Genomic DNA, 57,671 nt, shown 5'->3' on the forward strand with positions numbered 1-57,671 from the left:
CGAAAGCATGTTGGCACACGATGAGGGGGACATCGTCAGGAAGATGCAAGCATTGAAATCGCTTGGCGTACTGATTTCGTTGGATGACTTTGGTACCGGATATTCATCGTTGAGTTATTTACATCGGTTGCCAATTGATCAATTAAAGATCGACCAGTCATTTGTTATGAACATAGAACGTGGCACCAAAAATGCTTCTCTTGCGGAGTCCATCATAAGTTTGGGGCATAGTTTGGGGATGGAAGTCATTGCAGAAGGTGTTGAAACCTCAGAACAGTTCGATTGGTTAAAAGATAAAGGGTGTGATCTGTTTCAAGGGTTTGGTTTAGCGCGGCCTATGGCGATAGGCGATCTGCTCGTTTTATGCGAAAGCGTTAATCAACAGATTTGATGTTTTGAAAAGAAAAGGACAACTCGTGGCGCGTTGGGGATTAAGAGGCAAATCACTATTGGTATTGGTGGCTGCAGGCATTATTGCTTGTTTTCTAGCCATTATAATGGGGTGGTTTATTGTTAACGAAGGGCGTCTTTACTCTGCTAAAACGTTTTCAGAAAGCTACACCGAGTTGAATTATCAAAAAGTGCTGACGCCGATGACGCGAGAGCTTGCATTGGCCCAGCGTTTCGCTGACATGAGCTCTCTTAAAGCATGGTTAGAGCAACCAAATAACGCTGCGGCAAAAGCGACCGCGATGGCGGATATCATGTCGTTTCAAACGGCGTTTGAAGACGGTGCTGTCTTTGTCGCGTCAGATCAAGATCTTAACTATTACTATTACGATGACCATCTACCAGTCGATGGTGAAGCACGCTATGAACTTGACGAGAGTGTCTTGGCAAATGATTGGTACTTTGTCACTCGTGAGCAGAACAGTGCATACGATATAAACATCGATTTAAATGAATATCTGAATAAAGCCAATATTTGGATCAATGTTCGAGTGATGGCGGATGGAAAGTATTTAGGTTTAGCCGGCACGGGGTTCGCGCTAGGGAAATTCATTGAAGATTTTGCGACGTCACCGCAACCTGGTGTGCAGCCTTTCGTCGTTAATGCCAAAACAGGAAGCATTGAAGTTCATTACAATTCCAACTTGCTCGCGTTGGGAAGTACCGATGGTGCAGCGGAGTCTGAGTCAATATACCATCTAGTTGATGAAGGGGATTCTGTAGAGCGGTTGAGGCTGGCTATAGACGATGCAATTAACAGTGAGTCGGTTGAAACACTTCAAGTAAAGATTCAAGGCGAACCTTATGTCTTGTCATTGCGTTATATGCCGGAATTGAACTGGTTGATCGCAACCAGCGTGAATTTAGCGAAAGTGCGTTTACTCAATACCGATTTGATTATGGGGGTGGGTGTCCTATTTGCGCTACTCTTGTTAGTGGTGTTGGTGTGTTTTGGCCTTTCGGTTGATCGTTTAGTATTGCAGCCGTTGCGCCAGCTACAGCAGTCAGCCAAAGCGATTTCCCAAGGTGCTTATAATACCCGTTTGCCAATTAAGTTTGATGATGAGATTGGTGATTTAAGTCGCACCTTTAACGACATGGCTCAACAAGTGGAATCTCATACTGGAGATCTAGAGCGTCGCGTTAAGGCGCGGACTCAGGAGCTTGAGCAAAGCCACGCTCAGATTCAAGCGGCCAATCGTAAAATTGGGGCATCCATTGATTACGCAAGCCTGATACAGCGAGCGATTTTACCTGACCGCCAGTTGCAACAATTTTTAGGCGAACACTACAGTGTGGTGTGGCGGCCAAGAGATATTGTGGGTGGCGACTTCTATGTTTTTCACACCAATGAGCAAGGATGTCTTTTGGGGGTTGTAGATTGCGCGGGGCATGGTGTCCCCGGTGCGTTGATGACTATGTTGATGCGTGCTGCCATTGATAGAGCCATTAATGAACTAGGGATCGCAGATCCAGCAAAACTGCTATATTCTATAGATTCGACCATTCGATCAATGTTGCACGAGGATTCGGCTCATACTGCAATAGCGACCAATGCTGATGTCGGTCTTGTATACATTGGCCATCAGAGTGATACGATGCGCTTCTCCGGTGCGAAGATCTCTTTGTATGCCAGTGATGGTGAGCAAGTTGTGCGTTATCGGGGAGCTAAGCGTGCGATTGGAGATCGTAAACCAGGTGTTTATCAGAATAGTGATTTACCTTTAATAGGCTGGACTTATTATATGACGACCGATGGTTACCTCGATCAGGCAGGGGGCGAAAAGCGTTTTGGCTTCGGAAGCAAGCGATTCGAACAATTGCTGATCGATAATGCACAGCGTCCGTTATCTGAACAGACAAGTGTTTTCGCAGAGGCGTTGGAAGCTTACATGGGCGATCTACCTCAACGCGACGATATCACGCTGTTGTCGTTTCGCTTTGAACAGTTAATGAATGCAGGGGCAGAAAAATAGTATGTTTGCGCCAGATTTATATGAGCTCAGATCACGATTTGACGATGAAAAAATCTTATTGTGTTTCAACGGACCCATTTCGCGTAGCTTGATAGAAGAGATCGGTAACGCATTGCGTAATTACTTGAAAACAGAACAAGCGTCGCCAGCCTCAGCATTAGATGTTTTCGCGGTGTACATAGAGTTGACGCAAAACATTCGTCATTATGCGACACGTTCTGGCGTGTCTGGTGCTGATACTGCAACGGTCGTCGTGAGTTTAAAAGAAGGCCATTACCATATTTCCGCGGGCAACCTCGTTCGATTCGAAGATGGGCAGGTGTTGGAGCAGAAGGTTCAGACGCTCGCGAAAATGGATAAAGCGGCATTGAAAAAGATCTACAAAGAGCAGCTACGCAAACCGCGGGACGAGAACGCAGTCAGCGGGGCTGGCTTAGGGTTGATTGATATGGCTCGTAAATCGACCGCTCCAATGACCTGTTCCCTAAAAAATATCGACGGTGCCAAGGGCTACTTTAGTTTAAGCGTACAAATTTGAGAATGCAGAGCATGAATGATTTAAAGATAGAAGCGACCCAATCCACACCGTTAATTGAGACAGACGCAGGTCGCGGTATCATCTATATGGAAGGGGACTCCTACCCAGAAAACTCTTTTGAGTACTACAGTGACTTAGTCGCTTGGGTAGATCAGTATTTGAAAGAACAAACACGCCCATTATCGCTAGAGTTGACATTGCTGTACCTCAATACAAGTAGTATCAAAGTCATGATGGATATATTTGATGAGCTAGAAGAGGCACATCATGCAGGGCGAGAAGTCACTGTCAATTGGCATTATGATTTGGACAATGAGCGTGTAGCAGAGCTTGCAGAAGAGTTCAAAGAAGATTGTTCATTTGCGTTTAATATCATAGGACAAGAATGAAACCGAATATAAAGGACCTCGAAAGTCGTGTGCTTAGCGTCTTAGAAGATATTGAGCATAACGACAATCCTGTACGCGACGTGCTGGCTGAGCTTTGGCAATATAACCAGGAGCAGTGGCAGCGTGTTGAGCAAATGGTACGAGTGTCTGATGCTTATCAAGACATGATGATGAAGCGTGAAAAAACGCTGGGTGAGCGATTTGATAAACATATTCGTCAGCTAGAGAAAATAACGCGCATATCGGATCGTTATCAAACGGCATTACGAGAAGCAAACCTAGAGCTTGAACATGCCTCCTTGATGGATACCCTCACCGGACTGCCAAATCGACGAAAGATGCTGCGCACTCTTAAGCGAGAATATGATCATCGGCGTCAGCATATTAAGCTTGGCATGATCGATATAGATTATTTCAAACGTATCAATGACGCCCATGGTCACTTGGTTGGAGATGAAGTCTTGATAGCCGTGGGCCATCTGATTGAGCAAACTGTCGGAGACCTTGGTCATGTGGCTCGTTGGGGTGGGGAAGAGTTTTTGGTCGTGTTTACTCATAAAAATGCGGATGACGTCGAGATATGTGTGAATAATCTTGTGCGGGAGATACAGGAAGCCAGATTCGATGTTCTAGATGGACAGATTATTCAAACGTCTATCAGCATTGGTTTATCCCATTATCAGGAAGGAGACACCATCGATAGTTTGTTAACGCGAGCAGATGATGCCCTGTACGACGCCAAGAACTCAGGACGCAATCGCTTTCATATCAGTCATAAGTAGAGGCCCTTCAAATTCCTGTTAGACCTTAGTCTAAGTCGCGCCAGAATGGTGGCAACCTGCGTCTTCAAGACGTATCTTTGTTGTTAAAATAACAATGATTAGGTTAGCTGGTATGGCTGCAATCGATATTCCCGAAGTCATAAAATTCGTAGATGCGACCCCTCCTTTTTCTAGTTTAACCCATGCTCAGCAGAAGCAATTACTCGCAGGAGTAGAGTTAACCTATGCTCGCCAAGGCGAAATTTTAAACTTAAAGAACGAGAGAGCCACGTTACATCTTATCCGCCGTGGGGCGTGCGAAATCCGCTCCTCACAAGGTGCATTGGTCGATAAACTGGCAGACGGTGACTGCTTTGGTGTCGCCAGTGTCCTTGAGCAAAACCCAGAAGGCCTCCAAGTTGTGGTGCTGGAAGACAGCCTAATCTATCGCTTTCAGAAAGAGGGTTTTCAAACATTACTTCAAGAAAGCGAAGACTTTGCTGTTTTTTTTGCGCATACGCGATCCAGTCGGTTACGTAAGTTATCTCGGGCGCAAGCTACCGACCTCGCTACCCCCGCTTTGCAATTATCGACACCTATTACCCAAATCATGTCTCAAACTCTCATCACGGCAGGCGTGACCAGCACCGTTCAGGCGGCAGCCAAGCAGATGACGGAGGCTCGAGTCAGCTCCATTATGGTCATTGAACACAATCAATTGGTCGGTATTGTAACGGATCGAGATCTGCGATCACGAGTATTAGCGGTCGGGGCGTCACCCGATTTGCCATTGGCTGAGGTGATGACATCAGCTCCTGCTACGATGGATCCGACAGGGTTGGTTATGCATGCTCAGATCTTAATGAGTGAAAACAATATTCACCATTTGCCGATTGTGGAAAGTGATTTAACGCCTGTCGGTATGGTGACAGCGGCAGATTTATTGCGACATCAAGAGCTAAGTCCATTGCTGCTGATTAATCAGATTAACCGCCAGCAGGATGTAGAAAGCCTACAAAAGGTTTGCAGTCAGTTAACAACTCTAATTGTTAATTTAATTTTGACAGATATGAAAACCACCGATATAGGGAGCGTCATAGCGGCAATCACTGATAGCTTAACCCGCCGGCTGATTGAGTTAGGCTTCGAGCGCTTCGGTCGGCCGCCATTTGCTTTTAGCTTTATTGTATTTGGCTCACAGGCTCGCAAAGACCAATCGCTGGGCAGTGATCAAGACAATGGTATGTTGTTATCCAAGACACCCAATGAACAAGAAGCCGCTTATTTTGCATCATTGGCGCAATATATTTGTGAAGGCTTAGACCAATGTGGGATTCGCCGCTGTCCAGGTGAAATTATGGCATCTAATCCGAAATGGCGTTTGCCCGAGGCTGATTGGCAGTCTTCATTTACTGATTGGGTGGAGTCGAGTTCCCCTTCGGCACTGTTAAATGCCAGCATCTTCTTTGATATTCGTTGTGTCTATGGTGATGACGCCTGTGTGCAGCGTGTTATAGCAGGGATGCAGAGCAGAGTGATGAAAACCTCGTTATTCTTAGCGACCTTGACGCGCACCGCAACTGTAGCAAAACCCCCTTTAGGCTTTTTCCGAAATTTTTTATTGGAATCGTCAGGCGAGCATAAACATCACTTAGATTTGAAACATCAAGGTTTGGCGTTGATCAATGATTTGGCGCGTATTTATGGCCTTGGATGCCGTCATTATAAAGTGAGTACAAAAGAGCGACTGGAACAGGCTGCGCGGGAAAAGCTGATTGGGTTAGATGTGGCGCGTAACCTGATGGAAGCGTGGGATGAATTGAATGAACTGCGCTTGCAGGCACAACGTAAGCATTGGCAAAAAACCGGTGAGCCCAGTGCTTACCTTGATCCGAGTGAATTGAGTTCGCTGGAGCGCAAACATCTAAAACAAACTTTTGCCATGATTGCAGACGGTCAGGCCGCTGCGCTTCAGCGATTTTCGGGTGGGTATGCTTAGATGTTGGTAAATCGTATGGTGCGTGCCTTCGATACTTGGCAGGCAAGACGGTCAGAGCAATCCAGATCTTGGCAAGAGTCAACGTACTTTGTATTAGATATGGAAACGACAGGGCTCGATCCCAAGCAACATCAGGTGATTAGTTTAGGATGGGTGTTGATTGAGCGAGGGGTGATTCAATTGGACACGGCTCAGCATCTGCTGTTGGATAGCGCGCAGATTGATGACAGCAGTGTTGGGATTCACATGATTACCGATACCGATGTGTTAGAGCAAGGGCGTCGTCATGCGAGTGTGCTTCGGTATTTGCGCCAGATAATGAAAGATAAGGTGTTGGTAGTGCATTACTCACCTTTAGAGCTGGGTTTTCTAAAAATGCTTTGGCAAACTCAGCCGATGCCGGATTTGGCTATTGATTGGGTTGACACCATGCAGATCGAAAGGCGGCGTTGTGAACGTGCTCAAACGGTGATCCAAGAAGGGGGGTATCGCCTAGGAGCTTGCCGCGACCGCTACGGTCTTCCAGACTATCCGAGTCACGATGCGTTAACCGATGCGTTGGCCACCGCCGAGCTATTGCTGGCGCAAATAGCTCATTATAGTCGGCAAGAACCGAGCCTACAGGATTTGAAAAAACTAGGCGGTGGGCATATTCGACTGAGCTCAAAGACAATCGCCTAAGCCGTATTTATGCTAAAGACGGTGCTTGCTCTAGAGTCTCTTCAGCGGGCTCAGTGGCTAAATAGCAGGGATGCTCTGACCAGTGAATTAAGCTTAGTTCACCTGCATTTGACTCGACTAAGGCGCTACAGTGTTCGACCCAATCCCCATCATTACAATAGAGTATCTCCGCCTGACGTTGAAATCGTGCAAAATGGATGTGCCCGCCAATGTAGCCATTTAGCTTTTTATTACGTGCTGTTTTGATCGCGGCACTTTCAAAACGCGTAATGAACTCCTGCGCTTTACCGACATGCTGTTTAATGTAACCAGCAAAGGACCAGTAAGGGAGTTGAAATGCTCTTCTGAAGCGATTGATATGTCGATTAAGGGCTAGCATAAGTCCGTGGGCTTTATCGCCTATAGCAAGCATGATGGGGCTGACCTTTACCATCTGATCAAACTCATCACCATGGCTGACTAAAAAGCGTCGCCCGTTTGCGGTAATGTGAATCGCCTGTCGCTCGATCTCAATCCCCGACATGCGCTGACCACAGAACTGACGGAAAAAGGCATCGTGGTTTCCTGGAATATAAACAACACGGGTACCTTGTTTGGCAAGCTCAAGAATGCGCTGAACAACTTGTTGTTGTTCGTCATCAAAATAAGTGCGCTTACGCATTTCGATCAGATCAACAATGTCACCGACAAGATAAAGTGTCTGTGTTTCAACCTTCCTTAGGAAGCTCAGTAAGTGGCTAGCTTGACAGGCTTTGGTGCCCAAGTGTACATCTGAAATAAATACTGCACGAAATTGAGTTTGCATTCGAGTGCCTCTTTGATGGTTATGTTAGAGGCTAAAAGGAGTGTATGACGTCTTTATGACGATAGACGCAAAATGTTGGAGTTTAATTGCAGCAAGTGTTGGCGACCTTTTCTTGATCATCTTCATACGTATACTGATAGGGTTGTTGGTAGATCGCATTGCCACCGATTTCTTTGGCAGACTTCTTTGCAACCGCGGCCAGCTCGGCGACAAAATGGTGTGATTCGCAGGCGTTTGGATTTGGATTTACGACACCAATGGCCAAGCTTAAAATAGGAAAATACTGTAACTTTCCATCTCGGCTTTTGCTCCAGATACCATTCGCTTCAAGGTCCTCAGCTGAATAAAATTGACGTATCTCTTGGGCGAATACATCGAGAATTTTTTCACATTGCTGACACCAGTTTTCGTCGCTAAAAATAACGACAAAATCATCCCCTCCAATATGACCAATGAAATTATAGTCAGTCGTTACATGGCTGCGAATGATGCTTCCTAATAATTGGATGACGGCGTCACCTTTTGCGTAACCGTAATAGTCGTTGAACGGCTTAAAATCATTCAGATCAAAATAGGCAACGAAGAAATCTTGTTTTTGCTGAAGCCGCATATCGATATCCCGGTTAATGGGGACATTACCTGGTAGAAGTGTTAGCGGGTTAGAGTAGGTCGCGTTTTGAATTTTAAGCTCAGTAATACGCTTGAGAAGGTCTTTTAGGTGCCCTGTGCCGACATAGAGGCCGTCTTGAGTGATCAATATTTCGTTATTAAGCAGTTCGGCTTCTTGATCGGTAAACATGGTAGAAACCGTCGACAATGGGACAAAACTTTCCACGATCAAAACGTCATGAGTCGCGATGTTGATTGCTGGCTTGTTCTCGTAGAGTGCACGACCGTAAGGAGTTGAAAACAGCTCGTGTAACGCATGTCTGCGAATGACGCCAACAGGGCGGCCGTTTTCGAGTACAGGGATCGTGAACAGTTGTTGATTTTGTTTGAATAGTTTTGCGACTTCAATGAGAGGGAGGTTTTGCTTCACGCTGAGGCTTTCACGGCAAAGAGTGAGTACCGTTTCACTTTGGTCTCTGTTAAATCGCTCGCGCCGCTCGGCTTGACGTTCCAAATAACTATTTGTTTCCACAACAGGCTGTTCATAGGGTCTAGCGAGGAAGTAGCCTTGACCATATTGCACACCGAGTTCGATTAACTGGTCGAGCTCTTGCTGTTGTTCAATACCTTCTGCAATAAGAACGCAGCGAAGACGACGAGCAATACTGACAATGGAGCGGACGAACTCCCGTTTTACGTCGTCTCGGTCAATGCCATCAATGAAATGCTTGTCTATTTTAACGATATCGGGACGTAGCTCCGACCAGAGACGTAAACCAGAATAGCCTGCACCTAAGTCGTCAATGGCGACTTGGAAACCCATACGACGGTAATGCTCAACACTTTGGCGGCTGAGCCCATTATGGTCATAAGGATATTGTTCAGACAACTCGATGACAATGTTTTCGTGATCCACCCCGAGTTCATTCAAAATGGCTAGAGTCATGCCAGACTGATGGTCCGGACTACCTAGCAAAGATGCGCTAACGTTTAGGAAGAGGCGGCCAGGTAATGCAAGCTCAGCAAATTTTGAAATGGCTTTGGATCGACACAGTAACTCTAGGTCATGTAACCGTTCTTGCTGTTGTGCATACGGAAACAATGCATCAGGTGTATAAAGCTCGGTATCTTTTGGCCCACGAGAGAGAGCTTCTACACCAAAAACTTGTCCATTACTTAGATCATAAATAGGTTGGAATACCGGAGTGATGAGCCCTTCATCGAGTATTCTGTTAAGTAACAAAGCTTTTTCGTTTTGCATAGATTTCACAGTAAGCCATTGAGTATTAAGCTTATATCGTATGAAAGTTACGTGACAAAATTGTGACAGTTTTGGCGTTTTAATGCTGGTGATCGGTTAGAACTGATGACGTTGGAAGATAAAAATGAGAGGTGGAGATGAATGGAGCAGAGGAGGACGCCGCCACGTTTTGCTGATCGAATTATTGTTTTTAAACTGCGATCAGAAACGAGGGCAACATGGGTGCGGATGCTTAGTGAGCAGCGCTACCTTGAAGATTGCGATTTGTAGGAGTGAAAAATGCTTTGATGCGTAGAGCAAAGTTTTTCACAGCGGCTGCAATATAAAGACGACGTAATTCGTAAGCGCGTTCAATATAAAAGTCAGTATCTAAGTTATCAAATGAAGAGTTATTCATAATGTATCTCCTAAAAAAGTTAATGTGTCTTGCGATGGTTTTATAATAGTGGGTGGTTAGATCCTGAACAAACGATCAATTCTAAGCTTATAGTTGAAAAAATCTAATCTATTTTAAATTTTCATTATAAATCAACTGTTTATGTTCTAAACTTCTTTGTTGTCTGCAAGTTTTCTGAATTTTCCTGGTGTTATTTTTTCTTGTCGTTTAAAGAATCGAGAAAAATAGCCTGGATCTTTAAAACCTAAGTCGTAACTGATTTCTTCAACTGACTTTTGTGTGTAGGTAAGGTTCCGTTTTGCTTCGAGTAGTAAGCGCTCATGCATCAACTGCTGCACGCTCTTACCGAATGATTGCTGAGTAAGCCGGTTGAGTTTTTTGTCTGACACATTTAGCTTCTGCGCGTAGTCTGTCGTTTTTAGATGTTCTTTGAAGTGCGTATTTACGAGAACTTTTAGGCGGTTTATCAGTGAATCGTCATGACTATTAGGCGTTTCCTCTGGGTGTTTGTGGTGGCGCGCAATCAGGATCAATATGGCGTTGAGCAAATGCTCGATGAGGAGCGCTTTCCCAGTATTTGCGTTATGAAATTCGTGTTCAAGGAGGGTTGTTAATTGCCACAGTTGGTCAAAAGCACTCGGTAATGCTTGGAAGTCGATATAACCAGGGTGCGAAGGGAGTAAGGCAGTTTGGAGTGAACGATTGCCTGATGGAGCGATCAGCGCATCAGAAATAGATAGAACTCGCCCATCTGTGTCGGGAGCGAACCGAAACCCATGAACAATGCCAGCTGGAACGATGATCGCCCACTTACCTTGCAATGCTCGTCTTTGCGTATCCATTTGTAGGTGCACACCACCACTTCGTAATAGCAAAATTTGCAGCAATTGCGTGTGTTGATGAGGCTTGATACGCCAACCAAGATCACTGCTGCGCGCCTCAATATTTTCGATGTGGACAAACTCAGGATTATCAATCCAACGTCCTTCTCCGTACAAGCCAAATTGGGGGATAGGTTGGGCCATAAGTGAAGTCCTAGGGTAATGGAGTGAAAAATCAATAGCGTTACAAAAAATGAATATTACTATCTAAAAGAATTAAAAATTGCTTAAAATCTTATAAATTCTTTAATTATAGTTATAAAAGCATCTTTCTATACTACCTCTAGAATGTCCAAAAAGTACAATTTATAGTCCTGAAAGTTCCTGATCCTTTGGTTCATAACTTGCCAAGATAGACCCATCGAATGCATTAACGCATCCAGCTATAACAATAATATTGGTGAGGTATATCATGAAAACTCAAGTTGCCATTATCGGGGCAGGTCCATCAGGGTTGTTACTTGGTCAACTCTTAGCAAAACAAGGAATAGACAACGTCATTGTTGAGCGTGTAACAGGCGATTACGTTCTGGGTCGTATTCGTGCGGGTGTTCTCGAACAAGGCATGGTCGACTTGCTGCGTGAAGCCGGTGTTGCTGAGCGTATGGATAAAGAAGGGGAGGTCCATACTGGTGTCGAGCTCGCATTTAACGACAAGCGCGTGCGCATTGCTCTGGATGAGTTAACAGGCGGCGACACTGTTATGGTTTATGGCCAAACTGAAGTGACGCGCGACTTGATGGAGGCACGCCAAGCGGCTGGCCTGACAACCGTATACGAAGCCAGCGATGTGCAAATTCATGATGTAAAAGGCGAAGCGCCGTATATTACGTTTGAGAAAAATGGCGAGCAGGTGCGCCTAGATTGCGACTATGTTGCAGGATGTGATGGTTTCCATGGTGCATCTCGTAAGACGATTCCTGACGATGTTAAAACCGAACATGAGCGTGTTTACCCATTTGGATGGCTAGGTCTATTGTCGGATACCAAACCTGCACATGACGAGCTGATCTACTGTAAAACTGATCGCGGCTTCGCATTAGCAAGCATGCGTTCACCCACTCGCTCAAGATACTATCTACAAGTGCCATTGACCGATAAAGTAGAGCAATGGAGTGACGATGCATTTTGGGCAGAACTTAAGCGTCGTCTGCCAGCAGACGTTGCTGCAACGCTTGAAACCGGCCCTAGTATTGAAAAGAGTATTGCGCCGCTACGTTCGTTTGTGTGCGAGCCAATGCAATACGGCAAGCTTTTCTTAGTTGGGGACGCTGCGCATATTGTGCCGCCTACAGGCGCGAAAGGTCTCAACCTAGCGGCCTCGGATGTCGCCACGCTCTACAAAATTTTGACCCGAGTGTACAAAGAAGGCGACAAAGAATGTGTGACGCAATACTCTGAAATTTGTTTGCGTCGTGTGTGGCACGGGGAGCGTTTTTCTTGGTGGATGACTAATATGATGCACGATTTCGGCAGTGTCGAAGTGAATGGCACAGACTCCGTAACGTTCTCTAAGTTTATGGAGTCCGAGTTGAATTTCTATACAGACAATGAAGCCGGTCGCCGCGTGATTGCGATGCAATACGTAGGTTTGCCCTACGAGGACCTCAGTAAGTAGAAGGTTTTCTACGCTAATATTTGTCCGAACTCAGGTGCTCAAGAAGCTTTATAACAGCTTTTTGAGCCCATTCCTGTTTTGCTTTTTGTTCTGCCGCGTCGGGTTGTGACGCAATGCCACGCCCCGTCGCCTGCCAACTACCAATTGTGTCGCCATTTCGACTTGAAAGCGTTATTGAGCCATCGATGAACGTGTAATAGCGTTCATTTTGGTATTGCTGTCGCTGTGCTATGTCAGTATCTACGGAAAAGGTAGCGGCTGCTTGGCTCGTGCTAAGTCCTGAATCTGTGAAAGCCACGCTGAGCGCTTGACGCAGTGAACTCGGCGCCAGGTAAAAATGATACTGATTCATGGCATCACTCAGCTTTGATTCTATTGCTTTGACCCGGGCATCATCGTGGTACAAGGTATTGTTCTGTGAATAAAGTTGATACTTTTCAACAAGTTTAGTGCGTTGCGCAAAATCGGGGATGAGTCTCATATAGATTGGCCAGTCAGGTTCAACAATTGTATCGGCTAGCAACACCCCCTGCTCAATAATCTGGTTATCTAATGTGTCAATTTGTTGGCGTAAACGGCTCAAAGCACGAGAGCGGTCTAATGCCTGCAAAGCATAGACATAATTTGGTCCTATGTATCGCTCCTGATTAACGATTTGTTCCAACTCGATGGGGGCGGTATAGACTCGGGTATAAAGGCGATCATTACGCACCACCTGTTCGGCCTCTCCTGTCGTTTGTGTGACCTCCACTTGGCTTATGTTGCTCTGGCTGACGCGTGTACGAAGCTGTTGCGCAATTTGCCCATTTCCATTTTGCTCGGCTTGAGCGAAGGCAAGCGCTAAGTTATCGATTCGTTGGTAAGTACCGACGCCGTACACATAGCGCGAATTCTTGGGCGGGTTTGCGACCCAGTCCGGAGTAGCGTCTTTGGTGTTTGGCTGTGATGTTGAGCAGCCATTGAGCAAGAGCCCAATGACGGCAGCATTAACCAAAAAAGTCCATTTAGGCAGTCGGTACATGGTCGATTAATCCTTGGTGAGCAACTTTTGGATTTTCTTTTGACCGTTCCAAACTTCTCGGTTGGTGGTCATGTTGATCAGTTTTAGGTCAACTTGGTAAAACGTCACGCGTTGTTCACCGTTGGAATCAACTATCGAATTAATAGTGCCCGACAGAGCGAAACCAGCACCTTGCTCTAGGCCAAATTCAGCAATGGTATCGGGTGCCGCATTCATTTCTTGATCAGTTCGCTCGCTACGTATGTCTTCTCGCTCTTCTCTAGAGACAACAAAATCCACTTTACCAGCTCGCAACAGACTGCGTTTGATATCGTTGATAAACGTATCGACTGGAATGTGCTCGTGGCTCTTATTTCGGATGCTCTGTACGATGACAGTAGGGTTACCGTCATGGTTTATGTGGTAGTCGCGAAACCAAGGAAAGGTCAGCATGTCGGTCATCATTTCCTCGGCAACCAAGCGTGAATCGGTGCTGTTCCAACGATCAGACAACGCAATTTCTTCATTGGCATCGATTCGCTTTACTCCGCCTGAGCTACAGGCAGTTAAGGCAATACTTAGTAAGGCCGCGAGGGCAAAGCTCCATTTTGATCGGGTCATATCAGTCTCCGTGTTAAGTTATAGTCAAATGTTAGTTGGGATTGCGCAGATTCCAAACTTTTAGTTCATTTTCGCCTAGTGTAATGTTCCCTAATATAAAGGTTGTATCCGTCGCTTTATATTGTGGCTCGTATTGCCCCGGTTCAAGCGGCACGCGGGTCAGTCTTACTTGAGCAGGTAGCGTCAGCCAGTTGCGAGTATCAGCAGCAGAGCTGGCAAATAGCGTGACTTGGCTTGCTAAGCTGAACAGCATGCCCATTGCATCATCTTGTACGAGCTGGCTTTGTACTTGGTAGGCAAGCCAAGCACGTATGATTTCGCGGACCAAGCTTTCATAAATGTCGCGTTGTGCGTTCGCAAGCTGATCCTGAAAAGCGATATCCGCTAATGATGCCATACGAATGCTAGGCACGGTCTCAGCCGGTTCAAAGCGATCAGTGGTACTGAGAGTGATGTTTGTTGGTCGGTTGTCGAGTTCAAAGCGTCGATAAAAGGGCACGGTAATCCGCAACGGGACGTCGTATAGCATGTTGTCGAGCTGAAGGTCGTCTAGCTGTTGCCATACCGCGCGGCCTAAAATGACGCGTTTGGTGAACACGCCAGTGAACGCGTCCCACGGCCCTCCATTTTTGTAGTTGGCGACCATCGACAGCGGGGTTCGGTCTGAGTAAGTCATCGTGAACCACCGAAATTCGTCATACTCGTTTAAATTGTTTTGCCCTTGACGATTGGGGATCACAGGATCTAGTAATAGGGAGTAGCTTTGAGCGTCAGGGTAGAGTAACAAAGACATTTCGCTTTTGTCGGGGATAAACCCCTGATGTTCTAATACTACTAATTCGGCGGAGTGGTTTTGATAAGTCTGATAAAGCTCGTGCATGGCCTCGTTAAGGTGGCGTGCTTTGGCTTGCTCGACTTCTGTCACTGGCCAGCCAGCTTTGTCCATCATACGAATAGCATCTAGCCATGCTCGTTGGGCCGTTACAGGGGCGAGATTATACTGCTCCGCATAGCCTTGTTGGTAGAGTTGTGCGGCATCGGTATAGCTGATTCGAGCATCATCGTATTCGCCTGCAGCCTCGTATTGCAATCCTTCTAAGTAACGTCCCCAAGCGTCTTCCCGATATTGGTATTCTTCAGTACTGCGCCCGCCTGCATAAAAGTTGCCGAGCCAGTCCATCGCTTTTAGATAAAACGGCTGATTGTCTTTGGCTTCCAAGTCTTGATAACTCAGCGTTTGGGCTGCAATTTCATTGAGTTTTATATCAATTCGTCTAGCTTCCACTAGGGCTGAATCTAGTAACTCAACGCGTTGTTGCCGCTTCTCCGATAAGTCTGATAAGGCGAGGTAATTGAGAGATTTAAGGTAGCTGATGTAGACGCGTTCAACACCATTACCGCGATAGCTGCCTTGGCGTGGGTTACTTAATAGTGCCCACGCTCGGTCACTAAAGCTAGTGGTGAAAAATGTATCGCTGAGCCGTTCTGCTTGTTCTAGTAGCTGATTGCTGCGCTCATAATCGCCTTCATACTGGGCTAATGCACCTTTTTCTAGGTAGTACAAAAGCTGGTCTTTCGGAGAGTCCAGCGCGCTATCGAAAACCGCTTCGGCTTCTTGCCATTGGCCTTCTCGCGCAAGCGATAGTCCTTCGTCAACGTCTTGTCGATAGGTGGCGCATCCACTAAGAAGACTTATGAATAGAGCAACGATCAGTAACCGCACTTTTAGTGTCCCTTGCCTAAAAACTGATGCACGAATAATAAGCCGATTAATGCCATGCAACCAAGATAAAGTACCATCCAGCGTGCTTTCATACAGTATGGGCAGGGCTTACGCTTGTTTTTCTTCATGGTTCGCTGTTTGTCCCCGTATTAATGGAACAAAGACTATAAACAAAAAAGGAAGCCGAAGCTTCCTTAGATGTATAACAGTTGGACAAATCAGATATTACTGAGTTGTTTCTGTCGCTGGTTGTTGCTGCTTTTGCAGGCTTTCCATGTACAGTGCGTCAAAATTGATTGGCGCAAGCATGACAGGGCTGAAGCTGCCTTTTGTGATGATTGCATCAATATTTTCGCGAGCATATGGGAAAAGCGTGCCAGGGCAGAATGCGCCCAATGCATGGTGTAATTGCTTCTCTTCGAATCCTGCAATGGTAAATAGACCGCCTTGCAATACTTGTACAAGGTAAGCTGGCTCGTCGTTGTTTTTTACGTTGACCGTAATTTCAAGAACGACTTCGTATAGGTTTTCACCCACTTGGCGGCTTTTAGTATTTAGCTCTAAGCCAACTTCCGGTTTCCACTCTTCTTGAAAAATAAGTGGTGAGCGAGGTGATTCAAAAGAAATGTCTTTTAAAAAGATACGTTGAATCTGTAGTTGTGGTTGAACTTGGTTATTTTCTTCAGCCATTTTCGTTGTTCCTAGGTATTGTAAGAGGTTAGGCGAGTAGCTCATCGAGCTTTTGATTATGCTCTAAAGCAAATAAATCGTCACACCCGCCTATATGTTGTTCCCCAATCCATATTTGAGGGACTGTATGACGGCCGCACTTATCCATCATTTCTTGGCGTAGTGCGCGGTTACCGTCGACATTTATCTCATCAAAGTTCACTTGCTTGGCAGACAATAGCTGTTTTGCTCGAATGCAAAAAGGGCAATAGTCGCTGGAGTAAATGGTTACATTTGCCATGGTGGACCTCGTTAATTACTTTTTCACTAGGGGTAAACTAGCACTTTGCCACTCGGTAATGCCACCCTGAAGCTTATAGACATCAAAACCTGCTTTAATCAGCTCCTTCGCGCTCGAGCCCGCTGTCATGCCATTTTTACAGACTAAGATCATAGGTGAAGACTTATGCTTCTCTAAAGTGCTTAGTTCGTCTTTCAGTTTAGCAGACGGTACATTGATAGATCCCGTGATATAGCCAGTGCGGAATTCATTCGCAGGGCGCAAGTCAATAACAACCGCATCTTTTTCATTCATCAGATTGGTTGCTGCAGAGGTTGAAACGCTGCGAGCACCGCCTCGGGTTTCAGTGAAAACAAGTGTTGCTGCGATCGCTACAAAGACAGCGACCATTTCCCAGTGGTTGGTTGCAAATTCAATAAATTGATTGATCATGTTGGTCTCAAGCCTATAAAAAAACTGCGAAGCATTATACACGGCAAGGCCAATGGGTACATACTATCAACGGTGCAGTGTTGGACGGAGTAAAACGTGTCAAAGACTATCATAGTAAAGCTGGTGTGTTGCATTCTTGTGATGATTGGTGCAAGTGCATGTACGACAATTAACTCACAAGATGCGTTTGAGCAGGCACGTAACGAGCAGCAAGTTCAACTTGCTCAGATATTGGAGTCGCTTTGGGAACGCGCTCATATCATTCCTAAGCTGCAGCAAGGAGCGCCGTTAACCAGCACCACAAAATCTGGGCAATCTTCGATCCAAATGCAGAATGCGCGAAACCTAGAGATCGCCAAGGCGAAACTTGAGGAGCTCAATCGGCGATTAGCGCAACGTAAATCGACGCCCAGCACCGGAGACCTAGCGACGCTTCAAGTGTTGGCTGTTACCAGTGACAAGCAAACACACTATATTGCTCGACCATTAGCGATTTATCGCAGTGAGGAGGTCAGCTGGCGCTTTACTTCTCAAGAGGGCGAGGTAATTGATCTTAGAGTGGTATGGAATGAAGATGGGAATTTATACATTGAAGGTCAAAATGTCATGGATTTGAATCCTTCTAGTAGTGATATACCCTTTGCAACTCAGGTTTTTTACTATGGTGATCAAGTCTTAGCGAAGGCCTCATTAAATTTAGTTTTGCAGGCCCAAGTACCTCGTCTTTAATGAAGGTAGCAAGAGGAGCTCGGAATCGTCCGAGCTCCCTGATCACTATTTAGTGTTCGTAGAATCAAAGATTTTGTCTGCATTGCCTTCAATAAAACTATCGAACAGCGTGCCATCTGCTTGTTTATGGCGTAGCGCAAATTCATAGAAACAGCTTGGAATTGTACGTGCTTCACCACCTGCAAATGTGACATCGACCTTGTCAGCCATGGTTGATGATTGCTGTAAGAATAATTCGGGTGATCCTTTAACAAGACCGCCTGTTTGGTTTAGCGTATAGCCGTTGTCTTGCAGCATTTGGTTGACGGCTTCGATCGTCGAAAAATTCGCTAAATGATTGATGCTTACCGTAAAGTGGTTGGCTTGCATGCCCATTGTGCTCAGCCACGCAGCGTATTCACTGTGCTCAACTAAGGTGAGGTAATCTTCGAGTGTTGGCATGTCCCATAGACGTTTTTTCCAGAAAATTTCTGGGCCCGCCACGACGTCTTCAGGAATTTGGGCAATCAGCTTGGCAATGATTGCTTGGCAGTCCTCTGGAAGCTCATCAACAAGTAGCTCAGATAAGAAAATTTTAGGCGCATCAGCATCGCTGGTGTGCTTGTAGCAGCGCGCTTTTAGGTGTTTCGCTTCAAAACGAAACTGACCATACACTTCGTAACCAAGTTGCTCAAAAATGGGTTCTAATTTATCAAGTGCAATGGGCGAGTTAGCAAACGTACGAAACGCCACGTGGTCGTTAATGACGGTTTCACCTTGCTCTTTAAACAGCGTTTGGATGCTGTGAGCTTGAGGTGTGACGTCTGTATACGCTTGCCAAAGTGATGCGAAAAATTGTTCTACTTGCATTAGGGCTCTCCTGTCTGTCGGGGTATGTTGTGTTACCGATGGGATCACTCTATTCCTCGGTTGCAAATCCTGCAAAAGGTAAAAAAGCATTCAATGATGCAAAAAAGTCATGCAAACAATTCTATGGCTGCGTTTTGCTCAGTAATCTATGTTCTATGGTTAGCTATGGTGACTAAGTAGCTGTTGCTTAACGGCCAATATCGTATTGATTAAATGCGCAGGTAAGCTGGTTTGTTTTGAATGAGCTAAGCCAACCACTCGTTTTAAGGTCACATCGTTAATTGGGCGGATGGTGACATCGCTACGATCGCGCAGCGAATGCTCCGGAATCAAGGAAATACCTAACCCTGCGGCCACTAAATCCAGTGCATATTCCTCAGTTTTGACTTGTGCCCTCACATCCATGGTGACACCTTGCTTTTGCATCAGGTAATTCCAGGATTCTTGAATGTCACAGGGTTTGCGTGAGATGAAGGCCAAACGATCAATCTGTTTAATGGATAGAGATGGAAATTCGGTCAGCCAGTGATTAGTGGTCATGGCGATGACGTAATTGTCTTCCCAGAGTGGGTAAAACACATCTCCCTCACTCGTGTAACTATTGCAAGTAAAGCGCAAGTCTGCTTTTTCAGATTCATCCACTAGGTTAAAAGTGAGACCCGGGATTTCATCCAGTAATGTTTTTAATACCTGAGAAACCAATGCTCCCGATAAAAAAGGTGCAAGCGATATAGACAGCTCTAATGGAGCACTAGAGTCTGAAAACATACTTCGCATGGTATTGAGATCATTGACCATCTTGCAGGCATGTGGATACAGCTGTGCGCCGCTGTCTGTCGCTGTCACGCCTTTTGAGTGTCGGACAAAAAGTTGCGTGCCTAGGTCATCTTCTAACTGCGCTAATGTTGCAGAAATAGAGGGTTGTGCGACGAAGCAACGTTTGGCTGCACCGCTTAAGCTGCGTTCTTCAAAGACGGCAATAAAGTAGCGTAGGGAGCGAATATCCATAAAACAGTCTCTAGATCAGTTAATTACCTATAGTATGGAGCCACCTATAGGAAAAAACTAGACCGTTACTATAAAATCAATATTTCTAATTGATGGCTCTCGGGAGTAGTGTGGGTCCTATCTTATAGACAACATTCAACGAGGTTTAACCATGACATTAGCTTGCTTAGAAACATTGGGCGTTAATACGCTAAAACAAGGCGACACTTACTACAGTGTTTTGACAGGTAACAATGTAACGTTGGGTGACGGTGAAGCCTTTGCTGCTCATAGCCCAATCGACGGCGCTAAATTGTCACAGTTCAATAATGCGACGCCTGCGCAATTGACTGCAGTGAGCGCTGAGCTTCAAGAAGCTTTCAAAGCATTACGTGTTATTCCTGCTCCACGTCGTGGTGAGTTGGTCCGTCGTATTGGCGAAGAAGCACGTAAATACAAAAACGAATTGGCACAAGTTATCTCTCTAGAAGCAGGTAAAATCCTTCCTGAAGCGCTAGGCGAAGTTCAAGAGTGGATTGACGTATGTGACTTCGCAGTAGGTCAATCACGTATGTTACACGGTCTATCCATCGTCTCTGAGCGTCCTGGACACCGTATGATGGAGCAATGGCAGCCACTGGGTCCGATTGCAGTGATTACAGCGTTCAACTTCCCTATGGCGGTTTGGTCTTGGAACGCGATGCTTGGTCTAGTGTGTGGTGACCCAATTCTTCTTAAACCTTCTGAAAAAGCGCCACTGTGTGCATTGGCAATGTACCAAATCGCACAAAACGTGATCGCGGATATGCCAGACATTCCAAAGGCCGCTGTAAGCGTAATGATCGGTGGTCGTGATTTGGGCGAAGCAATGTCTTCAAGCCCTGTATTCCCACTTGTTTCTGCAACAGGCTCTACAGCAATGGGTCGTGAAGTGGCGAAAACTGTCGCAGCTCGTTTAGGTCGTTCTTTACTAGAGCTTGGCGGTAACAACGCGATGATCGTCTCTGACACTGCAGACCTAGATCTTGCACTTCGTGCGATCGTATTCTCTGCTGCGGGAACCGCTGGTCAGCGTTGTACAACTCTTCGCCGCTTGATTACGCATGAGTCTGTCGTAGATGGCTTGGTTGAGCGTGTAGCGAAATCGTACGGCACATTGCGCATTGGTAACCCGCTAGAGGAAGGAAATCTAGTTGGCCCACTTATTGACGAAGGCAGTTTTGCTCGCATGCAAAGTGCATTGGAAGCGGCTAAAGCGCAGGGTGGTGAGATCATCTGTGGTGGCGAGCGTGTAACAGAAGGCGTTCCAGCCGGCGGTTTCTATGTGAAGCCTGCTATTGTTCGTATTGCTCACGATGCACCGATTGTTCATGAAGAAACATTCGCACCTATCTTATACGTTCTGACATACAAAACGTTTGAAGAAGCGATTGAAATTCAGAATGAAGTACCACAAGGTCTATCTTCTGCTGTGTTTACTGAAAGCATGCGTGAAGCGGAAATGTTCATGTCTCCAGCAGGTTCTGACTGTGGTATCGCTAACGTAAACATCGGTACTTCCGGTGCAGAAATTGGTGGTGCGTTTGGTGGTGAGAAAGAAACTGGCGGCGGTCGCGAGTCTGGTTCTGATGCATGGCGCAACTACATGCGTCGTACAACAAACACCATTAACTACGGTGGCGACTTGCCACTTGCCCAAGGGATCGTATTCGAATAATCGAACACCTCTCTATTGATCGATAGGCGGGCTTGCCCGCCTATTTTTGATTGTATATCTTGTTCTAGAGGTCGTGCTTATGTCAGAGCAACCATGTGAATCTCTTTGGCGCGCAAGCGCACCCGCTGCTCCCCAATTAGATCAACTTAATGTAGACATCGAGGCTGATGTAGCGATTGTCGGTGGTGGCTTTACGGGTCTTTCAACCGCATTACACCTTGCAAAGCTAGGCTTCAGTGTTGCACTAGTGGAAGCTGAAGAAATTGGCTTTGGTGGATCGGGTCGTAATGTTGGCTTGGCAAATGCTGGGTTATGGTTGGAGCCGGATGAGCTAGACCGTCAATTGGGGCCTGAAGCAGGACGTATTCTTTACGACGCGCTCGCCGTTGCACCAGATTATGTATTTTCCTTAATTAAAGAATACGGCATCGAATGTGAAGCGACTCGCAACGGCACATTGCATTGTGGTGTGGGAAAAACTGGGCTACAGCAATTGCAGCGTCGCTGCGAGCAAATGCAGCGTCGTGGTGCGCCAGTAGAATTGTTGTCTGCGGATCAGGCTCAAACACGTATTGGTTCTGAAAAATTTAACTCAGCATTGTTTGATCCACGCGCGGGTACGATACAGCCTTTGGGTTACGCTCGAGGATTAGCCAGAGCTGCGTTGCAAGAAGGCGCATCGTTGTTTGACTATTCTCCAGTCGACAATATTCAGCCCGATGGGGATGCATGGTTAGTAAAGACTGCCCGCGGTAGTATCAAAGCTGATCGTGTCGTATTGGCAACAAATGCTTACGGTGAGCATGGTGTAAAAGAACAGGCGCGTAAGTTTGTTCCGATTTTCTATAGTCAGCTTGCGACGAAGCCCCTCTCTGACAAAGAGCTGGACATTATTCTGCCAAACAAAGAAGGTTGTTGGGATACCTGTACAGTGATGAGTTCGTTCCGCATGGACCAGCGTGGCCGATTGGTCTTCGGTGGCATGGGGGGAGAACGGCATTACCATAAAAGCTGGGCGTCTCAGCGAGTGAAGGAGCTTTGGCCAGTATTACAAAAGGTAGAATGGGAATACACTTGGAGCGGTAAAATTGCCTACAGTGAAGATCATTTGCCTCATTGCCAGCAATTGCAACGCGGTCTTTTCAGTGTTGCAGGCTACAGTGGTCGAGGTATTGGTCCTGGAACCGTGATGGGTAAAGAGTTGGCTGAGTGGTTTGCAGGGCAGCGAGAGAGTTTGTCGGCACCTATGACAACATTGCGCGACATTCCGCTACGTGAAGTGAAGCGTATGTTCTATGAGGTGGGGGCGCATACCTACCATATAGGGCAGCGAACGCACGTAATTGACTAGTCCGCTTTTAACGAACCTTTAAAATGTCTAAAGGAGCGCGCAACAATAGTGCGTTCCTTTTCTAAGATAATAGGCATAACGGTTCTGCTTAAGGTAACATTATCGCTTCCTCTAACACTTGGTAATGGCAATCGAATGCGGAGATATATTCCTTCCTCTACTGCGCTCAAATGTTTTGAAGCGTCGGTTAGACATTTAAGCTTTACGCGAGCAGCGCAAGAGCTACACCTCACCCAAAGTGCTGTCAGCCGCCAGATTCGTAATTTGGAGGAGTTCCTGTCTCGGGATTTGTTCATTCGATTAAACAAACGCTTAGTATTGACCAGTACGGGCGCAGCCTATTACAAAGAAGTCGTACCGCTACTGGACAGCATGGAAACTGCTAGTTTGCGCATGTTGCACCGAGAAGATGAAAAGACCACGCTCACTATATCGTCATTGCCCACGTTCGCTTCATATTGGTTAATGCCAAAACTCGTTGCGTTTGAGAAAGCGCATCCTCGCTTTCAAATTAAAATGCGCTCTTTGGATGATGCGGCCAAAATCGATCCAGAGAATATTGATATTATCTTGCATTACGGTGGGGATCACTGGCCACGAGCGGTTAGTCATCATCTGCTTAGTGAGCGGGTGACAGCTGTCTGTGCCCCCTCTTTGGTATCTGGATGGGATGTATCATCGTTCACGGCAAAAAACGTAACAGACTTCCCGCTCTTGCACCTATCATCGCGTATTAATGCTTGGCCCGATTGGATGTCTGCGCAAGCCCTTGAAAGCAGCTCATTTAGCGGTCCGTCGTTTGCTCACTTTCATATGTTACTCGAAGCAGCAAAGCATGGAATGGGGATTGCCATTTTACCGACGATTATTGCTGATCAGGCTTTGCAGAGTGGCGAACTCATTGCTCCATTTGGAGCCCCTATTGCGACGCCTCATGAGTACCTTTTGTCTTACCCAGCCGATAAAGCTGATTTAGAGCAGGTCGTGACATTTCGTGATTGGTTATTAAAGTATGTAGCAAACGCTACTGAGATTTAATCACATCTATCGTTTGTAACCTGCTGTAAAGCTATAGGATGGCTATGGTAGTATCAAAGTAATTGCCAAATGACCAATCGGGATCAGTAATTATGAACAAGAAAACCACGGCTCTATTTATTTTAGATGGTTGGGGCTACAGTGAAACTTCCACCTCGAATGCCATTGCAGCGGCGAACACGCCAAACTGGGACAAGCTCTGGAGCGAAAGCCCTCATACCTTAATCAAGACTTCTGGTATGGCTGTTGGACTGCCAGAAGGGCAAATGGGGAACTCGGAAGTAGGCCACATGAACTTAGGTGCTGGTCGCGTGGTTTATCAAAACTTTACCCGCATTGGCAAAGCCATTGAAGATGGCAGCTTTTATGAGAATGAAGCCTTGGTGAATGCGGTTGATAAAGCCGTTGCAGCGAACAAAGCTGTACACATCATGGGCTTGATTTCTGAAGGTGGTGTTCATAGTCACCACGAGCAAATCATGGCAATGTGTGATCTAGCCGTACGCCAAGGTGCCAAAGCCGTATATGTTCATGGCTTTACAGATGGTCGTGATACACCGCCGCGCTCTGCACAAGACCCGATCGCTGATATTGAGGCTAAGCTCGCTGAACTTGGTGTCGGTCGTATCGCCTCGTTGACAGGGCGTTACTTCGCGATGGATCGAGATAATCGTTGGGAGCGTATTGAAAAAGCGTACAACGTTATTGTGTCAGGTGATGCAGAGTATCAAGCCGACAGCGCCAAGGCTGCAATTGAAGCCGCTTACGAACGTGATGAAAATGACGAGTTTGTTTCAGCAACTGCGATAGGTGATAAAGTGGCCGTTGAGGATGGTGATGCCATCATCTTCGCTAACTTCCGCCCCGACCGAGCGCGTCAGTTAACAAGAGCATTTACCGATGCAGGATTTAACGGTTTTGAGCGCAAAGCGACGCCTGACCTATCTGGGTTTGTGACTTTCACGGAGTTTGCATCAGATATTAAAGCCGACGTTGCTTACCCGCCTGTTGCGTTAAGTAATACCTTGGGTGAAGTGCTATCCAAAACAGGTAAGAAACAGTTACGTATTGCCGAGACTGAAAAATACGCTCATGTGACGTTTTTCTTTAACGGTGGTGAAGAAGCAGTGTTTGATGGTGAAGAGCGCGAGCTTATCCCATCTCCTGATGTCGCAACCTACGATTTGAAACCAGAAATGAGTGCACCAGAGGTCACCGACAAATTAGTGGAAGTGATTGAAGCGGGTAAATACGACACCATTATTTGTAATTTTGCGAACGGTGACATGGTTGGTCACAGCGGTATCTTTGAGGCGGCTGTTAAGGCTGTTGAAGCGGTTGATGCATGTTTAGGGCGTATTCTAGATGCCATTGCTGTCAATAAAGGTCAGTGCTTGATTACTGCGGACCACGGTAACGTCGAGCAAATGCTGAGTGACGATGGTTCTCAACCGTTAACATCGCATACATTGGAGCCCGTGCCTTTAGTGCTCGTGGCACAAGAGTCTAATCTATCTTTAAAAGAAGGTGCATTGTGTGATATTGCTCCGACTTTGTTGGATATGATGGGCATGGAAAAACCTGAAGAAATGACAGGGCACAGTTTGCTTGTCCGTCAATAACGCAAGGACATCCTAATGCTAGTGAAAGCTTGCCTAGTGATGTTAAGTCTTCTGCTGTCTGGTCTCGGCTGGTCAGCAGAACCGCAAACGCCTGAAGAAGCACGCCAACAGATTCAAGCACTACAAAAAGATCTTGCTAAGCTCAACGATTGGCTCAAAGAGCTGAAAGATGAGCGATCCAGCGTTGAAAAGCAGTTGGAAAGTAAAGAGCAATCCATTCAGGATTTATCGAAGCAAATCTTAGAATTGCAGCAAAGCTTGGAAAAAGGCGCGGCACAACTTAATACGTTGCAGTCTCAACAGCGTAGTTTGCAGCTCAGCATCCAACAACAGCACGAACAAATAGCCGCCCAATTACGGGCGGTTTATCGTTCAGGTGAGGAAGATGGGCTGAAGTTTTTACTCAATGATCGTCCCGCAGAAGAGTCGATGCGACTCATTCATTACAACCGCTACTTTTCCACTGCTCGCCAGTCTCTTATTAATGGCTTTTCCGCGGAAGCTAATGACCTACATTTGATTGAAAAAAGTATACGCAGTCAGCGCGCGCAAATGGTTCAAGAGCAGTCGGACTTGAAAAAGCGTCAATCTCGCTTGCAGCAAGAGCAAGCCCAGCGACAAAAATTATTAGCCAAGATTGAAACCGATTTGAACTCAGGGGATCGTAAAGCCTCTCAGTTGAAGAAAAATGAAGCTCAAATGCAAAGCTTGTTGAAGCAACTAGAGCAAGCATTGGCAGATATACAGATTCCTGACCAAGATACGCCTTTTGGAACGCAAAAAGGAAAATTGCTTACGCCTCTTAAAGTGTTGCAGCGTTTGCCGGATAATTCTCAGATTAACTTAGGTGGGGTTCTACTTCGAGCTTCAGATGGTGATCCCGTTCATGCGGTTTATCATGGCCGAGTAATATTTGCAGACTGGATGCGAGGCTTTGGGTTCTTGATGATCATCGATCATGGCGATGGCTATATGTCTTTGTACGGCTATAACCAAAGTTTACTGAAAGAAGTGGGTGAATGGGTTAATGCAAATGAAGTGATTGCGACGGCAGGAAGCTCTGGCGGGCGCCCTGATGCTGGTTTGTTTTTCGCAATTCGCCATAATGGTGAGCCCTTATCTCCGCTAAGCTGGATGCGCAAAGGTTAGCCTGTGCCCAACCATCAAAAAGGATACATATATGTTAGGTTGTAAGCGTTTGGTAATACTCAGCATAGCTGCGCTATTAAACACCTCTGTGTGGGCTGCTGAAGATTTACCTGCAGAGCGTCGCATTCCGTTAGAAGAGATTCAGACGTTTGTTGAAACGTTTGAAACGATTAGTGCTGGCTACGTAGAAGAGCTTGATGATCAGACCATTCTAAATAAAGCCCTAAAAGGGATGGTGTCATCACTGGATCCACATTCTGAGTTTTTGACTAAAGAGGAAGTGGGGGAATTCGACGAGCAAACGTCAGGTAACTATGCAGGGATCGGTATCGAAGTAGAAAGTGAAGACGGACAGTTGGTTGTCGTTGCGCCGGTTGATGGTTCGCCTGCAGCTAAGGCGGGTATCAAGGCGGGTGATGTCATCGTGCGTATAAATGATCAGCTTGTGACAGGAATGAGTCTGCAAGAAATTGTGGCGTTGATGCGTGGGAAAGAGGGCACCGAAGTATCGCTGGACATTGATCGCGAGGGTGTCATTAAGCAATTTGTCCTTACGCGTGCTCAGATTAAAGACAGCAGCGTACTTACTAAATGGCTGGGCAGTGATATTGCCTATATGCGTATTAGTCAGTTTCAAGGCAACTCTGCTGAAGAGTTTCGTGATGAGTTGCAAGCCTTGCAGAAGCAACGTGCGGTAAAAGGCATGATTTTAGACTTGCGTAATAACCCTGGTGGAGTCCTGCAAAGTGCGGTTGCGATTGTCGACACGCTGATAGATGAAGGGTTAGTGGTTTACACCGACGGACGTCATGATTTTTCTCAGACTCAATTTACTGCGACGAAAGCCGCAACAATGCTCCCTAAAGCACCGTTGATTGTTCTTGTGAATGAAGGCTCGGCGTCGGCGTCGGAAGTCGTGGCTGGTGCCGTTCAAGATCACAATAGAGGGCTCATTTTGGGGACAGAAACCTTTGGTAAGGGGTCTGTTCAGACGGTTGTGCCGCTTACGAATGGTGCTGCAGTAAAATTGACCACTGCTTTGTATTACACACCAAATGGGCGTTCTATTCAGGCACAGGGTATCGTTCCTGACATGGTCATTCCACAAGCACAAGTAAAGGTTGAAAAGGGTCGTTTCTTTATTAAGGAAGCTGAATTAAAAGGCCATCTGGGTAACGGTACAGGTGGCGAAGAGCGCACTAGCTCCGATGTTGACAGTAACCTAAATGAACTCGCAACGTCCGATTTTCAACTGTTTCAGGCCTTTTCTATGTTGCAAAGTGCTCAAAAATTTGTGGTTCAGTAAGTGGGTGAGATGATCATAACGATGCGCTTGATACTGCTTGTGCTGCTGTGCGGTGCCGTCGCCCCCGCCTTAGTTGCGGCTGAGGATCAATCTACGTTACCGTTTCCTGTCTTAGACCGTACATTGCCTCCGTATCACTCTGCGTTTCCTTATCTTAAGTCCCCGACTGAGCAAGATAAGGCTTGGCCACCACTGTTTCATAAAAAGCCGGAAGCTACTTTAGAGCGTCACAGTGATATGGAGCTTGGTAACAGTTCAGCGATGGATTTTTTGCCAGCGCCCCCAACTATTTCTATTATCATTGATGATGTGGGTTATAACCGTCGCGGAATGGAAGAGAGCCTAGCATTGCCAACGGCTGTGGCGTTGGCAATTCTGCCCATGACGCCATTTGCTGTAAAAACCGCCGAGGCTGCCCGCAAGCAGCAGCGAGCCACAATACTTCATGCACCCATGGAAAATTTGCGAGAGCTTAAACTTGGGCCAGGCGGGTTGTACGCGTCCATGGATGAAACAACATTTAAGCGAGTACTTAATGAAGATTTAGATAGTGTTCCTTGGGTGCAAGGTGTTAATAACCACATGGGGAGTTTGTTAACGACTCATCGTCGAGCGATGGAATGGGTGATGGATGTTATTTCGGAGCGTTCGCTTTTTTTTATAGATAGTGTGACAAACCCCAAAAGCGTCGCTCATCTGGTGGCGACTGAGCGCAATATAAAATCGGTCACTAGAGATGTGTTTCTTGATAATGTCCAGAGTCAAACGGCTATTCATCAACAATTTGAGCGACTGGTTCGGTTGGCACACAAAAATGGCTCGGCTATCGCGATTGGCCATCCTTATCCAGAGACAATGCATTATTTAATGTATCGCTTGTCGCAGCCTTTATCAGTAGAACTTTCTCCAATTGGACAGCAATTACACTGAATTCTGACTTGGGTCGGACTTTTTTGAAATAACTCCAGACTTTTTTGACAGAAATATTATTATTAATCCTGTATTTTTCTTAATCCTTCCTATCCTTAATGTACAGGTAAACTCCTATTCTCTTGCCTGTTTTTGCTATGCGTTTTTATTGCGCGATAATGCAATAAAATCATAATAAGTGGCATCAATTGTAACAAAATCTATCACCTTCGTGTATTGATGTGCTTCTCGCTGTTTTATTTGTGCACCGCTATTGACCATGGTTTGAACAACTATTATTGTTTGGGCTAGATTGCGGTGCACATTTTTTAAAATGTTAGCGTAATAGTTCCATTTTTCTCCTTTTTTAGTGGTTGAAAAACTTTGGAACGCTTCTTGCTTTTTAATTATAACGATAAAACCAAAAACGAGTTAGGAGTTCAAAACATGTCTAAAGCAGTTGTAAGAAAAACACTTGTTTCATTAGCGGTCGCTGGGGCTGTGACCATGGCACAAGCAGATGTAGTTATTGGTGTTGCTGGTCCTCATACTGGCGCTTATGCCGCGTTTGGTGAGCAGCTATGGCGTGGTGCTGAAAAAGCCGCTATGGACATCAATGCAAATGGCGGCATTAACGGCGAAATGATCAAGCTGGTTAAGGCCGATGATGCGTGTGAGCCGAAACAAGCGGTATCGATTGCAAACCGTTTAGTAGATTCCGATGAAGCGGTAGCGGTTGTAGGGCATTTTTGTTCTTCGTCTTCTATTCCTGCGTCCGGTATCTATGAAGAAGCTGGTGTCTTGATGGTAACGCCTGCGTCTACCAACCCTACTTTGACTGAGCGTGGCTTGCCAAATGTATTCCGTGTATGTGGCCGTGATGACCAACAAGGTGATGTGGCCGCTAGTTACATCGTTGATCAACTGGGTGCTAAACGAGTCGCAATCCTGCATGACAAAGATACTTACGGCAAAGGTCTTGCCGACGCTATGAAGTCTACTATGAACTCTTATGGCGTAGATGAGGTGTTGTACGAAGGTTTGACTCGTGGCGAGAAAGACTTTAATGCGGTCGTTACAAAAATTCGTTCAGTCGATGCAGATGTAGTTTACTTCGGTGGTTTGCACTCTGAAGCTGGCCCGTTAGTGCGTCAAATGCGTGAGCAAGGTCTAACAGCAACCTTTATCTCAGGTGATGGCATTGTGTCGGATGAGTTTGTATCTGTTGCTGGATCACCTGAATACGTAGATGGTGTACTGATGACATTTGGTGCTGATCCAACCACTTACTCAGCCGGTAAACAAGTCGTTGAAGAGTTTCGTGCTGATGGGATCGAGCCTGAAGGCTACGTAATGTACTCTTACACCGCAATGCAAGTCGTGGCTGCTGGTCTTGCTGCAGCGGATGGTGATCCTATGGCTGCGTCAGATTGGTTGCACTCCCATAAAATCGATACCGTTATGGGAACGAAAGAGTTTGATGAAAAAGGTGATTTGCTAGTATCTGACTACGTGATGTACGAGTGGGATGCAAATGGCAAGTACTCCATGCTTAACAACTAAAACCTCATTTAGTTGATGATAATAAGAGGTGCCCTCGCGCACCTCTTACTTCTCCTGTTATAAGTACCCCAGAGGTTTTTTGATGGATATCATTCTCCAGCAGCTGGTAAATGGCCTGACACTTGGTTCCGTGTACGGACTCATCGCAATCGGTTACACCATGGTATATGGCATCATCGGGATGATTAACTTTGCCCACGGCGATGTTTACATGGTGTCTAGTTACCTGACCGCAATCGCTATCGCATTACTATCTTATTTCGGATTGGAATCTTTCCCGATCATTATTTTCGGTACCTTAATTTTCACTATTGTTGTGACCGGTGCTTACGGCTGGGTCATAGAGCGTGTCGCCTATCGACCACTGCGTAATTCAAGTCGTTTAGCGGTATTGATCTCTGCGATCGGTATGTCGCTTATTCTTCAGAACTATGTGCAAATCGCCCAAGGAGCGCGCCAGCAAGGTGTTCCGACGATGCTGACCGGCGCGATCCGATTGGATATTGGCGATGGATTTGTACAGATCACCTATATGAAGTTGTTTATCTTGTTTGTGGCGTTTTTGGGAATGGGGGTGTTGACCTACATTATTCAAAAAACCAAGCTTGGGCGCATGTGTCGGGCAACGCAGCAAGACCGTAAGATGGCTTCCATTTTGGGTATTAACACTGACCGCATTATTTCAGCGGTGTTCGTGATAGGTGCCACGATGGCCGCTTTAGCGGGCGTTTTGATTACTTTGGATTATGGCGCATTCGACTTTTACGTCGGCTTTATTATTGGTATCAAGGCCTTTACAGCAGCGGTACTTGGTGGGATTGGTTCGCTACCTGGTGCAATGCTGGGTGGGGTTATTCTTGGCCTATCGGAAGCCTTGTTTGCAGGGTTGATTTCGTCGGATTACAAAGATGTTTTCTCATTCTCGCTATTGGTGATCATTTTGATCTTCCGTCCAAGTGGTCTGCTTGGTAAACCTGAAGTGGAGAAAGTGTAATGAGTCAGCAAACTAAAGGGATCAATATCGTCTCGGCTTTAAAAGATACGGTGATTGCGGGCCTACTTTCTCTCATTATCTTTGGGCCAGTGGTTGGGGTTTTACTGGACGGGTACGATTTTACGTTCCAGGGCGCCGATGTGGCATTCATTGTCTCGATCGTTATGGCTGGTCGCTTCGCGATTTCGATTTTCTCGCAGACGGAATTTGGTGAAGCGTTTCTTTACCGACAAGCAACCAAAGATGACGGTGTAGTTGTAACCGCACCGGGCTATAAAAGCCGGATGCGCTTCATTATTCCAATTATGATTGTTGTTGGATTATTGGTGCCATTTATCGCGTCCAAATACGTTCTAACCGTTGTTATTCTTGGGCTCATTTATGTCCTATTGGGTTTAGGGCTTAATATTGTCGTGGGCTTGGCTGGATTGCTGGATCTTGGTTTCGTTGGCTTTTATGCCATTGGCGCTTATGGATTAGCATTGGGATATGAGAACTTAGGTCTAGGCTTTTGGTCGATGCTGCCGTTGGCTGCAATTATGGCGGCTGTGGCGGGAGCCATTCTCGGTTTCCCTGTGTTACGAATGCACGGCGACTATTTGGCGATTGTTACGTTAGGTTTTGGTGAAATTATTCGCCTCGTGCTAACCAACTGGACATCGTTTACTCACGGACCAAATGGTATCTCTGCTCCTTTGCCAACGCTCTTTGGGCTTGAGTTTAAGCGCCGCTCACGAGAGGGCACACCGTTTCATGAGTTCTTCGGATTGCCTTATGACTCGGCTTATAAATACATCTTTATTTATCTAATCCTGCTACTGGTCGTATTGGCAGTACTTTATATCAAGCATCGCTTAACTCGTATGCCAATCGGTCGAGCATGGGAAGCATTGCGAGAAGACGAAATTGCGTGCCGTTCATTAGGGTTGAACCATGTATTGGTGAAGTTATCTGCCTTTATGTTGGGGGCATCTACGGGCGGCTTGGCAGGTGTTTTCTTTGCGACTTATCAAGGCTTCGTTAACCCATCATCCTTTACTTTCTTTGAGTCTGCTTTGATTTTGGCGATCGTCGTCTTGGGCGGAATGGGTTCAACGATCGGTGTCGTGATTGCGGCCTTTGTATTGACTGTATTGCCGGAAATGCTCCGAGAATTTGCAGATTATCGTGTTTTGATGTTCGGTATTCTGATGGTGGTTATGATGGTTTGGAAACCTCGCGGTCTGGTTCGAGTGACTCGAACAGGTTTTGCTACGAGAAAGGGGTCAGCTAAATGAGCCAAGAAAATATTCTAGAAGTTAAAAACTTGGTGATGCATTTTGGTGGTATTAAAGCGCTGAATGATGTCACGTTTGATATTAAGCGTGGCTCCGTATCCGCTTTAATCGGTCCAAATGGAGCCGGCAAAACGACCGTATTTAACTGTTTAACAGGGTTCTACAAAGCGACTGGCGGCAGCATTATGTTGCATGCAGGAGGTAAGTCCACCAGTGTCGTAAAGGTGCTGGGTCAAAAGTTCTCTGCTGCGGACTTCACGTCGCCCGTTCGGCTTATTGAGCGCATCAAATATAAAATGTTTGGTGGGTCCCATCTTGTCAATCGCGCTGGGTTGGCTCGTACGTTTCAGAACATTCGCTTGTTTAAAGAAATGTCTGTCGTTGAGAACCTTCTTGTGGCTCAGCATATGTTGGCAAACCGCAGCATGGTGTCGGGTATCTTGAATACTGCTTCCTTTAAAAAAGCGGAAGAGGAAGCGCTGCAGCGCGCTTTCTATTGGCTGGAAGTGGTTCATTTGACCGAGTTTTCAAACCGTTTAGCGGGAGAGCTTTCTTACGGCCAACAGCGCCGCTTAGAAATAGCCCGAGCGATGTGTACAAATCCAGAGATTATCTGTTTAGATGAGCCTGCAGCCGGGTTAAACCCTTCAGAAACCGAAGCTCTAGCGTCTATGATTCGGGTGTTACGTGATAATCACAATACAACCGTACTTTTGATTGAGCATGATATGGGGATGGTCATGAATATCTCCGACTACATAGTTGTGTTGGATCATGGTGAAGTGATTGCTAAGGGTGGACCGGATGATATTAAAACCAACCCGAAAGTGATTGCAGCGTATCTTGGTGCAGAAGAAGGGGAAGAGGTAAGCCTATGACCACCTTATTGGAATTCAAAGACGTTGATGTCCATTATGGGCCAATTCAGGCGCTTAAAAAGGTCAGCCTTGATGTTAAGGAAGGCGAAATTGCGACCATGATTGGTTCAAATGGCGCTGGTAAGTCAACTTTGTTGATGTCGATCTTTGGTCAACCTCGGATCTCTAGTGGTCAGATCATCTACCGAGGTGAAGACATATCGGATAAGTCGGCACACTATGTTGCATCCAACGGTTTGGCGCAGTCTCCTGAGGGGCGTCGTATATTTCCGGGAATGTCGGTGGAAGAGAACCTACTGATGGGAACGATCCCAATTGGGATGGATCATTGTGATGAAGACATGCAGCGTATGTTTGAGCTGTTTCCACGTTTAAAAGAGCGTCGAAACCAACGAGCTTCTACTATGTCTGGTGGTGAGCAGCAGATGCTTGCTATTGCTCGTGCTTTGATGAGTCGTCCAAAGTTACTGTTACTAGACGAGCCTAGTTTAGGTTTGGCACCTATTATCGTTAAGCAGATCTTTCAAATCTTGGAAGATGTCGCAAGCACTGGAATGACGATCTTTTTGGTGGAGCAAAATGCTAACCATGCATTGAAGCTTGCTGATCGTGGTTATGTCATGGTGAACGGTGAAATTCGCATCACCGGTACAGGCGAAGAGTTACTTGTGAACCCTGAAGTGCGTGATGCCTATTTGGGTGGCCACTAATATTTGATGTCAGCCTAAAAGCCGAGGTCTACGCCTCGGCTTTTTTATGCGCGAAATTGTTGCCCTGTAATTAAGTCCAGCACATGTGAGGGTTTACTTTGAGTACCTAAACTTTCGTCGTATATGGCATCAATTTTTTCATTGAAGTAAGCAATTACTTCGTCTTTGGATTTTGCTGGCTCTAGCCCAGAAGGGTTAGCAGAGGTGGATACGATAGCACCTTGATAGGCTTGGCATAAGGCTTCAACAGGGTGGTGGAGGCTCAAGCGAATGGCGACACTTTGATGCGCGCCTCTAACCCATTCTGGTGTGATTGTCTGATCTGGCACAACCCAAGATGTTGGATGATCGGTTTTAGAGGTTAGTCGTTCAAACTGCTCTGGCGTTAATGTTGGTTGCCAAGGTGAAAGTTGATCAGCGGATCCGACGACGAGTATTAAGCCTTTTTCGACTGGGCGTGATTTCATCGCTAAGATTCGCTGCACAGCGAGTTCGTTATATGGATCACAGCCTAAACCCCAGACTGCTTCTGTTGGGTAGGCCACAACGCCGCCATTGCGGATAATTTGGGCAATTTCGGAGGTATTTGAAGTGATTAGCATAATAAGCCCCGTGAAAAAGTGTCAGCGGAGTTTACTGTTTTACAAGAAAAACGGCCATAGAGAGCTATGACCGTTTTGAGGAAATTAAGAGAGTTTTTCGATCTTCTCTTTTAATTCAGCAACTTTATTAGCAACAACGCGCTCAAGGTGCTCAAGCTCTTTGACAAGATCTTCTTTTGTCAGTTTGTCTTCATGCTCTTGGCCAAGCAACGATGACAGTTCGTCTACTGCGCGAAGCACAATCAGAGATGGCTCTCTAATTTCGCGGTATTGTTGTTGACCGCCGTCAGAAAGAACCGTGCGTGTTGCACGACCAAACTTAAACTTCTTGCTTTTTGGTAGTAATGAGCCTTTTTCACGACGGTAATATATCTTCAGAACATCGAAGCCGCCTTCATAGCGAAGCGTATATTTTTCGATATTGTCGAAGCTGTTAACGCCCATCGACTCAAGAGTTGGATACATGTTTATGCCCTTGTTAAATGATTCTTTAATTAAAGGCTATTTTTAGTGGATAGTAGTTACAAACGCAAGAATTTCGAATAAAAAAACACCAATTTGCATGATACATAGCAAATCTGATTGCTATGTATCATTTTTTTGGCGAATTGTTTTAATCATCGCTGTCGTTGTTATCGATTCCCAACTCTTTAATTTTTCGTGTCAGGGTATTTCTCCCCCAGCCTAGCAATAATGATGCATCGCGACGACGACCAGCCGTGTGCGCTAAGGCTGTTTCTATCATAATACGCTCGAATTTTGGCACTGCTTGTTCAAGGATGCCTTTTTGTCCGCTGGCAAGTGCGCTATCGACCCAATTTTTGAGCGAGTCTTCCCAAGAGCCAAATGGTCGCTCTGAAGGTGTGACGTTGAGTAATTCGGGCGGTAAATCCTCTATTAATACTTCCCGCCCTGATGCCATCACGATCAACCAACGACAAGTGTTTTCTAACTGACGAACATTACCTGGCCAATCGAGTCTGCTAAGGTAGCTTTCAGTTTCCTTGGTAAGTAGCTTAGGCTCTACCGCGAGTTCTTCTGCAGCTAGACTCAAGAAATGGCGAGCAAGTTTTGGGATGTCTTCACGACGCTCTGCCAGTTTCGGCAAGTGGATACGAATAACATTTAAGCGGTGGAATAAGTCCTCACGGAATGATCCTTTTTCGACTAATCCCTCCAAATTTTGGTGAGTCGCAGCGATAATACGAACATCCACTTTGACAGGGGTGTGGCCGCCAACACGATAAAACTCGCCATCAGCTAACACACGTAGTAAACGGGTTTGGGTTTCCGCTGGCATATCGCCTATTTCATCGAGAAATAGCGTTCCGCCGTTGGCTTGCTCAAAACGCCCGCGACGCTGAGTATTTGCTCCTGTGAAAGCGCCTTTCTCATGTCCGAATAGTTCTGATTCAATGAGGTCGTGAGGGATGGCGGCCATATTTAGCGCAATAAAGGGGTTGCTGGCCCTAGGGCTATGGCGGTGAAGTGCCTGAGCCACCAGTTCTTTACCCGTTCCGGATTCACCATTGATCAGTACAGTGATGTTTGAATTTGCTAATCGTCCGATGGCTCGAAAAACCTCCTGCATTGCAGGGGCTTCACCAATGATTTCTTTTTGCTCAATCGGTTCAATAGCCTCGACTACAGCATCTGGTTTGGACTTTTTATGATGTAGAATGGCGCGTTTGATGAGACTAACCGCTTCTTCGACATCAAAAGGTTTAGGCAAGTATTCAAATGCGCCGCCTTGGTAGGAGGCCACGGCACTTTCTAAATCGGAATGAGCTGTCATTATAATCACCGGTATGTAGGGGTGATCCTCTTGCAGTTTGTTAAGCAACGTCAGGCCATCCATTCCAGGCATGCGTATATCACTGATAATGACGGTCGGTTCTTCTTTTCCGATCATATTCGCTAGCGCTTCGGCCGAGTCAAACAGGCGGCAGTTAATGCCTTCTTGTTCTAACGTCTTTTCCAATACCCAACGGATTGAGCGGTCATCATCGACGACCCAGACTGTTTCTTGTTGTGTCATGTGTTCCTCCTAGCCTGTTACCGTCGGTTCGATCGGTATTAGGATATTAAATTCAGTATGCTGTGGCTGGCTCTTACATTCGATGATGCCTTGGTGTTGATGTATGACAGATTGGGCAATTGAAAGTCCTAGCCCTGTGCCATCTGCGCGACCGCTTACCATCGGATAAAAGAGCGTTTTCATAATGTTGTCTGGAATACCGGGACCATTGTCAGTGATGCCAATACGACACACCAGTTTGTGTCGCTTTGCGCCGATGGTGAACTGACGCAGTGTGCGCGTCGTGACGCTGATACTTTTGTCGTTATTATCCGTTTGTGACAGTAAAGCTTGCATAGCATTGCGCATGACATTTAATACGGCTTGGATAAGCTGGGCTTCATCACCGACAACATCAGGAATACTGGGATCGTAATCCCGAATGAGTGAAATATGCCCTTCGGATTCAACAGATATCAGTTGGTTCACACGCTCAATCACTTTGTGAACGTTCAAGGGGCGGTACTGAGGCAGTTGGCGAGGCCCCAGCAAGCGATCTACTAAATCTCTTAGACGGTCAGACTCCTCAATAATCACTTGGGTATAATCTTTGAGGCCTTCATCGTTAAACACACGGCTAATGAGTTGCGCAGCTCCACGAATGCCTCCGAGAGGATTCTTTATTTCGTGTGCTAAGCCACGGATTAATTCTTTACTGGTTTGATGGTTGGCAATCAATTCGTCTTCTTGAGAGATGCGTTTCATCCGATCTCGTGGATGAAGTTCAATTAGGAGTGTATCGGTTCGGTTTAAAGCGCCCATAACGGGTGTGACATTGTAATCACATAGAATCGTTTTACCGGTAGTGAGTGTGATTTCCGCTTCTCGTTTGGTAAAAGCATGGCCTGATTCAATGGCTGCCAGCAGTGCGTCACGGCTTTCACTGTTTTCACAGAAAGCGGCGTTCAGATCTTGGCCGTATATGCGGCGACGGCTTACTTCTAGCATCATTTCTGCTGAGGGGTTGAGGTACTCAATACAGAGCTCTCGATTAAGCTGAAGCACCGCAGTGGATAAATGATCTATTAGCAAACTGTACACTCTAAAGTGCCTCTTTATTTATTTGAAAAGAACGACGACATCCATTTTGACTCAGGGTGCGACTCTCAATGATGAGTGGCATTTTCGTTGTTGCAAAATACGAACCAACATTGGGCGTTTTTAACTACGCGTAATCTCTAGGTTGCGCAGGTAATTGAAAGATATCTGTGTTCTATTTTGGTGCAGTGTTTTTCAGATGTCTAAGTTTGGGGCAAAAAAAAGCCCCAACTAAGGTCGGGGCTTTCGTTTACACTGCACGAGTGTTAAGCGATTAAACGCTGTAGTAAAGATCGAACTCGATTGGATGAGTTGTCATGTTTACTAGTTCAACTTCTTCAGACTTAAGTGCGATGTAAGCATCAATCATGTCATCAGAGAATACGCCACCTTCTGTTAGGAATGCGCGGTCTTCGTCTAGGCATTTCAATGCTTCTTCTAGGCTGCCAGCAACCGTTGGGATCGCAAGTGCCTCTTCAGCAGGAAGGTCGTAAAGGTCTTTGTCTGCTGCATCGCCAGGGTGGATCTTGTTCTTGATACCGTCGATACCTGCCATCAACATTGCTGCGAAACATAGGTATGGGTTAGCGGTCGGATCTGCGAAACGTGCTTCAATACGCTTACCTTTAGGAGATGCAACGTATGGAATACGGATAGATGCAGAACGGTTACGTGCAGAGTATGCAAGCATAACTGGTGCTTCAAAACCTGGAACAAGACGCTTGTAAGAGTTCGTAGAAGCGTTTGCGAAAGCGTTGATTGCTTTAGCGTGCTTGATGATACCGCCGATGTAGTAAAGAGCCATATCAGATAGACCAGCGTACTTGTCGCCAGCGAACTGGTTTTCGCCGTCTTTCCAGAAAGACTGGTGAACGTGCATACCAGAACCGTTATCACCAACGATTGGCTTAGGCATGAAAGTAGCTGTTTTGCCGTATGCGTGAGCAACGTTGTGTACGCAGTACTTCATTACCTGAACTTCGTCAGCTTTCTTAACTAGAGTGTTGAATTTAACACCGATTTCGTTTTGACCTGCAGTCGCAACTTCGTGGTGGTGTACTTCAACTTCTTGGCCCATCGCTTCGATAGCTGTACACATTGCTGTACGGATCTCGTGGTGAGAATCAACTGGTGGTACAGGGAAGTAGCCGCCTTTAACACGTGGACGGTGTCCAGTGTTGCCGCCTTCGAAAGACTTGTTTGTTGACCAAGCAGCTTCTTCAGAGTTGATCTCTACGCCACAGCCAGACATGTCTGCGTGCCATTTAACATCGTCAAAGATGAAGAATTCTGGCTCAGGACCAAAGAATGCTGTGTCACCCATACCTGTTGATTTCAGGAACTCTTCAGCGCGCAATGCGACAGAGCGTGGGTCACGGTCGTAACCTTGCATTGTTGCAGGCTCGATGATGTTACAACGTAAAATGATCGTTGAATCTTCAGTGAACACGTCAAGGATCGCTGTGTCATCTTGAGGCATCATGATCATGTCAGACTCGTTGATACCTTTCCAGCCAGCGATAGAAGAACCATCAAACATTTGACCGTTTTCGAAGAATTCTTCATCAATGCCCGCAGCAGGAATGGTTACGTGCTGTTCTTTACCTTTGAAGTCTGTAAAGCGAAGGTCGATCCACTTTACGTCGTGTTCAGCAATCAAACTAAGAGTCTTGTTTGACATAATGGTTCTCCAGTTTTGTTTAGTCGAAATGTCTTTCGGAACATGAGTTCTGCTTCAAGATGAAGCGCAATTGTCAGGTTATAAAGCATATCCTGTGCCAGAATTTTGGGCATGCCTAAAAACCCAATAAATTCAATTATTTGCGACTTACCGTTATTAAAAATACTAAATTACGCACAATAAAAACCCGACGAAAATAAAATATTGCATCCAAATGGTGCGATTGCATGGCTTTGTGTTCAGTTGTGGTGCGATTGTTTGGGGTTGGTTTCGTATGAGATTGCTTTATACTGTGCCCCCTTTAAATACAACTGTACGAAAATCACACACCCAATGAAATTCATCGTCAAATTCTTCCCTGAAATCACCATTAAAAGCCGCCCTGTACGCAAGGCATTTGTAAAGCAACTTCGTCACAATATTCGTCTTGTGTTACGTGAGCATGATGACAATGTGAAGGTTGCAGGGAATTGGGACTTCATAGAGGTCTTATCTGAATGTGATGAAAAACGTTCTGAGTTCACTGAATCATTATCAAACATAGCGGGTATCGCGCATTTTCAATACGTTCGTGAGTTTCCCCTTACTGACTTGGACGGCATTGTTACAGAAGCCATGGCGTCCTATGCTGACATCTTGAAAGGGGCAGTATTTGCGGTGCGTGTTAAGCGTGTAGGAGCACATGACTTCACATCTGTCGAAGCGGAGCGCTATATTGGCGGATGTCTTAAGGCCCAAAGTGGTGCGCTGGCAGTGCGCTTGAAAAACCCTGAAGTGCTGGTCCCCATTGATATTCGCGATGACCGCGTTTGGATTATTGAGCAACGCGTTGAAGGGTTGGGTGGTTATCCGCTGGGCTCTCAGGATTCGGTACTATCGCTAATTTCAGGTGGTTATGATTCGACTGTAAGTTCCTATATGACCATGAGTCGTGGATTGAAAACGCATTTCTGCTTTTTCAATTTAGGTGGGGATGCCCATGAGATCGGTGTAAAACAAGTATCGCATTTCTTATGGAGTAAATATGGATCAGCGCTTGGCGTAAAATTCATAACAATCCCATTTGAGGAGGTAGTCGGCGAGATTTTGAATAACGTTGATAATGCTGAGATGGGTGTGGTGCTTAAGCGCATGATGTTGCGTGCTGCGTCCCAAGTAATGGAAGGTGTCAGTGCGAAAGCGCTGGTGACTGGGGAAAGTATTGCGCAAGTCTCAAGTCAAACGTTAGTCAATCTTAAAGTTATAGATGCGGTCACCGACGAACTTGTTTTACGTCCATTGGTGACCAGTAACAAACAAGAAATTATCGATACAGCAAAAGCGATTGGCACCGCGCCGTTTGCCGCGAGTATGCCCGAATTCTGTGGTGTGATCTCTGTCAAGCCAACAACTCGAGCGAAAATGCATCGGGTTGAACGAGAAGAGGCAAAGTTTGACTTTGATGTTCTGCAGCGTGCTGTTGATACCGCGCGTGTCATGTCGATTCAAGATGTCATAAAAGATGTTGACCAGCAGTATCAAGGTGATGTGCCTGTAGTGCGTATGCCAGTCGGTGATGAGATCATTGTTGATATTCGCCACCCCGATGAAGCTGAACGCCATCCAGTTAAAGTCTCGGGTCGCCCAGTGATGAATGTGCCATTTTTTACGTTGGGGACAAAGTGGCCGGATTTAGAGCAAGGTAAAGACTACCTATTATACTGTGGTAAAGGCGTGATGAGTCGAATTCATGCTTCTCATTTGATGTCAAAAGGCTATCAAAATGTTGGGGTTTACTTGCCTTAGTTATTTTTGCACCAAGATGGCGCGCTTGGATGAGTGCGCTTTTCCCTTTTTCTATAGCCACCTGAAACACCCATTCAGATAAATCAACGCATTGCTAACGCTGTTACTGTCAGCGCTGGCATTGTCGAAAAATGTCGTGATAACTCTGGCGCCTGTGATGAACTGTTTGTTTTGTCAGAAAAGATGGAAGGCCTAGCTCAGCAGTTTTGGCGCCAAGTGACACGGCCCAAAAATTGATAACGGAACAGGTTGAGCAATCCTTGAATGGGGGACTTTTTTCGTCTTTTTTCGGGAACTTCATAGGAAGTTCACAAAGATAAGGGTACAATTGCGCGAATTTTACCCCGAATGAAGAATCGAGGCGGCATATAGCGTACCGAATCCCGCTAGTCTTGGTGGCCTCATTCAATGTCGCTTAATGCAGAGAAATTTTAATGTCTAATGATATCAGTAAGTTACGTAACGTCGCGATCATCGCGCACGTTGACCATGGCAAAACGACACTTGTCGATCAGCTATTGAGCCAGTCAGGCACTTTGGACCGTAAAGAAATGGGTTCAGAGCGCATCATGGACTCAAATGATCAAGAGAAAGAGCGTGGCATTACCATCCTTGCGAAAAACACCGCAATCAAATGGAATGATTACCGCATCAATATCGTTGACACACCTGGACACGCAGACTTCGGTGGCGAAGTAGAGCGCGTTTTGTCGATGGTTGACTCTGTTTTGTTGTTGGTTGATGCAGTGGACGGTCCAATGCCTCAAACACGCTTCGTAACTTCGAAAGCATTTGAGCGTGGTTTGCGTCCTATCGTTGTAATTAACAAGATCGACCGTCCAGGCTCTCGCCCTGATTGGGTTATGGATCAAGTATTTGATCTATTTGATTCATTAGGTGCAACAGAAGAGCAGCTAGATTTTCCTGTCATTTACGCATCTGCGATTAACGGTATAGCAGGAAATGACCCTGAAGCGATGGCAGAGACCATGGAGCCTCTGTATCAAATGATCGTTGATAACGTGCCTGCGCCAGATGTAGATCCAGAAGCGCCGTTCCAAATGCAGGTATCTGCTTTGGATTACGACCCGTATGTGGGCGTAATTGGTATCGGTCGTATCACACGCGGTAAGTTGTCTCCAAATCAGCAGGTTGTTGTTAAGTCGCGCGATGGTAATGAGCGCAAGGGTAAAGTCCTAAATGTTAAGGGCTACCACGGCCTTCAACGTGTTGATACTGACCAAGCGGCTGCTGGTGATATCGTTTGTATTAATGGTATCGATGGTTTGAGTATCTCGGATACATTGTGTAACCCAGAGTGTGTCGAAGCATTGCCTGCGCTGACGGTTGATGAGCCTACGGTAAGCATGACGTTTATGGTTAACGATTCTCCTTTTGCGGGTAAAGAAGGTAAGTTCGTTACGTCACGTAATATCAAAGATCGTCTAGATCAAGAGCTGATTCACAACGTTGCGTTGCGCGTGCGCCAAGGTGACACCCCAGATAAATTCATCGTGTCAGGTCGTGGCGAGCTTCATTTGTCTGTATTGATTGAGAACATGCGTCGTGAAGGCTTTGAGCTTGGTGTGTCTCGTCCAGAAGTTGTTCAAAAAGAAGTTGATGGCAAAATTCAAGAGCCATTCGAGCAAGTAGTGATCGATGTAGAAGAGCAGCATCAAGGCTCTATCATGGAAGAGCTTGGTCTACGTAAAGCTGAGCTAACAAACATGGAGCCAGACGGTAAAGGGCGTGTGCGTTTAGAGTTTATTGCCCCTTCTCGTGGCCTGATTGGTTTCCGCGGTTTGTTCCTAACCCTGACATCGGGTTCTGGTATCATGACTAGCGTATTCGATCATTACGGTCCTGTGAAAGATGGCGATGTAACGAGCCGTCAAAATGGTGTATTGATCAGCATGCTAACAGGTAAAACAGCTGCTTACGCATTGTTTAACTTGCAAAGCCGTGGTCGTATGTTCCTAGGTCATGCGGTTGAAGTGTACGAAGGTCAGGTTATTGGTATTCACTCACGTGACAACGATCTGTCTGTTAACCCTGTAAAAGGTAAGCAGCTGACAAACGTTCGTGCATCTGGTACAGACGAAGCCTTGACGCTAACACCACCGATTCGTCACACTCTAGAGCAAGCGCTTGAATTTATCGAAGATGATGAGCTGGTAGAAGTCACACCAGAAAGCATTCGTATTCGTAAGAAGTTGTTGACTGAAAACGAGCGTAAACGCGCTGGTCGTAAGTAATAGAGCAGCAGCAAATAGACCGTTAGGTCTTGAGCGGAATAAAAGCGCCTTCGGGCGCTTTTATTTTGTCTGAAATTTGAGTCATACAAATCAAGTTCGGTGGGGGTATTGTGAAAGTATTGGTACAGAGATCCTTAGCTGCGAGAGTGGTCGTTGAAGGTGAGGTGGTCGGAGAGATTGACCATGGGCAAGTCGTTCTGGTTGGAATTGAAAAGGGTGATACCGAAGCGGACACGCAACGCCTTGCTGATAAGCTACTTAAATACCGAATGTTTAGCGATGTCGAAGGCAAAATGAACCTGAATGTTCAGCAAGTTGCGGGCGGGGTGTTATTAATTTCTCAATTTACGTTGGCTGCAGAAACTAAGAAAGGACTGCGTCCAGGTTTTTCTACTGCTGCAATACCTGATGAGGCGGAGCGCTTGTTTAATGACTTTGTGGGAAAAGTGAAAGCTCAATACAATAAAGTCGAGACAGGCTGCTTTGGGGCGGATATGAAAGTAGAGTTCACCAATGATGGCCCCGTTACGTTTATGTTGGAGTAATCATTGGTGAAGGGTCATGCAGTGTGATTAGCAAAGTTTTTGAGTGCTAGGGTTAAGCCTGTTTAGCTTCGCTCTCTTCTTCGATTTCTTCCTCTACAGGCACCGTCCGGCCAGCAATCAACCCCACTTCAAATAACAGCCACATTGGAATGGCTAGCAGTGTTTGCGAGAAGATGTCAGGAGGGGTGATCAGCATACCTACAACAAAGCAGCCTAAAAACACATAGGGACGTTTTTTAGATAATGTGGCAACTGTTGTAACGCCAGCTTTGATTAGAAGATACGTGGCAACAGGTATTTCAAAGGTTACGCCAAAAGCAAAAAACAGCTTTAACACAAAGTTTAGATAATTGTTAATGTCTGTCATAACGGTGACTTCACCTGGTCCTACGGAGGTGAAGAAGCCAAAAATGAGCGGCAGTACGACAAAGTAGGCAAATGCGACGCCGAAGTAGAATAGCAGTACGCTGGAAATGAGTAGGGGGATAGCGATCCCTTTTTCTTCTTTGTACAACGCCGGCGCGATGAATGACCACGCTTGATACAGAATATATGGAACACCAATCAAGACCGACAGCGCAAAGGTTAACTTTAGAGGCGCTAAAAAAGGAGACGCTACTTCTGTGGCAATAAGAGAGCTTCCTTCTGGAAGCAATAAGCGTAATGGCTCAGAAATAAAGAGATATAGCTCATTGGCAAATGGATACATCCCACCAAATAAGATTAGCACCACCAAAATTGACTTCAATAAGCGATTTCTTAATTCGATCAGATGAGCAACTAAGGGGGCTTGTTGGGACGTTTGTTCTTCACTCATTACGGCAATTCCATGTACGTCTACGCGCGGGACTGAATGTCATCAGATGGCTGTTTTGTTGTTTCGGCATCAGATGATTTAGGCTTTTCTGTTGTCGGGTCTGCGGTAGGTGTGCTGCTTGACTGCTTGTTATCGGAAGGCGACTCAGTTTGCTTTGCAAAGTCCGTTGTCTCTCGCATTATGCGCTCATTTGTTTCTTTGATAGAGCGCTGTAGTTCTTCTTGATCCAGTTGCGCATTGATTTCTCGCTGTACTGATTGAATGCTGCGACGTATTTTTCTTACCCACAACCCTGCTGTCTTAGCTGCCATAGGTAATCTTTCTGGGCCAAGAATCAACAGTCCAACAACAAATACAACGAGTAATTCAGAAAAGCCAATGTCGAACACAGATTAAGCGCTCTTGTCGTCTTTTTTAGTGTCATTGTCGATAATCTTCGCTTGATCTTGATTATCTTTTGTTTGGTCATCTTCGTTATTTACGGCTTCTTTAAAGCCTTTAACTGCACCGCCTAAATCAGAGCCAAGGCTCTTTAGTTTTTTAGTGCCGAAGATCAAAATTAATATGGCTAAGACAATTAATAGTTGCCAAATACTGATGCCACCCATGTGTAGTACTCCTACTTTGTACGATTGGCTTTTTCTTCTAAGCCAGACAAGTTAAATCGACGTGCTAACTCATCAAGAATATCTTGAGGTTCTAGATCAAGATGAGACAGCATGACTAGCGTGTGGAACCAAAGGTCTGCCGTTTCATAGATTACGTCTTGTTTATCGCCTGAATGGACGGAGTCCTTGGCTGCGATAATCGTTTCGACGCTTTCTTCACCTACTTTTTCTAAAATCTTATTGAGACCTTTTGCATGTAAACTGGCAACATAAGATGAGTCAGGTGAGGCAGCTTTGCGTTCTGCTAACGTAGTGGCTAATTGCGCCAAAACATCGTTGTTCATTATAGTCTCTCAATTATTACGGTTTTAATACTAGCAGGTAAATCCCTGCCAAAAATAGGGCTAAACTCAATATATCGGCCTTTGCGAGGTGCTCTAGAGCAATGGAGTCGGTGGTTAACCAAGCTGCACCCATAGCAAATATGCCGAGTATTTTAAAAGGTAGATTCTTGCGTGAGCGCTTAAGCTCTTTGCGCAGCTCTAGGATAGCGTCAGTTTGCTCTTGCATGCGCTGTTCTTGTTTAGCGACGTGAGTCATTGTTGAAAAGACTAAGTTAGGAATCTGAGGCAAGTGAGCCGCCCAATCTGGCGCCTGTTTTTTCACTTCTTCGAATAATCTACGAGGACCTACTTGCTCACTCATCCAGCGCTCTAAGAAAGGTTTTGCCGTCACCCAAAGATCTAAGTCAGGGTAAAGTTGGCGACCTAGTCCTTCTATGTTGAGTAACGTTTTCTCAAGTAAGACAAGCTGAGGTTGCACTTCCATATTGAAGCGTCGAGCAGTTTGGAATAGACCTAGTAGTACTTGTCCGAATGAAATGTCTTTCAGCGGCTTTGCAAACATTGGTTCGCAGACGCTGCGGATGGCAGATTCAAAAGCGTGTACTGGCGTACCTTTAGGCACCCAGCCACTCTCAACATGTAGCTCTGCCACCAGACGATAATCGCGCTTGAAAAACGCCAGTAAATTTCTTGCTAGGTAGTTTTTGTCGGCGTCATCAAGGCTACCCATAATGGCACAATCAATGGCGATATATTTTGGGTTTTCTGGATCTCTTGCATCAACAAAGATGTTTCCGGGGTGCATGTCCGCGTGGAAAAAACTATGCGAGAAAACCTGTGTAAAGAAAATCTCCACACCGCGCTCGGCGAGTACTTTCATATTGACGTTCTTAGCATTAAGAGCGGCAATATCTGCGACTGGAATGCCGGATATTCGTTCCATCACCATCACGTTTCGATGACTGTAATCCCAATAAATATCAGGGACATACAGCAATTTCGAATCGGTAAAATTGCGTTGCAATAAGCCAGTGTTTGCGGCTTCCTTTGCTAAATCCAGTTCATCTAATATGGTGTATTCATAATCGGTGACGACTTCGACTGGGCGTAAACGCTTGCCGTCTGCGCTAATTTTCGCAATAAAATGGGCAAGCATATACAGTAAGCCGATATCTTGGCGAATCGTCTTTTCGATGTTAGGTCGAATCACTTTGACGACTACATCTTCACCTGTCTTTAGAGTGGCGGTGTGTACTTGTGCAATGGAGGCCGACGCAAGAGGGGTTTTATCGAATGCGGCAAATATATCGTTTACTGAGGAGCCCAGCTCTTTTTCGATGATTTTAGTTGCCACTTCCCCAGGAAATGGGGGGACTCGATCTTGTAAGCGAGCCAACTCATTTGCAATGTCATCGGGCAATAGATCGCGCCGCGTTGATAAAATCTGACCAAACTTAACAAATATTGGGCCTAGAGATTCGAGTGCGAGACGTAAGCGTTCGCCGCGATTTTTTAGTGCCCGATCACGCCCAATTCTTAGGAAGAGGCCAAGTGTATACTTCAAATACCAAGGTAACAGATGCAACGGTATAAAGGCATCGAGGCGATAGCGTAAGACGGTTAAAGCAATTCGGATGGAGCGAGTCGCGCTTTTCCACATGATTAGAACTTAAATCCTTTATGTAGAGCGACAATGCCGCCAGTCATGTTTTGGTAGGAGACGCGTTCAAATCCAACGTCTTCCATCATTCCTTTCAGAGTTTCTTGATTAGGGTGCATGCGAATAGATTCGGCTAAATAGCGGTAGCTCTCGGAATCATTGGCAATTAACTTGCCCATAAAAGGGAGTAGGCGAAATGAATATTGATCATAAGCCTGGCTTAAACATTCGGATTCTGGCTTCGAGAATTCGAGCACCAGTAAGCGGCCGCCAGGTTTGAGTACTCGTAACATAGACGCCAGAGCTTTAGACTGATTGGTTACGTTACGAAGACCAAAAGCGATTGTGATACAGTCGAATGTATTGTCAGGGAATGGCAGCTCTTCCGCATTGGCTTGTACACAACGCACGTTGCCAACAACACCTTTGTTTGCAAGCTTGTCTCGGCCAACTTTGAGCATAGAGTCATTGATGTCCGCTAGGATAACTTGACCGTCTTTCCCCACAAGTCGAGAGAATTTCATCGTTAAATCGCCCGTGCCACCTGCTATATCTAAAACGGTCTGTCCCGTTCTAACGCCCGATTGACTGATGGTATGACGTTTCCAAAGGCGGTGAATGCCACCTGACATAAGATCGTTCATAATGTCGTATTTGGCTGCAACCGAATGAAATACGCCCGCTACGGCGTCTTCTTTTTTGTCGGTAGGGATCTCTTTAAAGCCGAAGTGCGTGGTGTTGTTGTCGTCTTGCATAAAATCTTTTTCCTATACACCTTCTAATGGCGATGACACAGGGATTGCTCTTGAAATTGCTGAGTATTGTAACCGCGACTGATGACGAGTTGCACGATAAAGCACGTTAAATATCTCGAATTACTGTGTTTCGTCCATCAGCTTTCGCTTGGTAAAGGTTTTTATCTGCTCGATCGAAAAGTTCATCGTGACTTTCTTTGCCATCGAACAAGCTTACCCCAATTGAGATGGTGATGGAGACCGGTTCGCCGTTCATATTGAATGGAGTGACTTCAATTGCTTGACGGATTTTTTGGCAGGTTTCGTACGCTTGATCTATCGTTGACATGGGAAACAAGATCACAAACTCTTCGCCACCATAGCGAAACAGCAAATGGCCTGATTTGAGAGTGTTTTGCATTTGTTGTGGAATGATTCTCAGAACTTTGTCACCGGCTAAATGCCCCCAGTTATCGTTAATCATTTTAAAGTAGTCGATATCGCAAATAGCCATACATAAAGGCTGCTTACTTTGTGAGGCGGCCGTCAGCAGTGGAAAAATTGCATCTTGGTAAGCTGCTCGATTAGGTAGGCCCGTTAACGTATCTGACATCGCTTGAGCAATTTTTTGTTGGATGTCATTACGTAAAGAGGAAGCGTCTTTTTCCATGCGATTGACTTTGCTTCTAAGCAAAGAAATGGACTGAGCAGCATGTTTTTCTTGTTCGATCATTTTGCTTTGGTAGCGTGTCATCGTCTCAGTGATTGTATTCATGCGGTCACTGATCAAGCTCTTGAGTGCATCTAAATCGGTTGCATTGTTGACATCGGAATGGGTATTGACGACATGCTGTTTTAGTTCATCACCAAAACTTTTGCGTCCAGTACTAATGTTTTTCTGGACCTTGTAATTGTTGACAATGGAAGCATTGATGCTGGCTAGCTGTTTATTTAGTTGACTGAGATAGCTGGTAAGGTCCTCTTGTGTTTTGCCAACTGCAATCAGAATGAGGTTGATGACTTCGTCAAGTAGTCCTGGAAGCTGATTGAGATCTTGATTGCCTGTTAATGCGTTTTTTAAGTCGAGTATTTGCTCTTCGTATTCGTCTGACAGGGCAATGTTTGTTAACAACCCTGCCAACGTATGGCTAACATGAGCCATAATTTCGGGGCTAGTTGGACCGTCTGACTGTTTGCCTGCTTTACGTCCACCTAGGATGCGTGTGAATATATTTTTCTTTGGTTCTTTAGGCGGGCTGGCCAGCGTTGTTTGTATTAAAATGGTTGTTTTGGCCAATAAACTTGGCCAGTTTGAAACGGATTGCCAGTGCGCACGAATATCGGCTTCAAGTGCCTTTTTTTCGCTTAAGGGGAGCTGTTTGTCAGGTAACCCCTCTAGTGAATCCATCATTTCATGTAGCGCATTTCGAAAGGCTTGGGCGCGCTCTAAACGTTCATCATCGAATTTTAAAATATAAGGTTCAATGGTTTTGAGCGCACTTTGTACAACTCTTGGGTCATCCGCTTTTGATAGGTTTGCGCGAATGTTTTGAAGGATGGCGTCCAACTCAGGATTATTGCCCTCTGCCAGCATACTGACTCGAGACAGGGCTTTACGTAACGATTCGACTAGCTTTTCCTGAGTTGAATCCATTGGTTTGTCCTAGTTATGGTGTTATTTAGCCTGACGCTCTTTTTCAATTAAAAAATCTACAACAGAGTATATACGATTATTGCCACCAGCCGTCGCTGCTGTCACTAGGTATTTACCATTTACTACAATTCCAGGTACGCCACGAGCGCCATATCCTCTTATTTTAGCATCGGCTTGAGATAAGCGACTGTTTACAGCAAACGAGTTGAATTGTTTGCGGAACTCATCTTCTGATACGCCATATTGCGTGAAGAACTCGGCTAAGTCATCTTCATTGTTTAGGCGCTTGCCATCCTGATGGATCGCATTAAACAAATCAGTGTGTACTTTCTCTTCAATGCCTAATAACGAGGCAACATGAAATGCTTTAGCATGAGCGAGCCAATTACGACCAAATACCGCTGGCATGTAGGAAAATTCGACGTCAGGCGCTACATTCTTTTTCCAAGCCTGAGTGAAAGGCTCTAGCGCGTAGCAATGTGGACAACCAAACCAGAAAATCTCTACGACTTCGATTTTATCAGGGTTAGCAGTGCGAACTGGATTTTTGATGGTTGTGTAGCCGTTGCCATCGCTGTAGTCCTGTGCCCAAGCCCCGCTTAATGGCAACAAAAACGCTAAGATTAACGCGGAAAACAGTTTTCTCATTAGATACTCCTAAAAAATAACATGAAATAGCATCCATGTGTTATGGATCATCATTGAGATGGCTACCATAACAAAAAGTTCGTGTGTTCCTGCTAGTTTAGCCTTTTTTGACATTAAAAATCCCCCATGTAGGGGGATTTTTAATGTAACCGGTGCAAGGTGTGATCAATGTAGACCTTGAATATAGCTTGATACGGCTTCGATTTCGCGATCGTTCATCTTGAATGCTATGTTCTGCATGATGCTCGAAGCATCGTTATTGCGCTCGCCAGATTGAAACAGCTTTAGCTGAGCTGCTGTGTAGTCAGCGTGCTGACCGCTTAGCTTTGGAAACGCTGCGGAATTAAGACCTTGCCCGGCGGGGCCATGGCATGCCATGCATGCTGGAACGCCAGTATTTGGATTGCCCGACCGATAAAGTGCTTTGCCAGCTTCGACAAGAGTAGGGTTGGCTTGTCCGATAGCTGTGGTCTGATTCGCAAAATACGCAGCGATGTCACTCAGGTTTTGCTCAGACAGGTTGGTTAAAAGTCCTGTCATTTGCGCCACGTTACGTTGACCAGATTTAATGTCTAGCATTTGCTTTAAAAGGTACTGTTCGCTTTGACCTGCAAGCTTTGGCCAAGTTGGTGCGACACTGTTGCCGTCTGCGCCATGACATGCGCCACAGACCGCCGAGAGAGGTTTTCCTGCCTCTGGGTTACCCTGAGCGATCGCAACGGACGTCGCTCCAACCGCGATTAATAAACCGATAAGAACTTTTTTCATTCGCTGCCCCTGGCGTTCTTTCTTCAAAGATGATGAACATGTGTTTTCTGGCATAAAAGCTGTTTGTTTTCTGTTATGCTTAGCCCAACAAATAGGGCACAGCCCAATGGAGCTCGTCAGCATAGAGGCTCGCATTATATACAACTGTGCAAAAAACGATAACGCGATACAAATACCCATTGACTGATATCAATCTATGACGCCATTCGACTCGATTTTTCAATCAGCGTACTTTATTAAAAGCGCTGAAAAACTTTCCCAGTGCCCTTTGGATCAAGGCCTTGAAGTGGCTTTCGCTGGTCGCTCCAATGCCGGTAAATCTACCGCATTAAATACGCTTGCAGGTCAACGTAAATTGGCGCGTACATCCAAAACGCCAGGGCGCACACAGTTAATAAACTGCTTCGGTACCAATGTTGAAGATCGTCGCTTAGTTGACTTGCCCGGTTATGGGTTTGCCAAAGTGCCGGTTGCAATGAAGCAAAATTGGCAAGCGCACATGCAGGATTACTTAATGAACCGCCGCTCTCTAGTGGGAGTGGTGTTGGTGATGGATATTCGTCACCCACTTAAAGAATTTGATGAAATGATGCTTGAGTGGGCGGCAGGTAATAGTGTGAAAGTGCATGCTTTACTGACGAAGTCAGACAAATTGAAGCGTGGTCCAGCAAAATCCACAATGTTAAAAATTCAAAAGGAAATGAAGGCTCGTGGCGTCGATGCTTCTGCGCAGACTTTTTCAGGTTTAAATGGAGAAGGGGTGGATGAATTGCGCAACAAGCTAGCGGACTGGCTCGCGCTGGAGCGTCCAGACGAGATCCCTGTGAATCTATAACGCCTTCCATGGATTGAATAGTAAAAGAAAACCAGCCTAATTCCCTAGGCTGGTTTTTTGTTTGGATGACGTAATTTATTGTGGGCGCATGTATTGCTCAAGGAATGTATCGAAGTCAACCTCATCGTTTGCTTCGATTTTCTCTTGCTCGGCCACTGAGTCGATGGCCCATTGTTCAAATTGCTGCGTCAATTTCTCAGGTAAGGGTTCTTTTAGCCATTGCTGTTGCTGGCGTTTGCCTTCCTGAAGCATCGCCGCTTGGTAGCTGCCTTCTGCTTCACATTGTTTTAACAAACGCGCGGCTGGCAGTGTTTCTGGATGCTGTAGTTTATGTCGTTGTGCTGCAACGCTGTCCACATAAGCGCGATTGCCTGTTTTATTAGATAAAAAGTTAGCTATTTCTTGCATGTGCGATAGCACATCATTCGCCTTCTCTTTTAGTGGAATGTGGCCAAAGCCAAAATCAAACGTGGTGTCCAGCTCTCGACCATGGGTTGCAATTTCTTGCTGCGTTTTGCGCAACTGCTGGCACTCTTCCATGCCCAGCTTCTCATCGCCGTGTAGCATGCAACACATCAAAAAGGTGTCTAAAAAGTACAAGGTATCCGTTTGCATTCCAATCGGTGAGTTAGGATCCAAGTCCATAATACGTACTTCAATGTACTCTACCCCGCGTCGCTGCAATGCCGCACTAGGGTGCTCTCCAGACTGCGTAACACGCTTAGGACGAATGTCACTGTAATATTCATTTTCGATCTGTAATATGTTGTGACTCAGTTGCTTGTAATCATTATCAATTTTTACCCCCATCGTTTGGTAAGCGGGGTAAGGAGTGCGAAGCGCACCTTTAATCGTATCAATATACGTGCTGACGTCGTTATAACAAACAAACAGACCGTCTTGCGCTTTGTTTTGATAGCCGATGTTACTCATGCGCAAAGATGTGGCTGCGTTACCAGCCCACGTATGGGAGCCTAATTCAGATAAAGCCGCTGGCTTTTTGTCAAGGAACGTCGTATCGATTGCAGGGGAGGCGCCAAAAAGAAGCGAAAGAATCCAAGACTTGCGTCGAAAATTACGAATCAATGCAAAGTATTGTTCGGATTTAAATGCTTGCAGCCTTTCTGGGGTGCTGATATCGACTTGATGGAAGTCGGCCCAATACGTCCAAAACTCGTCACTGAAGGAAAAGTTATAGTGCATTCCTGCAATGCATTGCATAATGCGGCCATACCGATTTGATAACCCCTCGCGGTAAACCCGCTTCAACTTCCCGGAATTAGACTCACCAAAATACGCAATGGGCACCTCAGCATTATTTTCTAACGCGCATGGCATGCTACCTGGCCAAAGGCACTCATCCATCGAATCAAGTACTTGATTGGTATACAAGTGGATTTGGCTGAGTTCATCAATCACATCTTCAACTGAGTCGTGTACACCTGTAATGAACTCCATTAAGGCTTCGGAGTAATCCGTCGTAATGGACGGATGAGTCAATGCAGAACCCAGCGCTTTAGGGTGAGGGGCTTGAGAGATACGACCACTGTTGCGAGAGACTCGCAGAGCCTCGCGTTCTACACCGCGGTGAAAAGTAATCGCAGCCTGACTACCTCTTTGATCTATAAACTGATCGAGAGTTGTCAGGGCATCCTGTAATTTGGTCAAGGAGAGTCTTCCTAAAAAAGTGAGTATATTAAGTCGATTGTACTCGGCCTTCGATTATGGCGGCAAGAAAACCATAGAGCGGTTGCGCAAAGATTACAGAATTTATTAGATGTACCCTAACCCTTGGGCGTATAAAATGGCGTCAATATTGTCTCATACAAGGTATTTTCATGAAGTTAAAGCCAGTTACTCTATTTGCCATGCTCGCAGTGCTCGCTATCGCAGGGACGTTGTTGGCGTTACAGGGGCCCTCTAGCAAAGACACTAAACAATCACCGGATAAATTAGGCGGTGACTTTGTCTTGTACAGCAAGGCTGGCCCTGTCTCATTGAGTGATTATCCTGACAAACTGAAACTGATGTTCTTTGGTTACACTCATTGTCCAGATGTCTGTCCGCTGACACTTGCCAATGTAAAAGTCGCCCTGAAACAACTTCCTGACAATCTGCGTGACCAGGTGCAAGTCATCTTTGTTAGTGTCGATCCAATGCGTGACACGCCGGACCACTTAAGTCAGTACGTTCAGTTTTTTGATCCAAGTTTTGTGGGCGTGACGGGTAGCAAAGAAGAGATCGATCAAGTAGTTCGTCAGTACGGCGCGTTTTATCGTATCGAGAGCAGTGAAGGAAGTGACTACACCGTCAGTCACAGTGCGCGCCTTTACTTAATCGGCAAAGACAATGAAATCAAACAATATCTATACCACGACTCCCAATCTGAAGAGATTGCTGAAGCGATAAAAGAACTGCTCTAACGTGAAGGCCAATGAAATGTCATTTATGACAGATTCATAAACGACGATTAAGTTTGTAACTTTATGTAATTGGGTGTGGTGTGAAAATAAATCGCAAGTATTATGGAAATGTTTTTTGAGGGTCTCTGTCGACTGCGCAGTTTTAAGGCCTCATCGCTGTCACACGGATATGGTTCAAAAGTGATAGCTGCGTAACCTCATAGGTTGATATTTAGGACATAAAGGATTAAAAAATGAGCTCATTGCTACCCCGCCGTACAGGCGTTTCTCTAGCTGTTGCCATGTCGACAGCGATCTTTATTTCAGGTTGTGCACCTTCTAGCGAAGAGGATTCCTCTGTCTCAGCGAATTCAAACTCTGCTAACGGTAATGGCTCTTCAAACAGCTTAGACATCGTTGCCGGAAACGCGATTGTAAGCAAACAGACACTTGGTGCGTCAGACAGTCCTTCGGAGTGTGCTGCGGGTGGTGTCAAATTAAGCTGGGGTAATGATACTAACGATAACAATACGTTAGATGCAGATGAAATTGTACAGTCTGTGAATGTTTGTAATGGGGTAAATGGAACTGACGGTTTAGCAGGCCAAAATGGTTCTAATGGACAAGATGGTAAAGACGGCGTTGACGGCCAAAATGGTGCGGCAGGTCAGAATGGTGCTGACGGTAAAGACGGCGCCAGCGCACATTTTACAGTGGCACAAGCTTCCGCAACAGCATGTTCTGCAGGTGGTCAAACCATTACAGTAGGTTTAAATGATGGTAGCGGTGGCTTTGTAGCTGGATCAACCAAGTCATTTAACATTTGTAATGGAGTAGATGGCACGGGCTCAAACACCGATGTCACCGCAGACAAGATAGCTCAAGGTAAGACTCTGGTAGAAAACACCAAAGGCTATATCGATGCATTGGTATCTAATAATACGTATGTAAACTATCTCAATGATATGGATGGTGTATTTGCGGATCAAGAGGCACAAGCGCTATATGACACCCTAGCGGGTTTGATCAAAGTGTCGTTTGATGCACTGTATACGAATGAGGTAACGGACTACGCTGCGTTTATCGCAAGTGAGCTGGCTGATGTGGAGGGTGTTGATACTTCAAACATGACCGCAGTAGAAACTAACGGTGTCTTATCCATTTCTGGTCTGTTAGTAAATGACGTTACTGTTAATGGTTTCAGTTTCGAGTACGCAGGTCATCAAGATAATAATGGTACTGATTCTGTTGATCGCTTTGAGGTTAAGTCGCTAGACATGGTCAGCGGAGAGACGACATTGTCTCTTGCATCGGAATCAGACGTATCATTTGAAGTGCGTTTAGCAATAGGCTCTAGTTCATTGGCCACTTTAGAGCAATACGCTGATTTCGGCTCAGATGCAGCTATTCAATCATGGCGCGATAATGTCACATTCAATGTAAATGATAATAGTGCTGCGACCTTGAGCTTAGAGGGTGTTGTACTTGGTATAGACAGCTCTACGAACCCTAGCTCGTTTCAAGGTGATATAAGATTGTCTTTTGGGTTGACAGAAAGTGCGTTTGAAAATGGTTTCCCTGTATTGGATTTTGGTTCCTTAATGTTGTCTGGTGCCATGACGAACCCATTTGGTAAATCATTCGAGATGGCGTTAGACGTGGACTTCGTGGACGATTTTATACCGGTTGATCCCATGGATAATACGGCTGATAGCTTAGAATTAGTTGCGGAAACTGCCGCTTCGACGCTGATGCAGGGTATTCCTGTTACCTGGGGAAGCTACGTGTCCGAATGGGGGCAGTCATACGACACAGCGACCGTTGACTATGCATTCTTATTGAACTCAGTAGAGAACTCCCTTGGTGATGATGCTGAGGTCACTAAGGTCCACACAGACAATGAGTGGTTCAAAAAAGTTGTTGAGTATTCATATTGTGACAAAGTAGTTAAAGAGTACAGCCAAGATCACGAGCTTTTATGGGAGTCTTCAAATAGTGCGTGTTACTCTAGCTCCATCTACAACGCAGTCAACGAGGAAATAAATCAAGATAGTGTGGTGTTCGAGTTGTCGAATGGTTATCACCTTGAATTTAATTATGACACACCCTACGATATGACTTTGTCATCCAGTTCAACGGTGATTCCGACTAGCTACATAGACTACAACGTAGTCAGATCAAACAAAAATGCTTCCATCGATCGCTTAGTGTTTACCATGAGCTCTGATGTTGAAAAAGAGCAAAACTTCAAATTTGAAATTACAGAGTTGAGCTTGGACGATGAGTATTACAACCCTGCTTCATACTCTAGTAGAACAGAACTAGAAGGCATGGCTTCTGTATCTCTGAATGATGATGCAATCAAAGCAGTCTTTCCTATTTGGTTAGATGTATATCCAGAATACCAGGTTTGTAGGGAGTCCTCATTAACTCAAACTTCTTCTGGCGACTTTAGCTGGTGTCTTGGAGAGGGGGCTAAGCTAGGCGCTGACCGAGAAGAAATCAAACTACACTTTACTGACAACAGCGGTGGTGCATTCGATATTATCTTCCAAGAGCGTGCCTACGATGAGCGTTTCAGTGCCTACGTAACGGTTGGTGGTACACCAGTCGGTAAGTTGGTTCAATACCGCGATGGTCGCTATGCGGTAGAGTTCCGTGATGGTGTTCGAGTGCCTTTAACCGATAATTAACATCGCAAAACCTATTCTGGAGACAAAGGGCGGCCATTTTCTGGACGCCCTTTTTTATGAAACGATTTCTATTGTTAATCAGTTTGATGATCGGCTCTACAGTCGAGTCCGCCCCCTATTTGCTGAACCCTGAAATACAGGGGAGTTCAAGTGATCGTTTAAGTATGGCGTTTACTAACCATATAGCATGGGAGTACGCCACTGAGCGATTTGCAAATGACCGTGACTATTACGGCGACTATCGAGAACAAGACTTTACTGTTCAACTATGCAATGAAAAAGTGACATGGTGCGTTGGCTATGAAAGGGTGTTTGAGGAGATGGCGATTCAGTTG

General features: G+C 45.7%; 56 protein-coding genes (2 of these 56 cut by a window edge). 28 read left to right on the forward strand and 28 right to left on the reverse strand.

The window, feature by feature from the left end; translation table 11 throughout:
• The 7 genes from DN730_RS15140 to DN730_RS15170 form a co-directional block, all read left to right on the forward strand.
• Positions 1–391: the final stretch of a bifunctional diguanylate cyclase/phosphodiesterase gene (locus DN730_RS15140; protein ID WP_115468989.1), read on the forward strand. 2,576 nt of this gene lie to the left of the window's left edge; the window shows 391 of its 2,967 coding nt (coding positions 2,577–2,967); the start codon falls outside the window, past its left edge; it ends in the stop codon at positions 389–391.
• 25 nt (positions 392–416) lie between these two features.
• On the forward strand, positions 417–2,426 hold the full coding sequence (gene siaA / locus DN730_RS15145) for a biofilm regulation protein phosphatase SiaA (protein ID WP_115468990.1): 2,010 nt from the start codon (positions 417–419) through the stop codon (positions 2,424–2,426).
• 1 nt (position 2,427) lies between these two features.
• On the forward strand, positions 2,428–2,964 hold the full coding sequence (gene siaB, locus DN730_RS15150; protein WP_115468991.1) for a biofilm regulation protein kinase SiaB: 537 nt from the start codon (positions 2,428–2,430) through the stop codon (positions 2,962–2,964).
• An 11-nt stretch (positions 2,965–2,975) separates the two neighbouring features.
• Entirely contained in the window at positions 2,976–3,353 is a 378-nt protein-coding gene (gene siaC / locus DN730_RS15155; RefSeq protein WP_115469064.1) for a biofilm regulation phosphoprotein SiaC, read from the forward strand.
• Complete coding sequence (locus tag DN730_RS15160; RefSeq protein WP_115468992.1) at positions 3,350–4,135, forward strand: diguanylate cyclase domain-containing protein; 786 nt, start codon at positions 3,350–3,352, stop codon at positions 4,133–4,135. The genes siaC and DN730_RS15160 overlap by 4 nt, the downstream gene beginning before the upstream one ends.
• A gap of 112 nt (positions 4,136–4,247) precedes the next feature.
• Positions 4,248–6,113: a DUF294 nucleotidyltransferase-like domain-containing protein gene (locus tag DN730_RS15165; protein WP_115468993.1), complete on the forward strand. Its 1,866-nt coding sequence runs from the start codon at positions 4,248–4,250 to the stop codon at positions 6,111–6,113.
• Positions 6,114–6,794 (forward strand): 3'-5' exonuclease, encoded by a 681-nt coding sequence (locus DN730_RS15170; protein ID WP_245957987.1) that lies wholly within the window; start codon positions 6,114–6,116, stop codon positions 6,792–6,794.
• A 7-nt stretch (positions 6,795–6,801) separates the two neighbouring features.
• Here the strand turns inward: DN730_RS15170 and DN730_RS15175 are convergent, their stop codons facing one another.
• The 4 genes from DN730_RS15175 to DN730_RS15185 form a co-directional block, all read right to left on the reverse strand.
• Positions 6,802–7,599, reverse strand: coding sequence for a UDP-2,3-diacylglucosamine diphosphatase (locus DN730_RS15175; protein WP_115468994.1), 798 nt, complete (start codon positions 7,597–7,599; stop codon positions 6,802–6,804).
• 82 nt (positions 7,600–7,681) lie between these two features.
• Positions 7,682–9,469 (reverse strand): GGDEF domain-containing protein, encoded by a 1,788-nt coding sequence (locus DN730_RS15180; protein ID WP_115468995.1) that lies wholly within the window; start codon positions 9,467–9,469, stop codon positions 7,682–7,684.
• Between the two features lie 232 nt (positions 9,470–9,701).
• A complete protein-coding gene (locus tag DN730_RS19140; protein ID WP_170139029.1) occupies positions 9,702–9,866 on the reverse strand; it encodes an RSP_7527 family protein in 165 nt (54 codons plus the stop codon).
• A 146-nt stretch (positions 9,867–10,012) separates the two neighbouring features.
• The gene (locus DN730_RS15185; RefSeq protein ID WP_115468996.1) at positions 10,013–10,891 is read right to left on the reverse strand and encodes a helix-turn-helix domain-containing protein; all 879 of its coding nucleotides are present in this window, start codon (positions 10,889–10,891) and stop codon (positions 10,013–10,015) included.
• A gap of 268 nt (positions 10,892–11,159) precedes the next feature.
• Between DN730_RS15185 and pobA the strand changes: the two genes are divergently transcribed.
• A complete protein-coding gene (gene pobA, locus DN730_RS15190) occupies positions 11,160–12,365 on the forward strand; it encodes a 4-hydroxybenzoate 3-monooxygenase (protein ID WP_115468997.1) in 1,206 nt (401 codons plus the stop codon).
• Between the two features lie 13 nt (positions 12,366–12,378).
• Here pobA and DN730_RS15195 read toward each other — a convergent pair whose 3' ends face one another.
• The 7 genes from DN730_RS15195 to DN730_RS15220 form a co-directional block, all read right to left on the reverse strand.
• Complete coding sequence (locus DN730_RS15195; RefSeq protein ID WP_115468998.1) at positions 12,379–13,386, reverse strand: LPP20 family lipoprotein; 1,008 nt, start codon at positions 13,384–13,386, stop codon at positions 12,379–12,381.
• 6 nt (positions 13,387–13,392) lie between these two features.
• The gene (locus tag DN730_RS15200; protein ID WP_115468999.1) at positions 13,393–13,986 is read right to left on the reverse strand and encodes a penicillin-binding protein activator LpoB; all 594 of its coding nucleotides are present in this window, start codon (positions 13,984–13,986) and stop codon (positions 13,393–13,395) included.
• 31 nt (positions 13,987–14,017) lie between these two features.
• Entirely contained in the window at positions 14,018–15,709 is a 1,692-nt protein-coding gene (locus DN730_RS15205) for a COG3014 family protein (RefSeq protein WP_115469000.1), read from the reverse strand.
• A 2-nt stretch (positions 15,710–15,711) separates the two neighbouring features.
• Entirely contained in the window at positions 15,712–15,837 is a 126-nt protein-coding gene (locus DN730_RS19480) for a disulfide bond formation protein B (RefSeq protein WP_425452767.1), read from the reverse strand.
• A gap of 97 nt (positions 15,838–15,934) precedes the next feature.
• Positions 15,935–16,399, reverse strand: coding sequence for a protein-export chaperone SecB (secB, locus tag DN730_RS15210; protein WP_115469001.1), 465 nt, complete (start codon positions 16,397–16,399; stop codon positions 15,935–15,937).
• 28 nt (positions 16,400–16,427) lie between these two features.
• Positions 16,428–16,679 (reverse strand): glutaredoxin 3, encoded by a 252-nt coding sequence (gene grxC / locus DN730_RS15215; RefSeq protein WP_115469002.1) that lies wholly within the window; start codon positions 16,677–16,679, stop codon positions 16,428–16,430.
• Between the two features lie 15 nt (positions 16,680–16,694).
• Entirely contained in the window at positions 16,695–17,111 is a 417-nt protein-coding gene (locus DN730_RS15220) for a rhodanese-like domain-containing protein (RefSeq protein WP_115469003.1), read from the reverse strand.
• Between the two features lie 96 nt (positions 17,112–17,207).
• On the opposite strand from DN730_RS15220, the gene DN730_RS15225 reads away from it, so the two are divergent.
• A complete protein-coding gene (locus DN730_RS15225; protein WP_115469004.1) occupies positions 17,208–17,840 on the forward strand; it encodes a hypothetical protein in 633 nt (210 codons plus the stop codon).
• A gap of 45 nt (positions 17,841–17,885) precedes the next feature.
• On the opposite strand, the gene DN730_RS15230 is transcribed toward DN730_RS15225, so the two are convergent.
• Complete coding sequence (locus DN730_RS15230; RefSeq protein WP_115469005.1) at positions 17,886–18,689, reverse strand: DUF1338 domain-containing protein; 804 nt, start codon at positions 18,687–18,689, stop codon at positions 17,886–17,888.
• A gap of 159 nt (positions 18,690–18,848) precedes the next feature.
• Positions 18,849–19,697, reverse strand: a complete 849-nt coding sequence (locus DN730_RS15235) for a LysR family transcriptional regulator (RefSeq protein ID WP_115469006.1) — start codon at positions 19,695–19,697, stop codon at positions 18,849–18,851.
• 151 nt (positions 19,698–19,848) lie between these two features.
• Here DN730_RS15235 and amaB point away from each other — a divergent pair, with 151 nt between their 5' ends.
• The 12 genes from amaB to DN730_RS15295 all read left to right on the forward strand — a co-directional run bounded on the left by amaB (position 19,849) and on the right by DN730_RS15295 (position 34,190).
• Positions 19,849–21,393, forward strand: a complete 1,545-nt coding sequence (gene amaB / locus DN730_RS15240; protein ID WP_115469007.1) for an L-piperidine-6-carboxylate dehydrogenase — start codon at positions 19,849–19,851, stop codon at positions 21,391–21,393.
• Positions 21,394–21,472: 79 nt separating this feature from the next.
• Positions 21,473–22,744 (forward strand): NAD(P)/FAD-dependent oxidoreductase, encoded by a 1,272-nt coding sequence (locus DN730_RS15245; RefSeq protein WP_115469008.1) that lies wholly within the window; start codon positions 21,473–21,475, stop codon positions 22,742–22,744.
• Between the two features lie 48 nt (positions 22,745–22,792).
• Positions 22,793–23,782: a LysR substrate-binding domain-containing protein gene (locus DN730_RS15250; RefSeq protein ID WP_245957988.1), complete on the forward strand. Its 990-nt coding sequence runs from the start codon at positions 22,793–22,795 to the stop codon at positions 23,780–23,782.
• A gap of 92 nt (positions 23,783–23,874) precedes the next feature.
• Positions 23,875–25,404 (forward strand): 2,3-bisphosphoglycerate-independent phosphoglycerate mutase, encoded by a 1,530-nt coding sequence (gpmI, locus tag DN730_RS15255; protein ID WP_115469010.1) that lies wholly within the window; start codon positions 23,875–23,877, stop codon positions 25,402–25,404.
• Between the two features lie 15 nt (positions 25,405–25,419).
• On the forward strand, positions 25,420–26,553 hold the full coding sequence (locus DN730_RS15260) for a murein hydrolase activator EnvC family protein (RefSeq protein ID WP_115469011.1): 1,134 nt from the start codon (positions 25,420–25,422) through the stop codon (positions 26,551–26,553).
• A gap of 31 nt (positions 26,554–26,584) precedes the next feature.
• Positions 26,585–27,859, forward strand: a complete 1,275-nt coding sequence (locus tag DN730_RS15265) for a S41 family peptidase (RefSeq protein WP_115469012.1) — start codon at positions 26,585–26,587, stop codon at positions 27,857–27,859.
• Between the two features lie 9 nt (positions 27,860–27,868).
• Positions 27,869–28,789 carry a divergent polysaccharide deacetylase family protein gene (locus DN730_RS15270; RefSeq protein WP_115469013.1) on the forward strand — a complete coding sequence of 307 codons (921 nt, stop codon included), beginning with the start codon at positions 27,869–27,871 and terminating at the stop codon, positions 28,787–28,789.
• Positions 28,790–29,215: 426 nt separating this feature from the next.
• On the forward strand, positions 29,216–30,331 hold the full coding sequence (locus DN730_RS15275) for a branched-chain amino acid ABC transporter substrate-binding protein (RefSeq protein WP_115469014.1): 1,116 nt from the start codon (positions 29,216–29,218) through the stop codon (positions 30,329–30,331).
• A gap of 82 nt (positions 30,332–30,413) precedes the next feature.
• Positions 30,414–31,325, forward strand: a complete 912-nt coding sequence (locus tag DN730_RS15280) for an ABC transporter permease subunit (RefSeq protein WP_115469015.1) — start codon at positions 30,414–30,416, stop codon at positions 31,323–31,325.
• Positions 31,325–32,602 (forward strand): high-affinity branched-chain amino acid ABC transporter permease LivM, encoded by a 1,278-nt coding sequence (livM, locus tag DN730_RS15285; RefSeq protein WP_115469016.1) that lies wholly within the window; start codon positions 31,325–31,327, stop codon positions 32,600–32,602. The genes DN730_RS15280 and livM overlap by 1 nt, the downstream gene beginning before the upstream one ends.
• A complete protein-coding gene (locus DN730_RS15290) occupies positions 32,599–33,480 on the forward strand; it encodes an ABC transporter ATP-binding protein (RefSeq protein ID WP_115469017.1) in 882 nt (293 codons plus the stop codon). Before livM ends, DN730_RS15290 begins: the two co-directional genes overlap by 4 nt.
• Complete coding sequence (locus tag DN730_RS15295) at positions 33,477–34,190, forward strand: ABC transporter ATP-binding protein (protein ID WP_115469018.1); 714 nt, start codon at positions 33,477–33,479, stop codon at positions 34,188–34,190. Before DN730_RS15290 ends, DN730_RS15295 begins: the two co-directional genes overlap by 4 nt.
• Before the next feature lie 44 nt (positions 34,191–34,234).
• Here the strand turns inward: DN730_RS15295 and tsaC are convergent, their stop codons facing one another.
• From tsaC to glnA, 5 genes are all read right to left on the reverse strand, one after another.
• Entirely contained in the window at positions 34,235–34,792 is a 558-nt protein-coding gene (tsaC, locus tag DN730_RS15300; protein WP_115469019.1) for an L-threonylcarbamoyladenylate synthase type 1 TsaC, read from the reverse strand.
• Between the two features lie 84 nt (positions 34,793–34,876).
• Positions 34,877–35,257, reverse strand: a complete 381-nt coding sequence (locus DN730_RS15305) for a DUF3461 family protein (protein WP_115469020.1) — start codon at positions 35,255–35,257, stop codon at positions 34,877–34,879.
• Positions 35,258–35,405: 148 nt separating this feature from the next.
• A complete protein-coding gene (gene ntrC / locus DN730_RS15310) occupies positions 35,406–36,830 on the reverse strand; it encodes a nitrogen regulation protein NR(I) (protein ID WP_115469021.1) in 1,425 nt (474 codons plus the stop codon).
• Between the two features lie 9 nt (positions 36,831–36,839).
• On the reverse strand, positions 36,840–37,910 hold the full coding sequence (glnL, locus tag DN730_RS15315) for a nitrogen regulation protein NR(II) (protein WP_115469022.1): 1,071 nt from the start codon (positions 37,908–37,910) through the stop codon (positions 36,840–36,842).
• Between the two features lie 271 nt (positions 37,911–38,181).
• Positions 38,182–39,588: a glutamate--ammonia ligase gene (gene glnA / locus DN730_RS15320; protein ID WP_115469023.1), complete on the reverse strand. Its 1,407-nt coding sequence runs from the start codon at positions 39,586–39,588 to the stop codon at positions 38,182–38,184.
• Between the two features lie 333 nt (positions 39,589–39,921).
• Here glnA and thiI point away from each other — a divergent pair, with 333 nt between their 5' ends.
• From thiI to dtd, 3 genes are all read left to right on the forward strand, one after another.
• Positions 39,922–41,373 (forward strand): tRNA uracil 4-sulfurtransferase ThiI, encoded by a 1,452-nt coding sequence (gene thiI / locus DN730_RS15325; RefSeq protein ID WP_115469024.1) that lies wholly within the window; start codon positions 39,922–39,924, stop codon positions 41,371–41,373.
• Between the two features lie 434 nt (positions 41,374–41,807).
• A complete protein-coding gene (gene typA, locus DN730_RS15330) occupies positions 41,808–43,628 on the forward strand; it encodes a translational GTPase TypA (RefSeq protein ID WP_115469025.1) in 1,821 nt (606 codons plus the stop codon).
• A 110-nt stretch (positions 43,629–43,738) separates the two neighbouring features.
• On the forward strand, positions 43,739–44,173 hold the full coding sequence (gene dtd / locus DN730_RS15335; protein WP_115469026.1) for a D-aminoacyl-tRNA deacylase: 435 nt from the start codon (positions 43,739–43,741) through the stop codon (positions 44,171–44,173).
• Positions 44,174–44,225: 52 nt separating this feature from the next.
• On the opposite strand, the gene tatC is transcribed toward dtd, so the two are convergent.
• The 9 genes from tatC to DN730_RS15380 form a co-directional block, all read right to left on the reverse strand.
• Positions 44,226–44,990, reverse strand: coding sequence for a twin-arginine translocase subunit TatC (tatC, locus tag DN730_RS15340; protein ID WP_115469027.1), 765 nt, complete (start codon positions 44,988–44,990; stop codon positions 44,226–44,228).
• Positions 44,991–45,010: 20 nt separating this feature from the next.
• Positions 45,011–45,379 (reverse strand): Sec-independent protein translocase protein TatB, encoded by a 369-nt coding sequence (gene tatB, locus DN730_RS15345; protein WP_115469028.1) that lies wholly within the window; start codon positions 45,377–45,379, stop codon positions 45,011–45,013.
• Positions 45,380–45,382: 3 nt separating this feature from the next.
• Complete coding sequence (gene tatA / locus DN730_RS15350; RefSeq protein ID WP_115469029.1) at positions 45,383–45,598, reverse strand: Sec-independent protein translocase subunit TatA; 216 nt, start codon at positions 45,596–45,598, stop codon at positions 45,383–45,385.
• A gap of 11 nt (positions 45,599–45,609) precedes the next feature.
• Positions 45,610–45,942: a phosphoribosyl-ATP diphosphatase gene (locus DN730_RS15355; RefSeq protein WP_115469030.1), complete on the reverse strand. Its 333-nt coding sequence runs from the start codon at positions 45,940–45,942 to the stop codon at positions 45,610–45,612.
• 16 nt (positions 45,943–45,958) lie between these two features.
• Entirely contained in the window at positions 45,959–47,602 is a 1,644-nt protein-coding gene (gene ubiB / locus DN730_RS15360) for a ubiquinone biosynthesis regulatory protein kinase UbiB (RefSeq protein WP_115469031.1), read from the reverse strand.
• Positions 47,603–47,604: 2 nt separating this feature from the next.
• A complete protein-coding gene (gene ubiE / locus DN730_RS15365) occupies positions 47,605–48,357 on the reverse strand; it encodes a bifunctional demethylmenaquinone methyltransferase/2-methoxy-6-polyprenyl-1,4-benzoquinol methylase UbiE (protein WP_115469032.1) in 753 nt (250 codons plus the stop codon).
• 106 nt (positions 48,358–48,463) lie between these two features.
• Positions 48,464–49,990: a GGDEF domain-containing protein gene (locus tag DN730_RS15370; protein ID WP_115469033.1), complete on the reverse strand. Its 1,527-nt coding sequence runs from the start codon at positions 49,988–49,990 to the stop codon at positions 48,464–48,466.
• Positions 49,991–50,011: 21 nt separating this feature from the next.
• The gene (locus tag DN730_RS15375) at positions 50,012–50,638 is read right to left on the reverse strand and encodes a thiol:disulfide interchange protein DsbA/DsbL (protein ID WP_115469034.1); all 627 of its coding nucleotides are present in this window, start codon (positions 50,636–50,638) and stop codon (positions 50,012–50,014) included.
• A 165-nt stretch (positions 50,639–50,803) separates the two neighbouring features.
• Entirely contained in the window at positions 50,804–51,406 is a 603-nt protein-coding gene (locus tag DN730_RS15380; RefSeq protein WP_115469066.1) for a c-type cytochrome, read from the reverse strand.
• A 196-nt stretch (positions 51,407–51,602) separates the two neighbouring features.
• Between DN730_RS15380 and yihA the strand changes: the two genes are divergently transcribed.
• Positions 51,603–52,241 carry a ribosome biogenesis GTP-binding protein YihA/YsxC gene (yihA, locus tag DN730_RS15385; RefSeq protein WP_115469035.1) on the forward strand — a complete coding sequence of 213 codons (639 nt, stop codon included), beginning with the start codon at positions 51,603–51,605 and terminating at the stop codon, positions 52,239–52,241.
• A 75-nt stretch (positions 52,242–52,316) separates the two neighbouring features.
• Here yihA and gshA read toward each other — a convergent pair whose 3' ends face one another.
• Positions 52,317–53,909, reverse strand: coding sequence for a glutamate--cysteine ligase (gene gshA, locus DN730_RS15390; RefSeq protein WP_115469036.1), 1,593 nt, complete (start codon positions 53,907–53,909; stop codon positions 52,317–52,319).
• 170 nt (positions 53,910–54,079) lie between these two features.
• Between gshA and DN730_RS15395 the strand changes: the two genes are divergently transcribed.
• From DN730_RS15395 to DN730_RS15405, 3 genes are all read left to right on the forward strand, one after another.
• Positions 54,080–54,664 (forward strand): SCO family protein, encoded by a 585-nt coding sequence (locus tag DN730_RS15395; protein WP_115469037.1) that lies wholly within the window; start codon positions 54,080–54,082, stop codon positions 54,662–54,664.
• Positions 54,665–54,897: 233 nt separating this feature from the next.
• Positions 54,898–57,336 carry a DUF7151 family protein gene (locus DN730_RS15400; protein WP_115469038.1) on the forward strand — a complete coding sequence of 813 codons (2,439 nt, stop codon included), beginning with the start codon at positions 54,898–54,900 and terminating at the stop codon, positions 57,334–57,336.
• Positions 57,337–57,392: 56 nt separating this feature from the next.
• A protein-coding gene (locus tag DN730_RS15405; RefSeq protein ID WP_115469039.1) for a hypothetical protein crosses the window boundary here: on the forward strand, positions 57,393–57,671 show its start. It continues 1,092 nt past the right edge of the window; only the first 279 of its 1,371 coding nucleotides appear in the window; it begins with the start codon at positions 57,393–57,395; the stop codon falls past the right edge of the window.

Source organism: Marinomonas piezotolerans (assembly GCF_003362755.1).
Classification (GTDB): Bacteria; Pseudomonadota; Gammaproteobacteria; order Pseudomonadales; family Marinomonadaceae; genus Marinomonas; species Marinomonas piezotolerans.

What these genes read in the sequence shown, in the direction of transcription:
- ubiE (WP_115469032.1), bottom strand. Translation starts at nt 48,357, where the DNA reads ATGCAAGACGACAACAACACCACGCACTTCGGCTTTAAAGAGATCCCT.
- DN730_RS15180 (WP_115468995.1), bottom strand. Translation starts at nt 9,469, where the DNA reads ATGCAAAACGAAAAAGCTTTGTTACTTAACAGAATACTCGATGAAGGG.
- grxC (WP_115469002.1), bottom strand. Translation starts at nt 16,679, where the DNA reads ATGGCAAATGTAACCATTTACTCCAGCGACTATTGCCCTTTTTGCATT.
- DN730_RS15355 (WP_115469030.1), bottom strand. Translation starts at nt 45,942, where the DNA reads ATGAACAACGATGTTTTGGCGCAATTAGCCACTACGTTAGCAGAACGC.
- DN730_RS15375 (WP_115469034.1), bottom strand. Translation starts at nt 50,638, where the DNA reads ATGAGAAAACTGTTTTCCGCGTTAATCTTAGCGTTTTTGTTGCCATTA.
- typA (WP_115469025.1), top strand. Translation starts at nt 41,808, where the DNA reads ATGTCTAATGATATCAGTAAGTTACGTAACGTCGCGATCATCGCGCAC.
- DN730_RS15265 (WP_115469012.1), top strand. Translation starts at nt 26,585, where the DNA reads ATGTTAGGTTGTAAGCGTTTGGTAATACTCAGCATAGCTGCGCTATTA.
- amaB (WP_115469007.1), top strand. Translation starts at nt 19,849, where the DNA reads ATGACATTAGCTTGCTTAGAAACATTGGGCGTTAATACGCTAAAACAA.
- DN730_RS15220 (WP_115469003.1), bottom strand. Translation starts at nt 17,111, where the DNA reads ATGATCAATCAATTTATTGAATTTGCAACCAACCACTGGGAAATGGTC.
- DN730_RS15280 (WP_115469015.1), top strand. Translation starts at nt 30,414, where the DNA reads ATGGATATCATTCTCCAGCAGCTGGTAAATGGCCTGACACTTGGTTCC.
- ubiB (WP_115469031.1), bottom strand. Translation starts at nt 47,602, where the DNA reads ATGTGGAAAAGCGCGACTCGCTCCATCCGAATTGCTTTAACCGTCTTA.
- DN730_RS15270 (WP_115469013.1), top strand. Translation starts at nt 27,869, where the DNA reads ATGATCATAACGATGCGCTTGATACTGCTTGTGCTGCTGTGCGGTGCC.
- DN730_RS15295 (WP_115469018.1), top strand. Translation starts at nt 33,477, where the DNA reads ATGACCACCTTATTGGAATTCAAAGACGTTGATGTCCATTATGGGCCA.
- secB (WP_115469001.1), bottom strand. Translation starts at nt 16,399, where the DNA reads ATGGCTGAAGAAAATAACCAAGTTCAACCACAACTACAGATTCAACGT.
- thiI (WP_115469024.1), top strand. Translation starts at nt 39,922, where the DNA reads ATGAAATTCATCGTCAAATTCTTCCCTGAAATCACCATTAAAAGCCGC.
- DN730_RS15235 (WP_115469006.1), bottom strand. Translation starts at nt 19,697, where the DNA reads ATGGATATTCGCTCCCTACGCTACTTTATTGCCGTCTTTGAAGAACGC.
- DN730_RS19140 (WP_170139029.1), bottom strand. Translation starts at nt 9,866, where the DNA reads ATGAATAACTCTTCATTTGATAACTTAGATACTGACTTTTATATTGAA.
- DN730_RS15290 (WP_115469017.1), top strand. Translation starts at nt 32,599, where the DNA reads ATGAGCCAAGAAAATATTCTAGAAGTTAAAAACTTGGTGATGCATTTT.
- ntrC (WP_115469021.1), bottom strand. Translation starts at nt 36,830, where the DNA reads ATGACACAACAAGAAACAGTCTGGGTCGTCGATGATGACCGCTCAATC.
- DN730_RS15380 (WP_115469066.1), bottom strand. Translation starts at nt 51,406, where the DNA reads ATGAAAAAAGTTCTTATCGGTTTATTAATCGCGGTTGGAGCGACGTCC.
- DN730_RS15400 (WP_115469038.1), top strand. Translation starts at nt 54,898, where the DNA reads ATGAGCTCATTGCTACCCCGCCGTACAGGCGTTTCTCTAGCTGTTGCC.
- DN730_RS15185 (WP_115468996.1), bottom strand. Translation starts at nt 10,891, where the DNA reads ATGGCCCAACCTATCCCCCAATTTGGCTTGTACGGAGAAGGACGTTGG.
- DN730_RS15160 (WP_115468992.1), top strand. Translation starts at nt 3,350, where the DNA reads ATGAAACCGAATATAAAGGACCTCGAAAGTCGTGTGCTTAGCGTCTTA.
- DN730_RS15245 (WP_115469008.1), top strand. Translation starts at nt 21,473, where the DNA reads ATGTCAGAGCAACCATGTGAATCTCTTTGGCGCGCAAGCGCACCCGCT.
- tsaC (WP_115469019.1), bottom strand. Translation starts at nt 34,792, where the DNA reads ATGCTAATCACTTCAAATACCTCCGAAATTGCCCAAATTATCCGCAAT.
- DN730_RS15275 (WP_115469014.1), top strand. Translation starts at nt 29,216, where the DNA reads ATGTCTAAAGCAGTTGTAAGAAAAACACTTGTTTCATTAGCGGTCGCT.
- siaB (WP_115468991.1), top strand. Translation starts at nt 2,428, where the DNA reads ATGTTTGCGCCAGATTTATATGAGCTCAGATCACGATTTGACGATGAA.
- yihA (WP_115469035.1), top strand. Translation starts at nt 51,603, where the DNA reads ATGACGCCATTCGACTCGATTTTTCAATCAGCGTACTTTATTAAAAGC.
- gpmI (WP_115469010.1), top strand. Translation starts at nt 23,875, where the DNA reads ATGAACAAGAAAACCACGGCTCTATTTATTTTAGATGGTTGGGGCTAC.
- DN730_RS15175 (WP_115468994.1), bottom strand. Translation starts at nt 7,599, where the DNA reads ATGCAAACTCAATTTCGTGCAGTATTTATTTCAGATGTACACTTGGGC.
- DN730_RS15395 (WP_115469037.1), top strand. Translation starts at nt 54,080, where the DNA reads ATGAAGTTAAAGCCAGTTACTCTATTTGCCATGCTCGCAGTGCTCGCT.
- glnA (WP_115469023.1), bottom strand. Translation starts at nt 39,588, where the DNA reads ATGTCAAACAAGACTCTTAGTTTGATTGCTGAACACGACGTAAAGTGG.
- DN730_RS15170 (WP_245957987.1), top strand. Translation starts at nt 6,114, where the DNA reads ATGTTGGTAAATCGTATGGTGCGTGCCTTCGATACTTGGCAGGCAAGA.
- tatC (WP_115469027.1), bottom strand. Translation starts at nt 44,990, where the DNA reads ATGAGTGAAGAACAAACGTCCCAACAAGCCCCCTTAGTTGCTCATCTG.
- DN730_RS15195 (WP_115468998.1), bottom strand. Translation starts at nt 13,386, where the DNA reads ATGTACCGACTGCCTAAATGGACTTTTTTGGTTAATGCTGCCGTCATT.
- DN730_RS19480 (WP_425452767.1), bottom strand. Translation starts at nt 15,837, where the DNA reads ATGAAGAAAAACAAGCGTAAGCCCTGCCCATACTGTATGAAAGCACGC.
- tatA (WP_115469029.1), bottom strand. Translation starts at nt 45,598, where the DNA reads ATGGGTGGCATCAGTATTTGGCAACTATTAATTGTCTTAGCCATATTA.
- livM (WP_115469016.1), top strand. Translation starts at nt 31,325, where the DNA reads ATGAGTCAGCAAACTAAAGGGATCAATATCGTCTCGGCTTTAAAAGAT.
- DN730_RS15200 (WP_115468999.1), bottom strand. Translation starts at nt 13,986, where the DNA reads ATGACCCGATCAAAATGGAGCTTTGCCCTCGCGGCCTTACTAAGTATT.
- DN730_RS15230 (WP_115469005.1), bottom strand. Translation starts at nt 18,689, where the DNA reads ATGCAAGTAGAACAATTTTTCGCATCACTTTGGCAAGCGTATACAGAC.
- DN730_RS15370 (WP_115469033.1), bottom strand. Translation starts at nt 49,990, where the DNA reads ATGGATTCAACTCAGGAAAAGCTAGTCGAATCGTTACGTAAAGCCCTG.
- DN730_RS15305 (WP_115469020.1), bottom strand. Translation starts at nt 35,257, where the DNA reads ATGTATCCAACTCTTGAGTCGATGGGCGTTAACAGCTTCGACAATATC.
- DN730_RS15260 (WP_115469011.1), top strand. Translation starts at nt 25,420, where the DNA reads ATGCTAGTGAAAGCTTGCCTAGTGATGTTAAGTCTTCTGCTGTCTGGT.
- DN730_RS15165 (WP_115468993.1), top strand. Translation starts at nt 4,248, where the DNA reads ATGGCTGCAATCGATATTCCCGAAGTCATAAAATTCGTAGATGCGACC.
- pobA (WP_115468997.1), top strand. Translation starts at nt 11,160, where the DNA reads ATGAAAACTCAAGTTGCCATTATCGGGGCAGGTCCATCAGGGTTGTTA.
- siaC (WP_115469064.1), top strand. Translation starts at nt 2,976, where the DNA reads ATGAATGATTTAAAGATAGAAGCGACCCAATCCACACCGTTAATTGAG.